Genomic DNA, 57,671 nt, shown 5'->3' on the forward strand with positions numbered 1-57,671 from the left:
ACCTCGCGTCCCGAGTCTGTGACAGCGCGACTAATTTTTTTCCGTAGGACTTCTGGCGGATCGAGCAAATAGAGCGTTGCATTGGGACTTTCATCACTCTTGCTCATTTTTTTCAAAGGATTTTCCAAACTCATAATTCTTCCACCCATTTTAGGGATCATTGCCTCAGGAACGATAAACGTTTCTCCATAACGACGGTTGAAACGAATGGCTACATCGCGAGTCAGTTCAAGATGTTGTTTTTGATCTTCGCCAACAGGGACAAGAGTGGTTTGATACAGCAAAATATCAGCAGCCATCAATGCCGGGTAAGTGAATAGACCTGCTGTAACTACATCTTTTTGTTCTGATTTATCTTTGAACTGTGTCATGCGTCCAAGTTCGCCATAATAAATCATGCACTGCAAAAGCCACCCCAGTTCAGCATGAGCAGGCACATGTGATTGAACAAACAAGATTGCCTTTTGTGGATCAATGCCACACGCCAAATACAAAGCGGCCAATTCGCGCGTTCTCTGATAGAGTTGCTGTGGATCTTGCGGCACAGTAATTGCATGCATATCTACAACACAGAAGAGACATTCAGCTGTATGTTGCAATTGGACAAAATTGCGTATAGCGCCTAGGTAATTTCCTATGGTAATGGTTCCTGACGGCTGAATGCCGGAAAACACTCTTTGCATGAATTCTTCCTCCTTGCCCTACAAACCTAAGTTGAAAGATGAATCCTTCGCGCCAGTATACCCTGATTGCCTTAAAAGTTCCATCATAACAGCTGCTAAATCGTCTTCCGCAAAACCATTGTGCATCGCTGACGTATAGCTCGCGAAAGCTGCTGACGTGGCCGGAAGTACTGCTTCTCTCTCAATCGCTGCCTGGAGAATCAAATTCAAGTCTTTACGCATGTACTTCAGTGCAAATGCTGGTGGAAAAGATTCATCAATCAACATCTGCTTTTTAATCCCAAGAAAAGGTGATGCAACAGACGACTGGGAAAGCATATCGAGAACATTGAAACGAGACAAGCCTAACGTTTCTGCAAGGACAAGCGCTTCAGAGATTCCTTGCATCGTCAAGGCAAGAAGTAGATTGACAACCAATTTTGCTTTGGCGCCGTTACCGCCAGGTCCGAAATAAAATTGCGCCTGACTCATAGCCGCCAGAATCGGACGCGTGATTTCATACGTTTCCAACGGACCGCCTGCCAAGACGAGTAACTTCGCTTCTTTGGCTGCACCTGCACTTCCTGAAACGGGGGCATCCAGCATCGCAATGCCTAATTGGTTCATATGTTTCTGCACTTCCAGAGCTGTTCCCGGCGAAACGGTACTCATATCAATAGCCACAAAAGAATGTTTCGCGTTCTCGGCCACACCACCATTTCCTAAATAGACTTCTCGTACGGCGCTGTCATCAGAAAGCATGCTGATAACTACATCTTGGTTACGTACGGCTTCAGCTATATTCTGAGCCTGTTTTCCGCCCATTTGCAGCAAGGGTTGAACTTTTTCAGGAGATCGATTATATGCTGTAACACTATATCCTGCACGTAGCAAGTTTTCCGCCATGGGCAAGCCCATAGTTCCTGTGCCGAGAAATCCAATTCTCATTATTTTCCACCCACCATAGAGATTGATGTTCACCACTCTCATCAGTATAGCTCTTTTCAGCTTCTTACCAAGCGCACAGTGAGCCAGTCGCATTACGAATCAAAATTTGTCACAATAGAATTCAGAGAACTTACGGAATCGATGATTTGATGACAAAATCCTTGAACTTTCTAGTCAGTGAGGTGAGCATGTGGGCAGAAAACGTCATGCAGAGGGGAGATGTCCTCGTTGCAACGGATTATTTACCATATCCAGTATGGAGAGTCATAACGGGGCCTGCCCTCATTGCGGACACCAACTGAACGAGGGTAGCGTGGTACGTGTATTAGATGGTTCGGGTGCCCTGCTCACTCCCTGTACCAAAGAGCGAGCACAGGAAGAAGTACGCTACGGAAATGCGTTTTGGGTCAATGAAAGAACAATTCGCCTGCGTTTTTCCGCTATGAGCAAAAAGAAATATCGAGAAACGGTTCTGCGCCGCGACAGTGGCCGTTGCGTATGGTGCGGAGCACCTGCCACAACAATGGATCACATCATTCCTGAGTCTAAAGGTGGGCGATTTCATCCCAAAAATTTGATGTGTGCCTGTTTAGCGTGCAACCAAGAGAGAAAAAATATGGACATTCCAGAATTTCTGGCTCATTGTGAGGCTACTGGGCAAACCGTTCGGCGCAAACATATTCTCGCACTTTATCGAGAGGCAGTTAGGTTTCAATATCATGGTGAAAATTCAAACGAACGTAACAGATAGAAGTTGACAAACAGTTGCACGAAAGTACTCCATCGCGTTAGACTTACACTGTTACAGTGAATGAAACAGGCTGCGCGCAGAACTGGCGGATAACGTGGAAAACCACGGGGGACTGCGCACGATTGCTGCCTTTTGCCGACCGCCTGGGCAACGTCTCGAAAAACAAAGACGGCGCCCAGACGGTTTTTTTTCGTCATTGGGACAGCCTATGCAAAGGAGGTTGATGATCTCATGGCCCACTTGCTCTATGGCAAACCAGTGGCAGATCAAATGAAGCAACAAATTAGAGAGCAGGTGAATTCCCTCTCTCATCGACATATACAGGTAAAAATGGTGGCTGCTTTAGTCGAAGGAGACGCCGCATCTCTCTGTTACGCTCGTTCTAAAGTCCGCATGGCAGAGAAGCTCGGCATTGAATGCATGTTGCATATCTTTCCCGCACGCGTTACGGAACAACGCGTCATAGAACAGATTCATGCATGGAATCAAGATCATACCATTCATGGCATTATTCTTGAGTTACCGCTCCCTCATCATTTAGAATCATGGAGAATTTTACAGGAGATCGATCCGTTTAAGGATATTGACGGTTTGACAGAAAAAAACGCACTAGCCAATATGCTCGGTACACCAGGGATTTACCCAGCTACTCCTCTCGCTTGTTTGAAAATGCTCGATCATTACGGGGTTCCATTGCGTAAACGAAACGTTACGTTAGTTGGATGTGGGAGAACGGTCGGTATGCCTCTTTTACATCAACTCATTCGCCGAGGAGCTACTGTAACCGCTTGTCATGCAGAAACACGAGATATTGGCGAGCACTTGCAACGCGCTGAAATTGCCTTTGTTGCAGTCGGGAAGGCAGGTCTAATTCAGCCCGAAATGTGTCATCCAGGACTTATTATCATTGATGCAGGTATCAATCAGGATAAAAACGGGCAAATCGCAGGCGATACCGCGCCGGAAGTGGCAGAAGTGGTTCATGCCCTCACTCCCACTCCCGGAGGAGTAGGCAGCGTAACTACAATGCAAATATTCGCGAATTTATTAGAAGCTGTTGAGTATCAATATTCGTTGATGGTACATCCTACTTCATGAGGATGGCCAAGCGCCATCCTCATGATTTTTATTTACCCATCCGCTGAACTATTTTACAGCACTTGCGCTCGACCACGATAAATCAAACCTCGAACCGGATCGACCGTAACCAATGCACCATCTTCCACACGCTCCGTGGCTTCCGAAGCTCCGACTACTACTGGCTTGCCGAGGGATATGGCCACAACTGCAGCGTGAGAAGTCAATCCACCTTCTTCAACAATCATTCCTCCAGCTCTCTCAATCGCAGGCATAATGTCAGCATCGGTGCAATTCGTGACAAGAATATCCCCTTCTTGAACACGTTCCAGAATATCTTGATTTTTCTTAGACACTACTGCACGTCCACTCACAGCATGTTGTCCAATTCCCTTACCACGAACTAAAATTTCTCCTATAGTGTGCACTTTTAGTAAATTGGTGGTTCCACGGATACCGACGGGAACACCTGCCAGAATAATCACCATATCTCCATGCTGCACATAACCTGCATCGAGAGCACCTTCTACTGCGGTTTCCAGTACATCGTCTGTCGTGGAAGCCATAGGTACCACAACTGGACAGACACCCCAGGAAAGCATTAAACGACGTGCCACCCTCGCATCCGGAGTTGCAGCTACAATGGTCTTAAGCGGACGATGTTTGGCAATATGTCGCGCTGTATGTCCGGAAGTCGTTGCGGTGACAATAGCAGCCACATCCAATTCGGAAGCCATTTCTTTAGCCGCATGAGAAATCGCATCCGGCACCTTCCGTTCAACTTCCGTATGATGATGATAGACCACTTCACGCTTTAAAATGGCCTCTTCAGCACGCTCAGCAATCTGCGCCATGGTTTGCACCGATTCCAGGGGATAGCGGCCTGCAGCCGTTTCGCCCGAGAGCATGATAGCATCTGTGCCATCCAAAATAGCGTTGGCCACATCGCTGGCTTCCGCACGAGTTGGACGAGGATTACGCTGCATCGAATCGAGCATTTGCGTTGCAGTGATAACAGGTTTTCCCCACTGGTTACAAAGCGAGATAATGCGTTTTTGAGCCAGCGGCACATCTTCTGTCGCAATTTCTACACCAAGATCGCCACGGGCCACCATGACACCATCTGTAACTTCGACAATTTCATCCAACCGTTCGAGACCTTCCACCGTTTCAATCTTAGCAATAATATCTGCTTCGTAATGGCGTTCTTCGAGAATTCTGCGCACTTCCAAAATATCTCCGGCTTTACGTACAAAGGAAGCAGCAAACATATCGATACCTTGGTCAATACCAAAGCGAATATCTGCCTTGTCCTTCTCAGTAACACCAGGAATACGCAGTGTCACACCAGGTACATTAATTCCTTTATTGTCTTTCAGTATACCGCCATTGGTTACTATGCAGACAATGTCCTGACCTTTGACTTCAACCACTTTCAACCCAATCAAGCCATCATCAATACGAATAGGAGCCCCTGGATAGACGTCTTCCACAAGTCCTTCATAGGAAATCCATACGCGTTCTGCCGTTCCCTCTGCAAGAGGCTGGATGGTCAAGGTGACCAACTTTCCGTCAAGCAGTTCAACTTGTCCACCCGCAATTTTCCCTGTCCGAATCTTCGGACCTTTGACATCCAACAAAATGGCTACATGCTTACCTACATCCGCAGCCGCTTCACGAATACGACGGATACGCTCAGCATGCTCCTCATAGGAACCATGGGAGAAATTGAGACGGGCAACGTCCATGCCTGCGCGCATCAATTGACGCAGGATTTCGGGTGATTCACTGGCAGGCCCAATGGTACAAACGATTTTGGTTTTTCGCATGATTCACCGTTCCTTCCGAGGATATCGTTCCTCATCTTTGGCGATTTCAATCAGTTTCCATACACAAAGCAAAAGAAATCAAGAGACACAAAAGCAATGCGCTGGACTTATTTTGTCATACATGGACATTTTTTGTCCCTAAATAGAGAAACAGTCTTATCCACTCAACGACGGCTGCTCTCTATGTACGCTCTTGGAGCACGCATTCTCCATGTAGTCTTTCTCATTTCCTATGACATTCACGCTGGGCAAACGGAATGCCCACCAGTCCGGTGGACATCGCCGCTTCCGTTCAATCCAGTTCTGTTATTCCGAGAAAGATCCCATATCCCTGTACTTATGGTACCTCTCATCCAACAGTTGTTCAATAGGAATTTGCAAAAGTTCTTTCAATCCTGCTACTATTTTTTCTCCTACTTTAGAGATCATCCAATTTGGATCTTTCTGGGCACCGCCTCGTGGTTCTGGTATTAATTCATCAGCAATTCGCAAATCGACTAAATCTTGCGCTGTAATGCGCATGACCTCAGCCGCTTTTTCAGCGTAAGTACTGTCGCGCCAGAGAATAGCAGCTGCTGATTCAGGAGCGATGACAGAGTACCAAGAATACTCTAAGGCATAAATTCGATCGGTCACGCCAATGCCGAGTGCTCCTCCGCTCGCACCTTCACCAGTGACCACACTGATGGTAGGTGTTTTGAGGCCGGCCATTGCCCGCAAATTGGTTGCAATAGCCTCACTTTGCCCCCGTTCTTCAGCAGAACTACCAGGATAAGCACCCATAGTATCGATAAAAAATACCACTGGCCGACCAAATTTTTCTGCCTGACGCATAAGTCGCAACGCCTTGCGGTATCCTTCAGGATGCGCCATACCAAAATTTCGATAGAGATTCTCCTTGGTATCTCGACCACGTTGATGACCAATCCATGTGATAGGTTGTCCTTGCAACATGCCAATACCGCCAACTACAGCCGGATCGTCCCGAAAGTTGCGGTCACCATGCAACTCTACAAACGTCTCACAGATCCCACGCACATATTCCAAAGTGGTTGGGCGCCCCGATTGGCGAGCAATCTGCACTCGTTGCCAAGGAGTAAGATTACTGTATAGCGAATCCTCCAGTGATTGCAGACGCTGTTCAAGCGTGCGAATTTCATCAGACAAATCCACTTGATGGCTCTCCGCAAAAGAACGAAGTTCTTTAATTTTGCTTTCCAAATCGCGAATGGGTTGCTCGAAATCAAGTCCCGTTGCCATGCTTCCACCCCTTCGCGCTATGGATTGTCAAAATATTGGCTAAAGTATGGACCAGTTCCTTACGATGTACAACTTCGTCAATCATGCCATGTTTGAGCATGAATTCCGCGGTTTGAAAATCGTCTGGCAACTTCTGTCGGATGGTCTGTTCAATCACGCGCCGCCCCGCAAAACCAAAGAGAGCTCGCGGCTCTGCCAGGATAATATCACCTAACGAGGCAAACGACGCACTTACGCCACCTGTAGTAGGATGCGTGATAACAGTGACAAAAAGAAGCTGTTCTTCATGCAAACGCTCCAACGCAACACTGGTTTTGGCCATTTGCATTAGCGACAAAATGCCCTCTTGCATGCGAGCACCGCCAGAAGCCGTAAAGAGTACCACTGGCAGGCGTTCCGCTAAAGCGCGTTCCATCATTCGTGTCAGCTTTTCTCCGACCGCGGAACCCATGCTACCCATAATAAAACGCGAGTCCATCACGCCCATAGCGAGTGGAATCCCAGCAATGGTCCCGCGTCCTGTGACCACGCCTTCGCGCATGCCGGTCATCTCTTGTGCTTTGGCTAATTTTTTGTCGTAATCGGGAAAATGTAGTGGGTTGACTGAAGTCAACGAAGCATCCCACTCTTCAAAGCTGCCCTCGTCCAGCGTCAAACGGATACGGCGGTCAGCCCCAAGCGTGAAATGATAGTCACAATGAGGGCAGGTGAAATCATGCTTCTGCAGCTCCTTACCAAGCAACAAGGCGCCACAGCCGTCGCATTTCTCCACCAATCCTTTAGGAATATCTTTTTCAGGAACAGACTGACTTTTCTGATCTCGTTCTGACGATTTAACAGCGCTAGGCAGCGTTGCATAATGCCGCTTCTTTACAAATAAATCTTTAAGCACTCCGTCACCTCTGCATCACAAAGAAGAGTGAAGGATATCATGAAGAACTTCCTTTACCTCTTCCAATTCCGTTTCAGGTATCAAAATTTCGTATTGTTGCTTGGCCATGTGGGCTGCACGAATTTTGGCGAGAAAACCTTCCTGAGTCAATTTTTCTTTCACCCATTCAGCCTGCTTGGCAGACTGGGCGATGTAAATTACAGTCCACATTCACAATCGCCCCATTTCTATCGCCCACGTTCCTCTTTTTGAAATTATGTTTAGTATACCATGCCTGTCTGCGGACGCCACACCTTGATTGTTATCAGTCATTTTATTCATCTTTATAAGAAGAAGCGTGATGCTGATGAGCAATTCGAGCTGCCGCAGCCGCTGCTACACTAGCCACGAGATCGTCCAAAAATACGTGAATTTCCGACGCGTGATTATTCAGGTACCCCAAAATCCCAATTTTTGTTTTATCGAGATATCCAAAATTGGTCAAACCTATACTCCCGTAAACATTGGTCACACTGAGCGCAAGAATTTCATCGACGCCGTAAAGAGGCTCATCTTTTTCCATGATGCTTTGCAGCGGCTCTGGCAGCAATTTCTGCTCCGCCAGTTCATCAAGTGCTATTCCTGTATAGAGAGCGTGCTGCACTTCCCGCTTATCCAAGACACGATGAACACTCTCCAAACAATAGTCAAGCGTCAGGTCAGAATAGTACGGACGCTGTAGCTCCAACACAATATGGGCAATATCGGTCAATTCCACATGGCGGCGCGACAGCCACTCCACGATTTGCTGTTTCATGTTACACGTCTCCTTTACTCATGCTTTCTCCTAAACCTACTCAATGACGAGCCGTTTCAGACCGCTGCTGCAATTTCACATTGCCAAGACCCACAATAGTCTCTAATTCAGCGATTAAATCGGGATCGACCTTTACTGTATAACGAGCTGGCAACAAGCGTGCTTTGCGGGTAGACGTTTCAACTAAAGCCACCGGGGTCGATCCCGGTTTCTCAAGCAGAGCTGAACGCACTGCAGCCAAAAGTGTGCGGGAATCGTCGCCAGCTCGATAACGAATGAAGAGAGTTGCTGGCCCCGAAGCTGTCGCGTGTGCAGAAAACGTGTGGTCGGAATTGAACAGCCGAGCCTGTTCACCTCCTGCTTCAGCTTCCAAATAGGCATGGTCGAGGATTTGGGAAAGTGCTTGCTCACTGAGTTTGGCTGAAGGCAGAAAAGCTTCCATAGCCCCGGCTGTAGCCAGGCTTTCAACGGCTTTGCGATTGCAGGCGCGAGAAGAAACACGACGCAAAAAATCAACCAGGGAAGTAAAAGGGGCTTCCTCGCGCGCACGCAATATCTCCATGACTGCCGCACGACCAACGCCACGTATGGAGAGAAGGCCAGTACGAATGCTCCTGTCCGACTCGGCTGAAAAAGCCGCTCCGCTTGCAGAGACGCTGGGCGGTAACAGTTGAATGCCTAATTTTTTGGCATCCCTCGTATACTCAGTGATTTTATCTGGAGTACCGGCAGCCAGCGTCATTAAAGCTGCAAAAAAATCAGCTGGATAATGAGCGCGCAAATAGGCTGTACGGTAGGCGAGCAATGCATAAGCCGCTGCATGCGAACGGTTAAAGCCGTAATCTGCAAAGCGAACAATCAAATCGTAGACGGTATTGGCTGTCTCCGCACTGTAACCACGACGTTGACATCCCGTGACAAATCGTTCACGCTCAGCGTCGAGCACTTCTCGTTTCTTTTTGGATACTGCGCGCCTCAGAATATCTGCCTGACCGAGCGTGAAGCCAGCCATCCGGGAAGCAATTTGCATAATTTGCTCCTGATAGACAATGACACCGTAAGTATCTTTAAGAATCGGTTCCAAGTCAGGATGCGGGTAGCGAATCGATTGACGGCCATGTTTGGCAGCAACAAATTCAGCAATATTCTCCATAGGACCAGGGCGATATAGAGAAATAACGGCAATTAAATCTTCCAAGCAGGTAGGCTTGACATCCCGCAACACTTTTCGGACACCATACGATTCAAGCTGAAAACAACCGCTCGTCTCGCCGCGCGTCAGCATACGATAAGTCGCTTCGTCTCCATCCGCGATTTGCTGCCATTCAGGCAACGGTTGTCCTATGCGCTGAGCCACACTTTGACGGGTCATATCCATCAGTGACAAAGTTTTGAGACCTAAAAAATCCATTTTCAAGAAACCAAGTGCCTCGACATCTTCCATAGGATACATGGTGACTGGCATTCCACTAGCGCCAGGCACAACAGGTATCCAGTCCTGCAGTGAAACAGGCGAAATGATAACCCCCGCTGCGTGTATGGAGACATGACGCGGCAACCCTTCCAGTCGACGGGCATAGGCGAGAATTTTTTTCGCCTCCAGATTTTCTTCCTCCATTTGCCGCAGTTGAGTTACATTTTCAAGAGCTTCATTCAACGTTACACCTGGATGAGAAGGAATCAGCCGCGCCAATGTATCCACCAATTTTTTATCCGATCCCAATACACGCCCCACATCGCGAATCGCTGCTCGCGCGGCAAATGTGCCGAAGGTTCCAATTTGGGCTACCCGCGTATCGCCATAACGCTCCAGTACGTACTGAATGACTTCTCCACGCCGCTCAAATTCAAAATCGATATCAATATCCGGCCAACTCACCCGTTCGGGATTGAGAAAACGTTCAAACAGCAAACCATATTGCAACGGATCGACATCTGTAATCGATAGTGCGTAAGCGACCAAACTACCTGCAGCAGAACCTCGGCCAGGACCTGTGGAGATGCCTTGCCGATGCGCATAGCGAATAAAATCGGCCACCACCAGAAAATAGTCGGCAAAGCCAAGTCGATCAATAACATCCAACTCGTAACGGAGACGTTCTTCCACTTCAGCTGTCCATAGGGGATAGCGTTTTTTTGCACCCACATACGCCACACGTCGTAGCGTTTCTTGCGCAGATTCACCTGGGGATAACGGATAGCGAGGCAAAAAAAGTTGCGGTTTAGGCCATTCGAAAGCGGCTGCATCCGCTATTACCCGTGTATTCGCAATTGCCTCGGGGAGATTCTGAAATTTCTCGGCCATTTCTTCCGATGATGCCAGATGAAAATGGTTTACGGGTAACAGTAATCCATCTGCATCCACTTGCGCCAAAACTTTCTGGACTGCAGCATCTTCTCGACGTGCGTAATATACTTCATTACTGGCCACAAGTGGTAACCCCAACTGGCGAGCGGCAGCAATTAACCCCGGCAAAGCCCGTCGCTCTTCAGGAAGACCGTGATCGTGCAACTGAACATACAATTCCCCAGGCGGAAACATCTCACTGGCGCGTTGCAGCAACTGCTCGCCTTTATGACGATCCGCTTCAGAAAACGCCCGCGCTATACTACTGCCGCGTCCACCCACCAGAGCAATCAGGGAGTGACTATGCTGAGCAATTTCTGACCACTGAACATACGGACGACGCGAACGGCTATGGGCCAGTGTAACCAGTTTTACGAGCGACGAATATCCTGCGAAACCTTTAGCTAACAATACCAGGCTATCCAGCGGTGAGTTGCCCTGACGTCCAGCAGATTCAGACGCCTCTTCCGGGAGAACGTCAAAATCCACGCCAATCAGTGGCGTAATTCCTGCCGACTTAGCCAAACGACAGAAAGATACTGCCCCATAGAGAGTGTTTTTATCTGTTAAAGCAAGGGCAGTCATATGTAGAGATTGGGCGGTCTCGATGGCGTCCTTTAGACTGAGACAACTTTGCTTCAACGAGTATGCAGAGTGAACATGTAAATGCACAAAATCCAACTGACCGTTCACCTCTCCATCATCTGCGTGGTTACCAGTGCCTTGGCATACTGCCCATCTTCTCCAGATACATCCACCTCCACTTTGGCAAACCGACGCCCAAAGTCGAGCACCTGCGCAGTGAGACTGATTTCAGCTTCAATCGATACAGGTTTGAGAAAATAAAACGATAGATTTTCAATTGCCATATCAACGTTGCGCTGCCGCCGCAAACATTCACGCACCGCATACTCAATCAAGGTGGTCAGCATTCCTGTGGAAAGCGTTCCGAGCGCACTGGTCAATTGAGCGGTAACTACACCCCGTACTCGGACACCTTGCTCACAAGTTTCTGAAGAAAATCCACGAACTGCTAGATCTTCTAGCGTTTCTCCAACTTGCGGCTGTCGATTCATAAACTGAAGTGATTTAATGACATCCTGACGACTTAAAACACCCATCAGTTTGCGATGAGAGACTACAGGCAGCATCTCAATGCCTTCCCAGACCATCCGATGCGCCGCTGAGGCAACCGTGGTTTGCGGTGAAACTGTGGTAGGTTTACTTGACATGAACAGTTCAACGGGATCTTCTGGACGAGCCTCCGCCACATCCCGTGCGGTGACCACGCCAACCAGACGTTGATTGCTATCGACAACTGGCAGGCGCGCATGACCCGTCTCTTCGACGACTCGAAAGTAATCTCGAACTGTCGCATCACGAGACAATACGGCCAATCCCTCTGTCTGTGCTACATCCCCTACAAAGAGAATGTCCTTTTTAATGAGTCGATCGTAAATCGCTCGATTAATCATGGCGGCTGTTGTAAACGTGTCATAAGAACAAGAAATAATAGGCAATTCTCGTTCATTAGCCAATTTACGCACTTCCGGTGAGGCATCGAAACCACCCGTTATAAGAACAGCTGCACCTGCTTCAAGAGACAGTTTTTGCACATTTTCACGGTTTCCCACAATCATCAGACTGCCTGGATCGAGATATCTTGTGATATTTTCTAAACGCATGGCGCCAATGACAAATTTATGCAGCGTCTTGTTCAGACCTTCTTGACCGCCGAGCACAGTTCCCTCAACAATACGCGCTACTTCCTCAAAAGTTAGGCGTTCAATTTCACGAACCTGTTTGCGTTCAATACGCACCGTACCTATTCGATCAATTGCACTGACCAATCCATGTGCTTCAGCTTCCTTGATGGCTCGATAGGCTGTACCTTCGCTTACCTGCATATCACGCGCCACACCACGCACTGAAATACGCGCGCCAATGGGGAGCTGTTCAATATATTCGAGAATTTGCTCGTGTTTGGTTGACAAAACGACTCCTCCCGAAATCTTGCCGCCCTATTTTGTCTGTAAAGTGGATTCCTTGCTATAGTACATCTAAAAGAAAAAAACGGAATCTTTCTTTAGCAAGGTTTTAACATTCTATATTTCACGAAAGGGTGGAACACGTTCATGTCCACATCATTTTCTCCTTCTCAACTATCTATTAAATCATGGCGATCCAAGCCAGTCATTGATTTTATGTGGCGAGTCTTTGTAGTGTTGCTCGGAGACTTGGCAGGTTCCATTTCCGTTAACAATTTTTTGGTGCCCGCACACATACTTTCCGGTGGTGTCACAGGTATTGCCCAGATCCTTCACCACTATTTTGTGATTCTCCCGATTGGCACGCTCTATTTCCTTTTTAATATACCTCTCTTTTTGCTCGGATACCGCTATCTTGGAAAACGTTTCATTTTACTGACAGCGATTGGTGTGGTGGGTTTCTCTGCGGCTACCGACTTGGTGCATCTGAACTTTCAAACGCCACATCACGATCCACTTCTGATGTCTCTCTATGGTGGTGTGCTTGGCGGAATCTCCTCAGGGTTAGCTATTCGCGTAGGCGGCTCGATGGGAGGAACAGACATTCTTTCTGTCGTGCTCTACCGATTAACGGGACGCAACGTCTCTTCAACGGGACTTATTATGAACGTCATTGTTCTTCTTTTATCTGCGATGGTTTTTGGTACAGAGGCCGGCATGTATACCCTGGTTTCCATGTTTGCCGCCTCTCGCGTCGTGGCCACTCTAATGCACTATCAACAAAGAAAAACGGCTCTCATCGTCACCTCTCAGGCAGAAAAAATGGCCAACGCCATCAGCGCTCGCCTAACACGGGGAAGCACGCTCATGAGTGCTTCCGGCACTTATAGTAAACAAAATCTTGGGGTGCTCATGTGTGTGCTTACTTGGCTGGAAGTAGCCGACCTTAAATTGCTAGCTCAGGATATCGATCCTCATGCGTTTGTTACCATTTTAGACACAACGGAAGTATTGGGACATTTTCGCCATCTCTTAGATTAATTGGTTAAGTAGCTCCAGTTGCATGCCGAGCCTTGATTTGAAATGTCAAAACTTTTGTCTTGCCCAGATATGGGAATAAACCTTGGAGAGAAGCGCTTTGACCTAAAACGTAAGTAACTCTTATTTGCCCGTCTAATTTATAAACAATGGGTGCGCTTGCTACAGGTATGTGGGCGTCATACTGCCAAAGCGTCTGGCCATTCTTCATATTGACGGCATAGAGCATTCCATTGGCTTCGCCAAAAAAAGCGACACCCCCCATAGTGGTGGTTACGCCACCAATTGCTGGAGTTGATAGTTTTCTCTGCCACTCTATACGCCCGTCGTTGACTCGAATGGAAGTCAATGTGCCAGTCCAATCTCCTGCTGGCGCAGGTGAAGCACTGGTACCATCATCCACACGATAGCTGGTATGATGGGTCGGCCCGGCTTTGACATACTCCGGTCCATTGATACCGCTGATCAGTACTGTTTGTTGTATAGGGTCATAGGCACTCGGACCGTAGTTAGCGCCGCCGTCTGATCCCGGCCACTCCATATTTGGCTGAGCGCCAGGCGGTCGGTGCTGTTCTTTCACAAACGCTACTGGCGAAAAAACAGGTTGACCATTCGCTGCATACCATTCATACCATTGCCCGTCTTTCCCTGCTTCACCTACAGCTAATTTTCCCTGAACCGGAAAAAGCATAGGCGGAGAAGCCACATCATAATCCCATAAATCATGCTTGACTTCTTGTCGATACCAGTTGACTTTTCCCGTAGTTGCATTCACCGAAACAACAGCGTCTGTCATAGGGTCAGGTCCTAGACGCGAAACACCGTAAAAATCTGGTGAAGGATTCCCGGTACCAAAAAAGAGTTGACCCCCTTGAGGATTATAAGCAGGGATATTCCATACAGCTCCACCGCCGTGCTGACCACTTGCAGGCAACCAGCCTTCACCACGCTTGGGAACGGTATAGCGCCGCCATAACAATTGCCCATTTGACGCTAGATAGCAGGCTTCAAACCCACGGACTCCCTCATCGCCGCCCGCACTGCCCACAAATACTTTGCCATCCACATAAAGAGGCGACATAGATTCAAAATATCCTTTTGACTCGTTAGCCACTGACACTTGATAGAGTAATTGTCCGGTCTGCTGAGAAAGAGCCACAAGTCGATCGTCCGCTGTCAGCAAAAAGACTTTTCCCTGCCCGACTGCAACACCTCGATTAATGGTGGGAATGCCTTGCAACAGATGCAATTGCGGCGAAAACTCCCACATGACATTTCCTGTGGAGGCATCTAAGGCTAAAACGCGATCGCGCATAGTGGTTACATAAAGAACGCCCCCACTTCTATGGGGAAGCTTTCATTTTCCCCACCGTTGCCAAGATTTTGACTGTAAAGAAGTTGCATGTTGAAGGATTGAGAAACACGCAAGGGAGAAAGATGATTTTGCCAGAGATTATTACCAAAATTAGGCCAATCTGTAGAAATCTGCAGAACATTCGCTTTGTGGGTTTGGGGAGTATTCTTAGATAGACCCTGATAAGAGTGTTGAGGATGCATGCCTGAAGAGGAAACAGCAGAACTGCACCCCACCATAGCTGTGATGGTGAGACTCAATCCTGCTGCCCATATAGAGTATCTGCTTTTTATATTCACGCTTCCGCCTCATTTCTCTCTTTATCGTCTTTGCTTGACAGGAGTCAGGATTCAACCTGTTCACTGTTGAAAGACGACACAGTGGCGAAAAATGTGACAAAAGCGTCTGGATATGTTCCATCCACGGCAAGAGTACACGCGCCGCTTAAGCCTGGAAGAGATCGGACGACAGATATCGCTCGCCAGTATCAGGAGCAATAAAGAGTACACGCGCATCTTTGGGCATCTCTTGGGCAATCTGGACAGCAAAAAAAGCTGAAGCAGCTCCAGAAGCCCCAAGCAAAATTCCTTCTTCAGCAGCTAAACGACGAGCCATCTGCTGTGCATCTGCATCCTCTATATGGAGTATTTCGTCATAAACGGAGCGGTTGAGCACGGAAGGTATGAAACCTGGTCCTGTGCCAGGAATTTTGTGTGGACCTGGTTGTCCTCCTGCGAGTACAGGACTTCCCGCTGGTTCAACTACGTAAATTTTCAGCCCTGGAATCTTCTTTTTGAGTTCTTCTCCGGTACCTGTAACTGTACCACCTGTACCTGCTGTCAATACCATGGCATCAAGACGTCCAGAAAAATCGTTGTATATCTCTACTGCCGTTGTATGTCGATGAGCATCAGGATTTGCTGGATTGTCAAACTGCATAGGGATAAATACGTGCGGTAAGGAAGCAGCAATCTTTTTTGCTTCATCAATAGCCCCTTGCATCCTCAAAGCTGCAGGAGTCAGATGCACCTCAGCACCGTACGCTTTTAGCAACTTGACCCGCTCGTCAGTAGCGTTATCTGGCATGGTGATGATACAACGATATCCTTTGGCTGCACAGACCATAGCAATGCCAATACCTGTGTTTCCGGAAGTAGGTTCAATAATGGTGGTTTTTCCGGGAATCAATTTTCCCTCTTGCTCTGCTTGTACAATCATGTTCAATGCCGGCCTATCCTTCACACTGCCCGCTGGATTATAACCTTCTAGTTTCACATACACAGCAGCGCCATCAGGATGAGGAATGCGATTTAATTTAACAACCGGAGTGTTTCCAATTAAATCTAACACCGAGTTATACAATGGCATCTCCATTCTCCTTTTTTGATTGGTCTTATAAAGTTCACAAACGGGTCATGATGTTAGGCGAGTATTTCTCCGACAATCCCAATCCATTATACCGGAATAACAGCCTTACTCAGCAATACCCGAGAAATTTGCCAAGAAAACAAATTTTGGCTTGATTTCACCCGTGAGTGAGCGTATCTTACAGCAAAGATAGTGTAAAGTATGCCCTTGCTGCAGATTCTACAGGAAAGGAGGGCGACGATATGGCGAAGACTGTTAATCTCACTGAACCTCGCCGTGTCATTTTAGAGGTTATCCGCAACGCAACAGATCACCCAACCGCTGCGGACATTATGGAGAAACTGGCCCAAGAGGGTAATCGCTTTGCTTACGCAACCGTCTACAACTCCTTAAAGTATTTGACCGATCACGGCCTTATACAGGAGTTGAATATTGGTAACGGCGTGACTCGGTATGACGGACGATTGGAGAACCATCATCACTTTATCTGTGAACAATGCGGATCTATCAGCGAGATCGCCACTCCATTACCTTCCGATTGGCTGTCTCAATTAGAATCACAGACGGGGTTTCAAATAGATAAAATGAACATCCATTTTACTGGCCTATGTAGCAGCTGTCGTCAGATGTATAAACGACCAAACTGACGGGTAGCTTAGACATTGAATATGTGTTATAATGTCCCAGTGCTTAGAATTAGTTTAATTCTATATCCTAGGAGTGATTACTCATGCCATTGGTCGGACAACCGGCTCCAGATTTTGAGATGCTCAGCACAAAAAATTTAAAAACCCTTGATGAGACTGTAAAATTATCCGACTATCGCGGCAAATGGCTGATTCTATTTTTCTACCCAGCAGACTTTACGTTTGTTTGCCCAACCGAAATTATAGCCATGAACGAGCGCCTACAGGAATTCAAAGATTTGGATGCTGAAGTTTTGGGTGTAAGTTGTGATAGCGTGCACAGCCACAAAGCTTGGATCAATACACCCAAAGATGAAAATGGTTTAGGTGGTTTGGACTATCCTCTGGCTGCCGACTTTACTAAAGAGGTTGCACGCAACTATGATGTCCTGGTAGAAGAGAGCGGTGAGGCTCTGCGCGGGTTGTTCATTATTGATCCTGAAGGAATCCTGCGTTATCAAGTCGTTCATGATATGAACATTGGTCGCAATGTGGACGAAACGTTGCGCGTTCTTGAAGCTTTGCAAGCTGGCGGACTCTGCCCAGCCAACTGGAAGCCTGGCGAAGCGCTGCTCACTGTATAAGCAAAGTTTGCAAGAAAGGGCTGACTTTTGTCAGCCTTTTCTGCTCTAAAAAAGTCACAAGCTTCACCACTCATGAGACTGTTCAAAATCATCAAGCGAGAAAGGCGGTGCAAACAATGCCGTTGCGTCTAGGTACAGAAATGCCGTCCATTGAAGGCGCCACCGAATGGCTCAACACTCAAAGCAGACCACAACTGGCCGACAACCAGGTGACGTTGATTCATTTTTGGGCTGTATCTTGTCATATTTGTCATGAAACTATGGATGATTTGATGCGAATGGTGGAAAAATACACACCGCAGGGGTTGCAAGTTATTGCATTTCACTTGCCAAGAATTGCAGAAGATGCTAACGTTCAAAAGGTGAAAGAAGATATTTCACAATTTCATTTAACCCAGCCAGTCGGTCTCGATCACGCTCGCGCTGTAGCCGACCGATTTGAAAATGAGTATGTTCCTGCCTTTTTCATTTTTGGAAAGGATGGCAAACTAAAATTTCGCGCTGCTGGGGACAAAGGGTTTCAAAAAGTAGAGTCGAAAATTCAAGAAGCACTCGCTCAAGAGTGAGTATGTACACAACCCTTTCGTAAAAAGCGCTCTCTCATTCAAGTGAAAATCTAGTAGGAAAGTTGGTGTGTCAATGGCAGGTACCGTGCAGGTAACAGATAGCACTTTTCAAGAAGTTATTTCTTCTGACAAACCTGTATTAGTAGACTTTTGGGCAACTTGGTGTGGTCCATGCCGAATGATGGCTCCTGTATTGGAAGAAGTAGCTAAAGAGCATGCGGACAAACTGGTTGTAGCAAAATTGGATGTGGATGAAAATCCACAAACCGCCTCACAATTCGGTATCATGAGTATTCCCACGTTGGTGCTTTTCCAAAATGGCAAAGCGACTAAGCAGATTGTTGGCTTTCGCCCCAAGGCTGACTTAGTCCATCAGCTCTCCGACGTTCTCTCATAATCCAAAACATGGATTAGCTTTATAATCGCTTCATCCATACGCAACTTACGAATAGAATAACAGCCATTACAGTATTAAATGATGTCTGTAATGGCTGTTATTCTATTTTTCATGCTCCCACCATCTCATTATTGAGTTGCTTTTGCCGCCTCAATAGCTGCTTCATAATTTGGATGCTGAGCAACTTCCGGAACATATTCTACATAAACAACGCGATCGCTCGAATCTATTACAAACACAGCTCGACACTCCAGCCGATGCTCTTTCATGTACGTTCCGTATGCTTTCCCAAACGACATTTCCATGTGATCTGACAAGGTATGTACCTGTTCAATACCTGCAGCAGCACACCAGCGTTTCTGAGTGAACGGTAAATCTGCACTAATGGTTAAAATGACTACATGGTTACCCAGACTGGCAGCAACTTCATTAAATTTACGAGTTTGAGCATCACAAATACCTGTTTCTAACGATGGAACCACACTGATGATGCGAATCTTGCCTGCAAACGAAGAGAGCGTCACTGGTTTTCGATCGTTATCCAGAACTTCGAATTCTGGAGCTTTTTGTCCAACTTGAATTTTAGGACCCACTAAAGTTACTGGATTCCCACCAAATGTAACCTCACCTTTGCGCTCTTCTGACACAGAAATCATCTCCCTTTCGACATTAGAAATCAAATGTCCATTGAAAATTTTAGCATATCTTTACTCAAAACAACTCTTAACTGCCAATGTTAACTGTCATTTCTTGCTGCGCATAATATTCAAGCGCTAAATAACCTGACTGTAAAAGAACACGACTAGTCATCAGCAGGCAATTCTCATCAACATCAAATTGTGGATGATGCCACCCTCGCGAGGAGCCATCGCCTTTGCCTGTCCCCACCCAAAAAAAACAAGCAGGCATAACTTGGCTGTATATCGAGAAATCTTCTCCACCTAATGTTTGTTCTGCCTCAACTACATTTTCCTCTCCAACAACTTGAATGGCAGCAAGGCGCACCCACTCAGCAACCTCCGAATGGTTGGTCGTTACAGGAAGTTGACGTTCAAATTCAATGTCTACACTGCCTCCAAACGCTTTACAAATCGTTTCGGATACTTGCCAAATGCGTTCTTCTAAAAAGCGGCGGACATTTTCATCCAAAGATCTTACGGTACCCTCTAATACAGCAATATCAGGAATGACATTGCGTGCTGTCCCCGCTTGAAATTTGCCAACTGTAACCACTCCAGAAGCAAGAGGAGAAACCCCGCGACTGACCAATGTTTGCAAAGCGGTGACCAAATGAGCACCAATAACTATGGGATCTACCGTTAAATTTGGAATAGCTGCGTGACCACCAACACCATGAATGGTTAATGTAAATTCATCCACGCTACCCATCAGTGGTCCCACACGTACGCCAATCTTTCCACTTTCCAAGAGCGGGTTATTATGTTCTCCAATCATGCACTTGACTTGATGCTCTTTGAGCACACCGCTATCCAAAACCAGCTTGGCCCCAAGTCCAAGTTCTTCAGCAGGTTGAAAGACAAAAAGCAAGCTGCCTGCAAACGATTCATCACTCTCAGCCCGCTCTTTAGCCAACAATGCTGATCCGATTACGGCAGCGGTATGAAAATCATGCCCACAAGCATGCATTTTCCCTTCTATTTCACTGGCATAGGGCAACCCTGTAGCTTCTAAAATAGGAAGCGCATCAATATCAGCGCGAATAGCCACACAAGGACCTGGCCGTTTTCCCTTGACATACGCAAATGTACCTGTTGACATACGACCTGAGATGATCTCAATACCATGTTCTTTCAAAAAATTTTCAATAGTTTGTGTCGTAGCATACTCTTCTAAACCAGTTTCTGGATGGCGATGCAACGCACGCCTTACAGCGACTAACTCTCTTTGCAAATCGACGTCTGATAGTTCAGTCAACTCAATCACCCCTTATCCTATTTTTCGGTCGATATCGCATAATTTCTATAGAGACCATCTCACTATGGCGAAAATCAACTTCATTTTCATCTTTACAAATGTTGCTGATTTTTCGCTATAGTGAGATTTTAACCCTATATAGACTAGAAGCGTAGAAGCGTAGAGATTTTCTTCTCATCAAACTATTCAACTGTTTTGTTTGACATCATTCAACAGCAGGGCCATGAGCTTAATGGCTGATTCATCATCTTGGCAAACCACAAGAATGGTGTCATCTCCGGCAATTGTACCCAGCAAACCATGTTGGGTCATCCCATCCATCATAGCACCAATCGCGTGAGCGTTGCCTGGCATCAGCTTGATAACCAAAAGATTATTCGCACGCGCGTGTGAAATGAGAACTTCCGCCAGTTTTCTACGCAACGTAGAAAGAGAAAATCCGGAAGCTGCCACAGGAATAGCATACTTATAACGCCCGTTGCTACCTACCACTTTAATGAGCTGCAATTCTTTAATATCTCGTGAAATGGTCGCTTGAGTGACCGGAAATCCAGACTCTTCCAGAGCCTTGACTAACTCTTCCTGCGTTTCAATTTCATATTGACTAACCAGTTCTCGAATCCGCATGTGACGCTTGTCCTTCACCCAAAAGAACCCCCTGCAGTCGAGTATACTCGACCCGCTTTCAACACAAATACCTGTGAACATCACAATGCAACTTACTTCGATTCATCTCAATGTCACATACCTATCAGGCGCGCCAAAGATTGACGGCCTAAGTTCATTATTGCGGAATTGGCTTCATCTTTGAAAGCGGCCAAATGACAGCATCCGCTTCACCAAGAATATAGCTTCGCGGAACATATTTATAAGGTGTCCAATATCGACTGTCATAAGAATTTTGACGATTATCTCCCATGACAAAGTAATGTCCCGCAGGAACATGGTAAGGGCCGAATGTACCCTCCGTCAACAGACCATGAAGATAGGGCTCGGCCAATTCATGGTTGTCAATGTATACATGCCCACCATGAATCGTCACCGTCTCACCAGGAAGACCAATAACACGTTTCACAAATATCTGGGACGGATCATCCGGATATTTGAAAACAATCACTTCTCCTTCATGTATAGGAGATGTTTCCGTGGCTAAATGGTTAACTAAAATGTAACACGGATTGGGGATGGTTGGATACATAGAACTTGTAGGCACAACTGCAAAGGAAACCACCCAATGCATAATCCCCCATGCCACCAAAACTCCTACAAGAATCGGCCATATCCAGTCCCAGACTTTTTTCATGCATTCACCTCATGAAGTTCTGTCGCTTTGTACATACTTCAGTATGCCGAAGTTAAGCGTGTTTTGCCACCCAATTTCACAATATCGTCTCAAACTCGTACATATTTTTATACAAATCTCCTCTTCCCTATCTTTCCCGAAAACTCTTTTGTGATAGAATAAAAGTTGCTGAAACTTGTTCAGCAACCCATGAGGAGGTTCTCAGATGGAGATTTTAGGCGGTGCGCTCGATCCGATTGTAACCATGCTGGTCTGCATTGGACTTGGCGGAGTCTTCGTATCTTACATGTTAAGAAACGAATCGCGAAATCCCAAAAAGTAGTTTTTCATCCCCTTGAACGCACCCGTTTAGGTAATTCCTGTATATCTTTTCGCTGTTTGATACGGGAAGGTAATATTTGTCTAACTTCCAGCATCATACTCCTTTCTTTGTCCGCACCTACCAAAAAATATATATTGGCCGCAAGAACCAGTGTAATGGTTGCGATCCACAAGAAAGAAAATGTTCCCGGTAAACCATGTTGCAGACGTGGGATTCTGGGCAATCCATAGGCTGCTAAAGCAATAGCGGCACAACCGTAATACAGGGCTTTACGGCGGCCGTTAACAACATTCGCTGTTTTTCTCCACATGAAAATTTTGCACCTCTTTTCTTGTCCTCTATTCCAACATATGTTGTCCCTTCCTTTCCCATGCATAGCCTGCCTGCAGTTGCGGAATGCTGAAAAAGTACAATAGTTCAATTTGAAAGGATGATTCCAGGCATGAACAATAGTGTGTTGGAAAGCTTCGGCCGTTGGAAGGAATTTCTTGGTGAACATGTAGACAAGGCTCAGTCGATGGGCTTTAATGATGACCAAATTGCTAATGTAGCTGCCAAGATGGGTGAATTTCTGGCTGATAAAGTCGATCCGAAAAATCCGGAAGAACGTTTGCTGAAGGAACTGTGGGACGTAGGAGACAATGAAGAGCGCAGAACAATTGCAAAATTAATGGTTAAATTGGCCGATCGCGCTCACTGACCTGCTAACCGCTATAATGAACATAAACGCAACCTGTTCTCCAGTTTGGGACAGGTTGCGTTGTTCATGAAATGGAAAGAAGGCTGCTTATCCAGAAACAAAATTCTTTACATAAGTTGTGGTTATACTTCCAGAGACTGACCGTATTCGAGTACTTGTCCCCGCAGCCCTTTGCGTTCAACTAACTGAACAAAAGCATGCGGATCTTGAGCAATCAAATCAAACGTATTGTAATGCATAGGAACGGTCACTTTGGCATGAATCCATTCTGCTGCGATAGCGGCATCCTCCGGACCCATGGTAAAGTTATCACCAATTGGAAGTAACGCTACATCCACAGAGTTCAATTCACCAATCAATTTCATATCGCCAAACAAAGCTGTATCTCCAGCGTGATAGACCGTTTTCCCGCCCATTGTCAAAAGGATTCCCGAAGGCATACCGCCATATATCGTCTGCCCGTTGCCGACATCTATGCTCGAACCGTGGAAAGCGAGCGTAAATTTAACACGGCCGAAAGCAAATTGATGTGCACCGCCAATATGCATAGGATGCACATTTAATCCACCTTTGCCAGCGAAATATACCGCCAGTTCATTCGGAGCAATAATGACTGCATTATTCTTGCGGGCAATCGGCTCTGCGTCCAAAATATGATCACCATGACCATGAGTGAGCAGAACTGCTTCTACTTTAACATCGTCAGGCTTGATAAGTGCTTTGGGGTTGCCACTGAGAAACGGATCGATAATTACACTGTGCCCATCCGCTTCAATAATAAATGTAGATTGACCATGATAGGTTATCTTCATCAAATTCCCTCCCTTAGAACTCATTCTTCTTCAGTATAGCAACAAAAAGGAAGCCCACCAAAAATAGATAGTTACTTCTCCAACTATAGGCATGTACACGAAATCATGAACACCCTAGTTGTAGCGTCTTCTTACAAACCCTATACTCTAGATTGGATAGATACGCCTTGCGAGGTGATCGTGTGAAAGCAACAAACCGTATTGCCCAACTACGTAAAGAACGCGGCATGACTCAGGCGCAACTTGCTAAACTAGCAGGTGTAAGTACAAGTGCCATTGCTATGTATGAAACCAACCGCAGACAGCCAGATGAGCAAATTTTACAGCAGCTTTCTTCAGCACTGCAAGTAAGTCCTGAAGAACTCAACAACAGCAAAACCAATAACCAAACGGAAACCCGCCTACCCCATCAGGAGAAAACGCAAACTGTAAAAGCAGCGCCCATAGCGGCAGCTCAGGCTGGAACCACTACACTGACACTTTCTCGAGAAGAAGCGCGAATGATTTTATTTACTCGCATGAACCCACAGGCTATGGAGTTTCTTCAAGCATATATCAATGCTGACGCACAAAAACGCGCTCAAGTGGAAAAGGCTTGGAAGCTCATTCACGAATTTCAACGCCAGTAATACCATCTTCCATTTGCATCAAGAGAATCGACTCCTTGATGTTGAGATTCAAAGACTGCGATATGGAATCGGATCGATCAAACCTGCTTCTTTGAAACCGCGCAGACGAAGCCGACAACTGTCACATTCTCCGCAAGCTTCCTCTGCGCCTTCGTAACAGGAGGTCGTCAATTGATAGGGCACGCCTAAGCGATGTCCCCAACGAATGATTTCTGCCTTGGTCAAATGTAACAAAGGTGTCTGAAGAGAGATGGGGGCACCTTCCACAGCAGTTTTTGTGCCAACATCAAGCACTTTTTGAACAGCTTGAATAAATTGCGGACGGCAATCAGGGTAACCACTATAATCCAGGGCATTGACACCTATATAGATAGCTTGCGCTTCAATCGCCTCCGCGAAAGAAGCCGCCAGAGAAAGAAAAAGCAAATTTCGGCCAGGCACATAAGTGATTGGAATGTCCTCTCCATCATGGACGTTCTTCGGAACAGACAAATGGAAATCGGTCAATGCACTCTTACCAATCTTTCGAAGAAAATCCAGTTTGACAATCCGCCGATCTGCAACCTGGTAATAGTCTGCTACTTGCTCGGCAGCTCTTAATTCCCGTGCGTGACGCTGTCCATAATCAAATGTCAACGTATACAAACTATACCCTTCGTCAGCAGCAATCCCAAGGCATGTGGTGCTGTCTAATCCTCCACTTAAAACAACAACCGCTTTTCTATTGAGCATTCTTCATCACCCCAAACCATGCGTATTCTCTTTATTGGACTGCCCATGCAGACTGGCTTCGGTTGCGTTCAAGCAACCAAGGCTGGAGAGTTTCCGTCAAAACATCAGCCAGCAACTGCGCCTCATATTGTCTGCTAAAAATCAGCAAATCCTGTTCATTCGGTCCTCCCGACCAATTCTGGATAAATTCGTTGCAATAAACACATAGCGCCTGAAAAACTTTTTCTTCATCCTCTACAGGAGCTACAACCCCCACTTGAAACTGTTCCAGAAGTTTGGCGGCCTCACCTGGTTGAAGCAAGGCAAAAACCGGCTTTCGAGCGTAAAGATATTCATAAACCTTTCCGGGAATATACATACCCGCGCGTTCGTCTGCATCTCCAATCAAAAGCAACCCGTCAACCTGCAGCATGCGTTTGGCTACTTCATCATGGCTCAGATAACCCAGAGGCTGGACTACATCTTCAAGATCTAGTTCTTTCAGCAGTTGACTATTGCTGACGGGCGCTGGATAGTCAAAAACGCCAGCAAATTCTATGCGAATTTGTTCTCTCTGAATTGCACCTGAAGCGATTGCTCTTTGCAAAGCGCGCAAGAAAATTTCCGGAGAACGCTTGGGATAAAGAATTCCTGCGTAAAGTAAAGTAAAGGGACGTTCTCCAGCAAGTGTTTGATGGGACGTATGGTGGTCTGGTGTAACAATGGGGAAATCTGCCGGATCGACCCCATTGCGAATCACATGAATTTTTCCTGGAACGGAAGGATGCTTGTGTTTAAAGAGCGATGCAAAAGAATCCGTCACAGTGATCAGCGCATCAGCAGTTTTGAGAACACACCTTTCCAGAGCCCTTTCCACAACAGCGCGAACTCCCTCATCTGGAAAGTGCATATTGTCCGTCCAGGGATCACGAAAATCAGCCACCCAGGGAATACCCAGCCACCGTTTGAGCAAATATCCTGCTATATGGGCGCTATTGGGTCCCGAAGTTGTGAAAACACAATCAATCTGTTCTTTACGAATCACATGGCGAGCCGCGAAAGCAGCCGATATAGCCCAAAGCAATTGTTCATCAGGAATAGCTAAAGTATTGCGCAAGGTCTTGAGCATGGGCAGAAGACGCTGTTTGAAACTCCGCTTTGTTGGCTTGGCCGAAAAATTCTCAGACGTTTTGGCAGCATGAGCTGAAACTGGCGAAATTCTAGCCATCCAGCGAGCCATTCGATCTGCTGTGCGATAGACCGGGACAGACGCAGGCACTTTTTCCAGTAAAGACGGATCCATGGTTGCAACATGAAAATCACTGGTCGTCAGTACCACGGGCGACCAGCCATATTCGGAAAGATATTGTGTGAATTTGAGCGCCCGCTGTACACCAATACCGCCAATCGGTGGAAATAGATGGGCAATCACAAGTACACGCGGCATGCAGTCAACCTCTTTCTCCATCACGTTTCCAAAAAGTTTCTAGCTCAGATACCCCTTGAGTCGATGTCGAGGATCGATGATATAGGGACGATTGGTTTTCTCAAGCAATTGCCGCCAGGGCAAGGCTTCAAACGGTGGTTGCCAGGCACCTACGACCAAGACCTGTGCTCCGTCCAGACAAACTTCTGGCGATTCGACCTGAAAAGGAAAAGAGTGTTTGGCTATAGTTGGATCGTAAGCTCGTACATGAGCTCCACTGCTTATGAACACTTTAGCCAAATCGACAGGTGGACTGAGTCGAGTATCATTGGAACCATCTTTCATACCCAGTCCGAGAATAGCTACAGGCGCCCCCTGCAATGAACGTCCAGAAGCTGCAAGAGCGGTAGCAGCATCTTTCACCAACTGATTGGGCACATCACTGTTCACGCGACGCGCAGTATCATAGAGAGGCATCATATGTGGGTTGTCCACAGATGCGCGCAAGTAATAGTAGGCATTGGGAATACAAAATCCCCCCACTCCCACACTTGGCATCAAAAGCTGTACTCGAGGATGCGTATTCGTCATGCGTATCAATTCGTAGATATCAACATGATGAGCCTCAGCAACTTGACGCAATTCATTAATGATGGCTAAATTCACATCTCTTTGCACATTCTCAACAACCTTTGCCAATTGAGCCGTACGCAAGTCGGTAACATGTACCGTTCCAGACGTTAGTTGTTGGAGCAATTGCACTGCACGTTCCGTACAAGCAGGTGTCAAACCGCCAGCAACAACATCCAGTGTACGAAACTCTTCCATAGCCCGACCTTCAGCTACTCGTTCTGCAGCGTAGGCAACATGAAAATCAGCACCTGCTTTTAATCCACTTACCCGCTCAAGCTGTGGTATGAGCCGTTCTTCAATCATTCCGGGAACGACAGTGGGCCGCAGGAGAATAAAGTCCCCTTTTTTAAGAACAGATCCAATATTTTGCATCGCACTGTCCAAATAGTCGTATACCATATCACCTGTACCAGAAACAGGAACACCGACTGTAACCACATAAGTGTCCACAGCTTTAGCCGCTTCTTCCATACGATCCGTAGGAATAAACGTCTCTTGCTGTAAATGTTTTTGCAGGTACTTATCAAGCGGAATGCCTTGATCATCTTCTTGAACATAGGAAACACCACGCTTCAACCAATCCAGCTTGGCAGTGTCTACCTCGATTCCATAGACACGAAATCCTTTCTCGCAAAAACTGATGGCCAAAGGCAGGCCAATAAAACCAAGTCCAACCACACTGATGCTTTGCAAATTGGAGCACCTCTCATTTTCTTAATCATCCGGTCTCTCATTTCATAAAAGAATAGTAAAGAAGACAAATGGCTACTTGAGACCGCAAATGGTTTATGCTAAAATCAGCCATCGACAAAAGGCGCAAACGCCATGAGTTTATAAGAAAATACCTCAACTCGTCCAATTTTCATATGAACATTCAATGCGAAGGACACGTTGCGCTTCCTCCAGTGTCGCAGAGAATGGGCGGTGGTGCAAGCCCATACACCGGTTGCGCGATATCCCCTTCAAGAAGTGTGTCGAAAAGGCAAAATCCGTATCATTTTGTCTGCTGTAGATCACACCGGTGTTCCACCGTTATCTGGATGCGCTGCGCAAGGTTTTTTCTCTTTCAGCCTTATTGCCAGCGGCCGATGGAGTCGTGCTCGCAGTCAGCGGATGTGCATGGCTAATCAGGGTGGTACAGCGGGTTCCTAGTAGCTCGTCCCTACGCGGGACGGGCTTTTTTGATTCAAAATTGTTTTTAGAAAAGGGTGATTAACCATCTATGGCTAAAAAAGTAAACGCTAAAGAGCAAGCTTCCGTTCGAGAGCAACGTGTACTGGAATTTTGGCACGAGCAAAGCGTTTTTCAGCGTACAGAGAAAGAACGCCGAGGAGGCCCAGAGTTCGTCTTTTACGAAGGTCCTCCCACTGCCAACGGAAAGCCACATCCGGGCCATGTCTTGACGCGCGTCATTAAAGACGTCTATCCCCGTTACCGTACCATGAAAGGTTATCACGTCATGCGCAAAGCAGGATGGGATACTCATGGACTACCTGTGGAAATCGAGATCGAAAAAAAATTCGGCATCAGCGGCAAAAAGCAGATTGAATCTTTTGGGGTCGAAAAGTTTATACAAGCTTGCCGGGAGAGTGTTTTTCAATATGAAGCTACCTGGCGGGAAATGACGGAGAGACTTGGATATTGGGTCGATCTCGATAATCCTTATATGACATTAAAAGACGAGTACATTGAATCGGTTTGGCATTTGTTGAAAACCATCTATGAACGTGGTTATCTCTATCAAGGGCATCGCGTCTCTCCTTACTGCCCACATTGTGAGACCACTCTATCCAGTCATGAAGTTGCTCAAGGCTACGAAAACGTGAAAGACCTGTCGGTTACGGTCAAATTCCGCTTACCCGATGACCACCCACTCAGCGAACCAGGGATAGTCACTTCTTTCTTAGCCTGGACTACCACACCATGGACGCTTCCTTCACACGTTGCACTGGCTGTGCATCCAGATATCGAGTATGTGCGTATTCTCTCACCTTCACAAAAAGAAGCGTATTGGGTGGCGAGCGCGTTACAGGAAAATTTTCTTGGCGATGACGGCCGCGTGACAGCACAAGCTCTTGGTCGTGAATTGGCAGGAACTCCTTACTCGCCTGTCTTCCCATATGTCAATCGCATTCCTGGAAAAAAATTCGAAGTCATTCAGGCTATGCATGTCACAGATGAATCCGGCACAGGTATTGTTCATCAAGCGCCCGCGTTTGGTGAAGATGACTACAAAGCTTGTCGCGAACACGGTATGGCCTTTTGCAACTTTGTAGATGAAACTGGTTGTTTTACAGATGACGTGACTGACTTTGCTGGCAGATTTGTCAAAGATGAAGAAGTCAACGTGGATATTGTCCGCAAGTTAAGCCAAGCAGGTTTACTATACAGCAAAGAGAAGTTTGAACACTCTTACCCACACTGCTGGCGTTGCGGCACACCGCTTCTTTACTACGCGATTGACAGCTGGTTTATTCGTATGACAGACGTCCGTGAAAAGCTGCTGGAGAATTCCAACCGTGTCAACTGGATACCCGAACATGTAAAAACAGGTCGCATGGGTAATTTTCTGCAGAACGTGGTGGACTGGAACCTTTCACGCAACCGTTACTGGGGAACACCGCTTCCCATTTGGCGATGCAACCATTGCCATCAGGAGATATGTATCGGATCGCGCAAAGAACTGCTGGAGAAAACAGGACAACTTCCTAAGGAACTACACAAACCTTATATTGACGAATTGACTTTCGCTTGCACCTGCGGCGGTACGTTTGAAAGGGTGCCTGAAGTAATTGATGTATGGTTTGACTCTGGAAGCATGCCGTTTGCCCAGCACCATTATCCATTTGAAAATGAAGAGCAGTTTGCCAGACAATATCCGGCCGATTTTATCTCCGAAGCCATCGATCAAACACGCGGCTGGTTCTATTCTTTACTTGCCATTTCCACCCTGATTACAGGTGAAGCTCCCTATAAGAATGTACTTGTGATGGGTCATGTTTTAGATGAGCAAGGGAAAAAAATGTCTAAATCGAAAGGTAACGTCATCGATCCGTTTGAAGCACTTGATCAGCATGGAGCAGATGCGTTGCGCTTTTACTTTCTCTCGAATACGCAACCTTGGAATTCACAGTTGTTCTATCATCGAGCTGTGGCTGAGAGCAAGGCAAAATTTCTTGACATTCTGCAGAACGTACACGCTTTTTACGCTCTGTATGCTGCAATTGATCAGTTCTCGCCGACAGATTACGACATTCCCGTAGTGGAACGCCCGCTCTTTGATCGTTGGCTCATGGCACGTCTGCACGAGACGATTCGGACGGTGGATGCTAGCTTGGATTCCTATGATGCTACTGCTGGAGCCAGAGCGCTGCAGAATTTTGTCGATGACGTGTCGACTTGGTATGTTCGCCGCAATCGTGAACGTTTTTGGGCATCTGGCATGGAATCAGATAAAATTGCTGCGTTTCTAACACTTGCCGAGACCCTTACAACACTTTCCAAACTGATTGCACCTTACACACCTTTTATCGCTGAAGAAATCTATCAAAACGTAACGCGAGATGGCGGAACAAGAGTTGATATACCTGTCAGTGTGCATCTTTGCGCTTTTCCTGCTGTGGACGAAGCGCTTATTGATGAACAATTGATTCAAGAGATGTCACTCGTTCTGCGAGTGGTTGAAGCAGGACGACTATTGCGCAATGAAAGTAAGTGCAAAACTCGTCAACCACTGGAAACGCTCTACGTCACTTTAGACTGGAAAGATACCCTGCAAGCATACGAAGAGATTTTGAAGGACGAACTGAATGTCAAGCAGCTTGTCTACACTACTCTTAACGAAGTTGCTGAAGCAGAGATCTACCTAGACTTAAAAGCTCTTGGAAAATCGTTTGGCAGCAAGGTTCCTTTGATTAACGCAGCTGCCAAAACCGCGAGTATCGACCAGATTCATGAATTTGTCCAACGTGGAGTTGTTGATTTAGCTGGTGAAACGATTACGCGTGAACATGGAGATATTCGTTACAAGCCCTGTTTTACAGGCGTTATGACCCATGTCGGACAGGGATTTGTAGGTTTGAATACAGAATTGACTCCTGCACTGATTGAGGAAGGTTATGTACGCGAGTTGATTTCCAAAATGCAAATGATGCGAAAAGAAGTAAATTACGAGGTAACGGAATGGGTTAAGTTTTTCGCAGAAGGAGATAGTGAGATTATGTCGATTCTGCGCAAACATCTTCCACACATTCAATCGACTGTTCTCATGAAGGAATTAGTGACAGAACCTATCGCTGGAGATCTTCAAAAAGAATGGGATATTAATGGCAAATCTTTAACCTTGACAGTGGCGCGTATATCGTAAAAAGATTGTCAAATAGAAATATCCATTTTGAGGCTCCCCGAAAAATAAAGAAAGCTAGATTCACGCTTTCTTTATTTCTTGTTACAGGGAGCCTCTACTTTGTCACTATACCTTGAAATAGTATGACAAGCTTTGTTGTTTATTGGCTAGGTGCAGATAGGAGTTGCGATAGATAGATAAAATTAGATTTCAAATCTCTCATCGGATGTCCTTGATAGGTTTCTTGTTCAACAATGTACCATTTCACACCAGCTGTCTGAGCGGCATGAAGTATAGCTGGAATATCTAGACGTCCACTGCCTACAACTTCGTTTTGCCGTTTATCCTCTTTGGACATATCCTTGACATGCAACAGATCTGCACGTCCAGTATAGTTATGCAGATAAGAAGCTATATTTTCGCCAGTATACGCAATCCAATAAATATCTAACTCTGCTTGAATTAGAGATGAATGGCCTTTCCCTAGCAGTACATGTATGGGCTGTTCATTTTCTATCTTTATAAATTCAAAGTCATGGTTGTGGTATGCAAAATGCAAACCTTCCTGAGACACTTTTTGAGCTATTTGTTCAAGTTTCTCAGCCAATCGCTGATAATCCTGCAAATTCCTACGCAGCTCCGGTGCTATAAATGGACAGACAATATATGAAAGTCCCAACTCAGTAGCATATTCCAGAACTTCTTCTATTTGATTTTCTAACTGATCGAACGGAACGTGGCTGGATACTGGTTGAAGTTGAAGCTCGAACAAAATTTCTCGAAGTTCTCTAGCACCTAGACCTCCGTACCCTGCAAATTCCACTCCATGATAGCCTATCTCAGATACTTTCTTTAACGTTCCGACAAAATCTTCCGCCGCCATCTCGCGCAAAGAATACATCTGCAAAGCAATATTCGCCAAGTTAAGCCACTCCTTTCCGTGTGTGGCAATCCTGGAAATCCTTACTCCATACTTACAAACTTTCCATTTACCATAATGGGCATCATTTGACCTGTCTTGGTTTTGACATCAATATTCATTTCTGGCGATCCAATCATAAAATCCACATGCATGAGACTATCATTTAATCCGTGCTCATTCCAATCGGCTCGACGCAATTGATAGCCCCCTTCAATTAATGGATAGGCTTTACCAATGGCCAAGTGGCAGGAGGCATTTTCATCAAACAACGTATTATAGAAAAGTCGCCCCATTTGATATATAGGCGAATCAACAGGAACAAGAGCTACTTCTCCCAGATAATGACTTCCCTCATCAGCCTCAATAATATGACGCAGTGCATCCTCGCCTTTCTCAGCTGAATATTCGACAATTCGACCAGCCTCAAAACGGATGCGTATGCCCTCAATTAATGAACCATTGTGAACAAGTGGCATGGTGCTTGTCACAGTGCCATTGACCCGATCGCGATGTGGTGCGCTAAACACTTCTTCCGTTGGAATATTGGCTACAAAGTGCACTCCGCCTTGACTTGGTTTCCCAGCCGCTGTCCAATAGTGACCATCTGGCATACCAATCGTCAAATCTGTTCCGGGAGCGCGATAATGTAGTTCCACAATGTTTAGTTGATTCAACCACTGGCTACGTTTCTGCAAATTGACAATATGTTGTTTCCATTCTTCAATTGGATTTTCACCATCTGCACGTGCCGCTTTGAGAATCGCTTTCCAAAGAGCCTCTGTTCGCTCCTCTGCAGGTAGATCGGCAAAAACTACATCAGCCCATGGTTGAATTGGAGCGGAGGCCAAACACCAAGTATATTCATCATTGGTACGTCGGTCATTGAAAGAACGGAAGGCATTCGCAATTGACTTACTGGCTGTATCAACCCGACTACGTTCAATTCCGTCAAAAAGATATGGATTGGACGCCGGTATGGCAATAAAAGCTGCGCCTTCGTCCGCTAATTTTTGCACCCATTGCGCTTGCCACTTTGCTCTTTCTGCTAAAGTTTCCAGTGAACCGCGCTTTACAGTCTCTCGCATCCACCATTCATCACCATAGTCCACATGAACAAACTTAGCACCTGCATCATATGCCGCTTCCGTCAAACAACGTGCAAACTCTACATGTTCTGGATAAACTTGGCGACTGGCAAAACCAATCACCAAATTCTCACCTGGTTGCAGATTGACACCAATTCGAATCACCAATTCCGCGTATTTCTTTAACTGTTGATTCAGACTGACCATCTCCTGTTCTTGTTGATACCTCTACGTGAATACTTCTCAATGCGAGGCAGTTAGTATGTATCCCAATATTTCTGGCGGGATGCGTGATCTTGCGATGAGGGTTACTGACAGTTTTGAATTATGGAAGCGTTAACACTTCCACAGTATAGCGCATCATTGGACTCACTCTCTACTTTTGGCTGACCATACGTTTTACAGGTCTCGCAGCAGCTAATGCCGCTGCAAAGGAACATACGAAACCTACACTAGCAACGCCAAGCCAATGAAAGTGAGCATACATATCAGCCCCAATGGCAGACCCAAGTGCACCTCCTATAAAATAACTCGTCATATAAACTGTATTCAAACGATTGCGAGCGTCTGGCCGCAAACTATAAATTCTTGCTTGATTTGAAATTTGCGCTGCCTGCACACCGAGATCGAGCAAAATGACTCCCAGGATTAAACCCCAAAGATGCGCTGACAATCCAGCAAACACCAGGAAGGAAAGAAGGGTGCAAAGCGCTCCAAGAAATGCCACTCTCCGAGCCGGCATAAGATCTGCCAGACGTCCAGCCACAGGCGCAATGGAAGCACCCGCTACTCCGAGCAACCCAAAAAAGCCGGCCACTTCCGCCCCATAATGATAGGGCGATGTGCTAAGTCGAAAGACGAGCGTCGTCCAAAAAGCACTGAAAGCGGCAAATAGCAACCCTCCCATCAAGGCAGCCTCACGAAGTGTGGGTAACGTGCGTATCAACTGCCAAAGCGATAAAAATATGTCTCTTGCTTGAAGTTTTGACTTTGGGGGTGAAACTGGAAGCATGAAGTAGAGCAACAACGCAAGAGCAATCATGAATATGGCCGCAATCCCAAACACTGAACGCCAGCCTAGTTCCGATCCAAGCAACCCTGCAAAAGCACGCGCCAACAGGACACCAATGAGTAGTCCACTCATTACCACCCCTACAACTTTGCCGCGATTCGTCTCATCCGCCATATTTGCGGCTAGCGGGATAATGATTTGTGGTACCACGGTTGTCAATCCGACTAGGAACGCAAAAATCCATAACCAGAGCATAGAAACTGACGTGGCCATTGCCGCCAGAAGTATACTGACGAGAATCAATAAAATGACAATCAATCGGCGTTGTTCAAAACGATCTCCGAGTGGAACAAAAAACAATAAACCACACGCATACCCCACCTGGGTTAGCATAGACAGAATACCTAACGCGTGCGTGCTGGCATGAAAGGTTTGAGCAATTTCCGCCAATAAAGGCTGTACATAGTAAAGATTAGCCACAGCAGCTCCACTGGCTATGGCCATGACAAGTAAAAGGCGCCGAGAGAGCGCTTGACCTCCCGACGCTGCAGAAGAAGTGTACGTATTCAACTTCAAATCCCCCCAACGTAAAAACACCCTTGATTAGCTGATGGTGGAAGGCGGTTTGAGTACAACGTTCACTTGCTCACCTGGATGTACAGGTTGTCCTGGAGCAATGGAAGTCTGCACAGCAAATCCCGTTCCCTGCACAACGGGATTCAAACCATAGGCTTGTAATAAACCAATGACTTGCTCTAATGTTAACCCTTTTATAGACGGCATCGTTTCCCCCTCTAGATTGCCGCGCGTCCAAACATATACGGGCATAGAGGTTGCTAATTCACTACCAGGAGCAGGCCACTGGCGCAATATGGTCGATCCGTTTCCATTGATAACCAAATTCCCTGATAGACGGGCAGCAAGATTTTGTGCTTGACTTACAGTATCCCCTACAAAGCTAGGTAAATTTTCAATATAGGACATTTTCTGTGCTGGTTTTAATTCCGATGTTTGGTTTTGTGTCTGTCCGAGAGGAGCAATATGATAGTAATTCATAATATCTTGCAAAACAGCACGAGCCACAGGTGTTGCTGTAGTATTTCCCCATGTGTCATTAACCGGTGTTTTCGGCCAGTCTACCGTACAATAAATTACAACTTGCGGATCCCAACCAGGAGCAAATCCAATAAAAGACGTGATGAATCGAGAATTATAAAACTTCCCTGTCTTTGGATTGACCACCTGAGCTGTACCCGTTTTACCTGCCACATCGTATCCTTTAATGTATGCCGCATTATCGATCCCCTGAGAGACATCAAGAACCATAGCATGGCGCACAGCAGCAAGTACCGAAGATGGAGCAATATCTCTCTGTACCGCGTCTGGTTGCGTCGTTTGAATCACCTGTCCCTCAGGCGAAATGATTTTTTCTACGACATATGGCCGATAAAGCGTTCCACCGTTGGCTATGGCCGCAACTCCATCAATCAATTGCAAGGGGGTTACAGCAATACCTTGACCGAATCCGGTAGTGGCCAATTGGATTTGACCCTCTTGTGAAGGTGGAAAAAGAATAGAACTTCCTTCATCCGGCAAGTCAACACCTGTAGGATGAGTCATGCCAAAAAGATTTAAGTAATGCATCAAATTGGACCAACCTAGTTTAAGAGCAATCTTGGCAAATCCAACATTACTGGAGTATTCAAGAGCCTTTAGAAACGAGATTTTACCCCATCCAACATAATTCCAATCATGAATGGTACGGCCATCAATTGTAATTTGTCCTGACATATAAGTCTGGTTGAGATTGATGGATTGAGTAGCTAAAGCAGCTGTCAGAACAAAAAGCTTGAATGTGGAACCTGGTTCGAAAGAAGCCGACACTGCCCAATTTTGATCGAGTGCTACAGGCGATGCCGTCCAATATTGGTTGGGATTAAAATCTGGACGGCTCGACATAGCGAGAATCTGTCCATTCCAGGGATCCATCACAATCATGGCTGCGTGTTCAGGATGTACCGTCTCATCCAAAATATCCATTTCGTGATCGACAAAACCCTGAATGACTGGATTGATGGTCAATTGCACAGAATCCCCCGGTTTAGGAGCCACTACTGTATGTACACTGCCCGGTAACGGAAATCCAAGTGCATCTTGCCGATAGTCCAACTTACCAGGGGTACCTTCGAGCAAATGGTTATCTTCAGCTTCTATCCCCATGACACCTTGACCATTGGGTCCAACATATCCAACTGTAGCTGCGGCAAAACGGCCAAAAGGATAAAAACGCTTCTCTGTAGAGGTAAACGTAAAATCTTCAGCATGTTTACCCTGTCCGTACAGTTTCTCAATAGCATCCTTCGTTGTCGCAAGAATCGGTTGATTCCACTGAATCCAATCATAACTTTGAGATACTAAGCTATAAATCTGGGTGTATGGCAATTGTAGAATATTGGATAAGTTTTGCGCCAAAGCCTGTCGGTTGGTGAAATCAGAAATTTTAATATCCATAATATAGGCTGGAACATCATACGCGATGGGCTGACCAGCAGCATCAAGAATTTCACCACGCGGTGCCAATTCGACTTTGGAAACATCCTGAACATTGGACGCGTCTTTCAACAATCCCGGCCCTAACACATGTTGTATATTCGTAATCCGCCAAGCTACCAGACAAAGTGCAGCTATACCGCCGACCTGCAAGGCAAGCATACGCCTTCTATGCCTTCTCGGGCGCTTTTCCGTCATCACTTTGCCAGGCTTGTACCGTTTTTTTTGGTCTTTCAAAGCTCCACCCCTCGCTTTTGCACCTCAAAGCGATTTATGAATAGCCAGGCTGCGAGTGTCAACTATCAAACCTTCCAGCCTATTCTTATTCGCCAAAAAGAGAAAGCACAGCCCACAATCTGTGCGAAATGTGCTCTTCATAAAATTCGCGACGACTTGAACAAACCCTGCTCCAGTCAGAAACCAAATTGTCATAATCATGAATCGAGCAAAGCTGTCGCCCAGAACCAAAACGAATGGCCATGGGCGACTTGGTATCAGGGTGCTCTCTGAGGCAACTCAAATACTTAACCTAAATTTTGCAGCGAGCGGTTTAAGTTAGCCATTTCTATAGCCGAAACTGCAGCTTCCCAACCTTTGTTGCCAGCCTTTGTACCTGCTCGTTCTATGGCTTGTTCTATAGTATCTGTGGTCAATACGCCAAAAATAACGGGAATCTCAGCCTGTAAGCTAAGGTTGGCCACTCCTTTCGCAACTTCTGACGAAACATACTCAAAGTGAGGCGTAGAGCCTCGAATAACTGCACCCAATGTAATTACAGCATCAAATCGACCACTTTGCATCAATCGCTTGGCCGCAAACGGAATTTCAAATGCTCCCGGTACATAAGCAACATGGACAGCACTCTCTTCAACTCCATGGCGTTGCAAAGCATCCAGAGCACCACCAAGCAAGCGATGCGTGATAAATTCGTTAAAACGTCCAACCACAATGCCAAAGCGCAATCCTTGACCTATCAAATGTCCTTCCCAAATTTGCGCGTTCAAACTTTGTTCAACTCCTTTTTCATTTCAATGTCCTTACACGCTTAAATGTTATCGATTTCGTAACAGCTCACTTCAACTCAGAGCTACAGATGAAGAAGATGCCCCAGCTTTTCGCGCTTGGTCTGCAAATAATGCTCATTAAATGGATTGCGATCCACTTCCAGAGGGACACGCTCGATCACGGTCAGACCGTGCCCTTCAATCCCCCGCACTTTGCGCGGATTATTGGTTAACAACCGCATTTGTCGCACACCGAGATCGTACAAAATTTGTGCACCAATTCCATAATCTCGCAAATCATCAGCAAATCCAAGTCGATGATTAGCTTCTACTGTATCTGCTCCCTCATCTTGCAAGGCATAGGCTCGTATCTTATTCAGCAAACCAATGCCACGCCCTTCCTGGCGAAGATAAAGCAAAACGCCTTTTCCTTCTTCAGCTATCTGACGCAGTGCCGCATGCAACTGTGGTCCACAGTCACAGCGCAGAGAAGCAAACGCATCTCCTGTGAGACATTCTGAATGCACACGAACCAATATGGGTGATTCATCTATCTCCCCCATGACCAGCGCCACATGTTCTTTTTCATCTAGCGAATTGGTATAAACCACCGCCTGAAAATGACCAAAAACGGTTGGCAACTGGGCCTGGGCCTGACGAATAACCAATTTTTCAGAGCGTTTTCGAAAAGCGATCAAATCGGCTATAGAAATCATTTTCAATCCGAGTTGACCCGCAATCTTCTCCAAATCAGGTAGTCGAGCCATGCTCCCATCGGGATTGAGAATTTCACAAATGACCCCCACAGGTTTCGCGCCTGCCAACCGAGCCAAGTCAACTGCCGCCTCTGTATGGCCAGCTCGCCTTAAGACTCCACCGTCTTTAGCGATGAGTGGAAAAATATGTCCAGGACGGCGAAAGTGCTCGGGACGAGCTTCTTCAGAGACTATGGCCGCAATGGTTTGCGCCCGTTCAAAAGCTGATATACCTGTGTGCGTATGTGCTTCATCGACAGAAATCGTAAAAGCTGTGCCATGCACATCCGTATTGTGCGCAACCATCGCATCAAAGTCTAATTGAGCAGCGCGATCTGCCGTAATCGGCACACAAACCAGACCCCTACCATGGGTAATCATGAGATTGATCAGTTCAGGCGTGACTTTTTCACCAAGCGCCACAAAATCTCCTTCATTTTCCCGATCTTCATCATCCACCACAATAACAGGACGGCCAGCTTGCAAATCGGCAATTGCAGCTTCAATTGTACTCAACATTGCCTATTCCCCTCTCTTCCACCATTGCCACCATCAAGCAAAACCGTGTTCCGCCAACCACTGCAATGACAACTGGCTACTACGATTGACAGACGATGAGTCAACAGTTTGGTATTGCAAAAGTTTCTCTAAATACTTGGCCAGCACGTCACATTCAATGTTTACAACTCGGCCAGGACGAGCGCTTGCCAATGTTGTCATTTGACCAGTATGAGGAATAATGGAGAGTGTAAATGCATCTCCTCGATCTTCCATAACGGTTAACGAAACCCCATCAATACAAACGGAACCTTTATGAACAATGTATTTCATCAAGTGAGCAGGAGCTGCAATCGTCAAGACGCGTGCCATCCCCTCGTGCATCACTTCGCGCACGGTTCCGGTACCATCAATGTGGCCAGAAACTAAATGTCCACCCAGACGACCACCAATAGGTAATGCCCGTTCTACATGAACTTCGTCACCCGTTTGCAAAAGCCCTAAATTCGTGCGGCGCATTGTCTCTGGCACTGCTTCTACAGCAAAAGTTCCGGGCATTCGCTCCACTACTGTTAAACAGACACCGTTGACTGCAATGGAATCACCCAATTGCATATCTCCAAGAATTTTGTTTGCAGCCAAAATGAAACGGGCGCCTTGTGGCGATTTATCTATCTTCTTAAGAATCGCCAATTCTTCTACCAGACCGGTGAACATTACGATTGTCCCCCTAGAACAGCGGTCAGCAAAATATCTTGTCCCACCATCCGGACTTTGACACTGTTCAGTTGTAGAGCGTCAGACATACGGGTAATTGGTTGCTGAGAAAGTAATGTCGATTTACCAGACAGCAACAATTTGGGAGCCATGAACCAGGCTATTTCTTGTACCAGGCCTTGTTCCAGGAAACTTGTTGACAAAGTTGGTCCTGACTCAAGCAAGACCGTTACCACCTGACGATTGGCCAAATCCGCAAGAATAGCTCGCAAGTCTAATCGGCCATTCACATCGGTTGCTACGCCTACTACTTCAACGTCTCCTTGTGAAATCAACTCCTCCTTCTGCTCAGATTGCAGAAATTGCTGTCCACAATAAATCAATGTGCGTCCAGGTTCACTGAGCAACCGAGCAGCAGGCGGAGTATGCAAGTGGGTGTCGATCACGATTCGTATCGGTTGACGGACATCTCGCATATGAGACAAGCGAACTGTCAACTGCGGATTGTCCGCAAGAACTGTGCCGATGCCCACCATCACTGCGTCTACTCGCGACCGCCAGTAATGAACCATTTGACGGGACTTTTCTCCGCTTACCCATCGACTGTCCCCAGTTGATGTCGCCATACGACCATCTAATGTACTGGCAGTTTTCCAGACAACATATGGCATATGAGTCGTTTGAACATGAAGATAAGGCTTATTTAATCTGCGCGCTTCTTCTTCCATAACCCCCATCTTCACGTCGATCCCAGCCGCTTGCAATTTCGCGGCACCTCGACCGGATACGCGTAAATCGGGATCGACCATGGCTAGAACTACACGCTTAATCCCTGCTTGAATCAGGGCATCAGCACAAGGAGGCGTCCGGCCATAATGACTGCATGGCTCCAGTGTGACATAAGCCGTAGCGCCTTTCGCTTCTGGACCAGCCTGGCGCAAAGCATGGATTTCAGCATGTGGAGTACCGGCGCGGAGATGCGCCCCTTGTCCAATCAATTGCCCCTCTTTGACCAACACGCAACCCACCCTAGGATTGGGATGGGTTTGACTACCAGCCGTAGCTGCCAAAGAAAGCGCCATGCGCATCCAACGTTCATCCTCTGATTCATCCAAAAACGAATGCAAATTTGCCAAAGCCCAATGTTTATCCTCTAAAAGTTCTTCTATAAAGTCTGCGAACATCTGCACCCCCATCTTCTCTTCGGGCCTTGATTAGCCATCGTTCATCCTAAACAAGAAACCCCTCCAACAGAACGTGGAGGGGCAATGAACGAACGACACATAGACACAAAACCTTTCGGTCTGCGCCAATTTCCTTCTTTCATCCGGACTATACCGTCGGTACTGGATTTTCACCAGTTCATGCTGTACCGCAGTGAAAACTGCATTTTTCAGCTCGTGGACTTAGCATCATACGGGATACGCTCACCACCGATCGGGAATTGATGGCGTATAGGGAAACCATCTCACCCTGCCCCGAAGGAACTATGAAATTGTAAGTCAATCTTAGTATATGCTGCTTACTCACAAATCACAAGTACAAACGGTTTTTCATACATAACGATGGGAACAGTCGTTAGCAACCTATAGGTCTGCCGTTCCCTATAAGATTTTTACACATATCCTAAAATGATTCACTTCGACTCAATCATCAGAACGTCTGTCATTTGAGTCAAGGCGGTGGAAAGCTTGAATGCAGAAGAAAAGATTGCAACACATTACCGTACCGCATTTGTATTCTTAGCCTGCTTCATCTTGATTCATGGACTCTTTGGTGAAGATATCCTGCAGCACAAAGGCATGACTTTTGCCAATGAAGCCACGCGGCTTCTAATTTTAAGTTTTATTTACAAAATGCCCATTCTTTATTCTCAAGTATCATAGCCGCAAAATCATCTATTCCAAACTCGCTTCACTGATTTCACGCTCTTCGTATTATGAGGTCAGCCAGTTGGTTCTGGTTGACCTCTTTCAATCGAGAGGTTCTATACTTTAGGTAGCCGGGGTGAACGTCCGCGCCCGTGGGTCCGAGAACCGGATCGTTAAACAGTTCACCCCCTACTTGTAGAAACATGTTTGAAGCTGGTTGGGACGCTGATCCCGCATAACAAGCGAAGCTATGTACTACAAGGTGATAGGGGCTACCGGCATAAGTCAATCACGAAGGAGAGGTTTTTTATGAATCCAGTCATCGGTCTCGATGTCGCGAAAGGAGAAAGTCAAGGACAAGCCTTCTTGGACAAGGGAAAACCACACGGCAAGAGCATTCGCATCCTACACACCCGCGACGGTCTGGATGCCTTCCACCTGTTTCTCCAAGAAATTGAGGCACTCGCAAAGCAACAGCCCACAGTCATTCTCGAGTCCACAGGGCACTACCACGCACCGATCGTTCAGTTTCTCGAGCAGCATCACTATGCGTACATTATGATCAATCCGCTCATTTCGCACCAAGCCAAGAAATCCAGCCTGCGGAAGGTCAAAACAGACGCCGTTGACGCGTACTGCCTTGCAGAGCTCTTCTACAAAGAAGAGTTTGACACCCACAAAAAGCGGGGATTACAGCTCCTCAATCTGCGTAATCTGACGCGACAGCATGCCGCGATATCGGGGCTATTTGTCCAGACCAAGCTCCAGTTCCTTGCCATTCTGGATCAAGTCTTCCCTGAGTATAGAGGCGTTTTCGGTGACTTGTACTCGCATGTTTCACTCGAGATTCTGCAGGCGTTTCCAACCTCTACGCAGGTGCTCGCACTCGATGAGGAGGTACTCGCCGACAAGATCTCATCCTTATGCAAAAGTCGTTCTCCTCGCTGGGCGCGCGAAAGAGCACAAAGGATCCGTGAAGCTGCTTTGCGTAATCCATTCACGCACACGCGTTTTGAGAGTCATCTGTTTAGCTTGGACATGTACATCCGTATGATTCTTGAGTACAAGGAGCATCTATCCGCCCTTGAGAAACAAATAGATGCCCTCGCTCAAGGCATAGAGGAATATCAGATGATCCAATCGATCCCTGGGATTGGAGGGAAGATCGCGGCAACGATTCTCTCCGAAATTGGGGAAATCAATCGGTTTCATCACCCAAAGAAACTGGTTGCCTTTGCGGGCGTGGATCCGAGCGTCCACTCGTCAGGCAAATTTACCGCTACGGTCAACCACATCACCAAGCGTGGATCCAGCCGACTGCGCCACACCTTGTACGTGGCGGTTTTATGCGGGATCCGAAGCTCAGGGAGCAAGAAGCTCCAAGCGTATTACAACCAGAAAAGAGACGAAGGCAAAGCATACAAAGTGGCGATCACCGCTTGCGTCAATAAGCTCGTGCACTGGATTTACGCCATCTTAAAGCGCAAGGAAGCGTTTGTCGATGTAGTATAACCTCCACCACAATCGCCATTCCAAATCCTTCCTGCCGCGAAATGGAGGGCTATTTGGCATGCCCACTGTTGACTATATCACAGGTTTGAATGGGTGTCACAAGATGAGTGTCTAGCGCTGACAAGCCAGGAGCCCACCTGTCAAGGCACGCTTTCCCGCCTTGACAGGTGGGTCAAGGCGCTGTAGACGCTGAACCAGGCGGCTTAGACCGCATTCGGCGGGCTAAGCCATAGTTACCCGTTGCAGAAAAAGTTACAGCTGAGGCTTGACAAACTATTAGCTGGTTTACCTGCAGAAGCTGATTCAATGGTAACGAAAATGCTTGTCAACTTTTAATCCCGAGGTACTCAAGAACGATGCTTACTCTTTCCTCAACCGAATGGTTTCCTTCTATTCGTAAGACTGGACAATTCAGATCCAAGATCCAATGCTCGTGCAAAGCCTTGCTCCTAACTTCCAAGCCAGCTTCATCATATAACGACGCCCACTCCAAGAATGCCTGTGATTCCTGATGTTTGCTTCCACCAGGTAGGATTTCACTGCCGTATCTCTGAAACTCCCTCTCCTTTAGTCTTTGCAGCCTTAACCCCTTTGGAGTATAGATGAAAACACACGAATCAAAGTACGGCTTTAATTCGTCTCCCCAACCGCAGACTTAACCAGATAGAATCCATTCAGTGTGCTGCGAAAGATCTTATTCCAATAACTTAAGTCTATCACATCGCTCTCTAGGTGCAGTGAATTTTTCAAGCCAAAAATAATCGTCGCCGTCTAAATTGATGTGCGGCAAGTTCAAAGATAACGCTCTTCCTAAGCTGGTTGCTCCTGAACCAGATGCGCCAAGAATATGTATTTTGTTCTTCATATGGTTTCTTGCCCCTCGCACATTGAGGATTGTATACATTCGTTCATTGCAGTGAGCTTAGACCGCATTCGGCGGGCTAACCCCTAGCTAAGCCGAGCGGAGACGAGCGACATTTTTTTCTGAAGTTGGACTCCTTTGAGCTTGACAAGATATTAGCTGGTATAACGATTGAAGAACAAATAAGGAAGGATTCTTCAATAAAAAAAGGCCGCCAATATGGCGGACCAAAAATAGAGGTAAAGGGTTATGATAAACGTACCACATGTTTGCGATGAAAGCAAAGCACCTTAGAGTATATTTAACGCGATTTTTGTCGTTTTGTGACAACAGACTGATGGTTGTGCACAACTCGCGAATAAGGTGGGATCGACTCAGTAACCCATGCGCTGCTGCCAATCACGCTGTGATGTCCAATGACCGTGTCTCCACCCAACACAGTCGCATTAGCGTATAGAACAACATAATCTTCAACGGTAGGATGACGCTTTGTCTGGCGATCTAAAATACCTTGCTCATCACGAGGAAAATACAAAGCTCCCAGGGTCACACCTTGATAAATTTTTACATGGTTGCCTACTTGCGCTGTCTCACCCACAACAATACCCGTACCGTGATCGATCATAATTCCGTGTCCAATGCTGGCACCTGGATGTAGATCAATCCCCGTTAAGCGATGACCATATTCAGTCATCATCCTTGGTAAAAGTGGGATATCATATTGTACGAGAACATGTGCCATACGATAGATAGACAGTGCCAGCAGGCCAGGATAGGTTAGGATAATCTCAATTTCTGATGAAGCTGCAGGGTCGCTGTTTTGTGTCTCCACAACATCTTCATAAAGCATGGTCTGCAATTCAGGAAGATGTTGTAGAACATCCGCCGCACGCTCATCTGCAATGTGTCTTGTTTCTTGAGAACTTTCTAAATCGTAACATTTCTCAAACAAAGCACGGTGAATTTGAGCTGCCAAGACCTGCTGCAACTCGCTGATGGTTGCTTCTACGCTTCTTTCCAGGCCAAGATTGTTGTATGGAAAATAGTTAGGCAGCAAAGCGCTGCGCAACAATTTAATCATTTTGGCAATTGCATCAGGCTGCGGATAGCAGACACAGCCCTGAAACGCTCGTTGGCTGTTCTCTGTCAAGCGACGGGCTATCTCTTTACTGTTAAACACCGCAGGAACCTCCTTTAGCCATAACACCACATTCATTCTCTTTAGTATATCCCTTCATCGTACTGCTGACAAAAATTTTCGGACTCTTGCATTTGACTTGGTGATGGTTTTTTGACGGCATACAAAAAACCTGCCAACAGTAACCCTGCTAAAATTGGATTCACCCAGGGAGAAATCGCGCGCCCGCTTAGAAACAGAAAGGCTACGAGCAAGATGAGCAAGTAAAAAGATGTGAACGAAGAAAACATCAGCATGATGCGATGCGAATGTTTTCTATCCCTTTTTTCATGCAGTTGATCGCGATGATGCATTCGCCATAGAAATACAGTCGCTGTGATGTTGTCCAGCATAAATTCGAAGATAAGGAAAAACCCGGCGGTTGACAAGACAATACTAAAAAAGACATTCAGCGAATGGACAAACAATTGTAAGGCCATTACCGCCCACGCCGCCATAAGTACCACTGCCGTAGCCAAAGATGGCGCCTGGCGAGAATTCAACTTGGCAAATCGTCGGGACAATAACCCATCACGCCCCATGGCATACACACCACGAATCAAAATATAAGCCGTCAACCAGAGCGAACCTGCCGTTGAGGCGAGAATAGGAACCAACATCCAAATGGTAGCGTGAGGTATTGTGGTGGGTAAATAATGAATCCAGGTAACCAACGGATCGGCAGAACCGGCAAGAGCATTGCCAGGTGTTTCCCATATCATCATGGGCACAAACAATAAATAGATAGCTAAGGCAAAAAGTGCACCAATCATTCCACCAACACCAGGATCGCGATTGGGCTGAGTGGATTCTTCGGAAGCATAGCTGTCAATTTCCCATCCGTCCATAATGGTGCTGGCCACAATCATGGTTAGAAAAATACCTCCGACAGGAGAATGCTCGACAGGCAAGGACGGATGCGCATGCGGCCAAGCCATGATACCCAATATGGCAAACAGGATAAGAAAGAAAATTTCAACAGCAAAAAACACTTGAGTAATCAGCGCAGTTGGACGCGCTCCAGAAAGCAACGGGAGCATGGCTACTCCTATCCAAAAAGAACCCACCAAAAATTCAAGCAACGGCTGGTTTACACCGTGAGGGTAGATAAGCGCCAAAGTATATTGGGCGGCAGGAACCAGGATGGGAGGAATCGAGCTGAAATAGGCGAGCAATAAAATCCAGCCTTGAAAACGTCCAATCCGTTTGCCAAGAACTCGAGTCGACCAATGATATGAAGCTCCTGCGCTAGGAAAATGACGATTGAGGGTACGAAATGTGAAAGAGGATACAATAAACGGAATGGCAATCAGCAAAATCGCCAGCAAACTATAGATGCCGCTATAGCCAATCATAATACCTGTTGTGGCAGAAATACTGAAAGCAGGAGCAACGCTGGAAATGGATAAACTGCTTAAATCCAAAAGGTTAAATGTTTGCCGCAGACGCTGACTGCGTTTTTCTGGCATAGACATATAGACACCTCTCCCTATCGACCGTAGGTACGGCAAATGTAACAGGCCAACAGGCAGGTCTCCTGGCTTTGGTTCTTCACGCGCATCCGCCTTCCCAGACAAATCCAGTGGCTTCATGGAAGACGCGCTCCCCATTCACAGTGGCGGGACCGCACCGGATTTTCACCGGTTTCCCTTTTCAACCCGTACAAAAACGGGTACCTGGGCCTTTTCTATTCATTTCAAATGTTTTTCCTTTCGCATACACGAGATAAGCGAAGGTATTGGGGACAAACCCTTCTCATCTTATCTGTTTTTTTCTTTTGCGTCCATGTTTTTTTTCGAATAGCTGTAAAAGCGCAAATGCTTTACACTATGGATGAGTCATCTATGCCCCTATTTACGGGGGATACGAAAGGAGTCTCTAGTCATGAATTTGGAAGCTTATTTAGAGGCAAACGAAAAAGAACATTTACAACAATTATTTGATCTTCTCCGCTTCCCTAGCATTTCAGCACTTTCTGCACACAAAAATGATGTGCTGGCTTGCGCGGAATTTATTAAAAATCATTTAGCCAATCTGGGTTTCGAAAATGCAGAGTTGTTACCGACAAAGGGAAATCCCGTCGTCTATGCCGACTGGTTGCATGCTCCTGGTCAACCCACTGTGCTTGTCTATGGTCACTACGACGTGCAACCTGTCGATCCACTGCCTCTATGGACAACTCCGCCATTCGAACCAGAAATTCGCGATGGACGAATTTTTGCGCGTGGTGCTACAGATGACAAAGGACAAACCTTCTTACATTTCAAAGCCTTGGAAGCACTCTTTCAAACAGAAGGCAAACTGCCAGTGAACATTAAATTTTGCATTGAAGGCGAAGAAGAAATCGGTAGTGCCCATCTTCCGGATTTCTTAGAAAAAAATGCAGAACGCTTTCAAGCTGATGTTCTGCTCATCTCTGATACAGGCATGATTGCTCCCGGCCGACCAACCATATGCTATGGGTTGCGCGGACTGGTTGCCTTTGAATTACATGTAGAAACGGCCAAGCGTGATTTGCACAGCGGCGAACACGGTGGCGGCGTACCCAATGCAATTCACGCTCTAGCTGAATTAATCGCTTCTTTCCATGACGCCGAAGGGCGAATTACAGTAGACGGATTTCACGACCAAGTAACCTCGGTAACCGCGGAAGAATTACAAGCTTTTCGCGATCTCGGTCACGATGATGAAGCTTACCGTACGTCACTCGGCCTGCCAGCCTTACATGGCGAACCGGGATTCAGTACATTGGAACGCCTCTGGGTGCGACCAACCTTAGAAGTGAACGGTATCTATGGTGGATTTCAGGGTGAAGGCACCAAGACCGTCATCCCCCGCGAAGCACATGCAAAACTCACTTGCCGAATTGTTCCGGATCAGACGCCAGAACATATCTACCAGACGATTGAAAGACATATTGAAAAGCACACCCCTAAAGGTGCGCGCGTCACATTGACCCGTCAAGATTCAGGCAGCCCCTACGTAACTCCATTCCATCACCCTGCGATTCAATGGGCTGCTAAGGCATATGAAAAAGCGTATGGAGTGGAAGCGACATTTACACGCGGCGGAGGATCCATCCCGATTGTTGAAACGTTTGATCGATTGCTTCATATACCAGTGGTTTTGATGGGATTTGGATTACCCGATGAAAATATGCACGCTCCTGATGAAAATTTCGCGTTGGAGAACTTTCGTTTAGGTACTCGGACATTGGCTTATTATTATCAGGGCCTCCCCGATGCCCTTAAATAAAGAATAAGGTCGGCTGTAGAGCCGACCCGTAGATTCAAGCTTGCTCCAACGCAAAGGCGTTCGTGGCAAGCTTTTTATTTGTTACTGCCACTTTTACGCAAAACCGATGTTGACGGCCATCATCAACAAGTGTCAAAAAACTACTTTTCTGACCACTATCAAGATCTTCCCAAATCGTCTCAGTTTGCTCTCGATCTAACATAACCTGAATGTTGTAGACACTATCCCCATAGGTGTATCGAAGCGAAAACTCCTGCCATTCTTCTGGTACAGCAGGTTGAATGATTAAACGTTCACCTTCTTTGCGAACTCCCAGAATCCACTCCAATCCTGCCTGATACATCCAACCAGCCGCTCCTGTATACCAGGACCACCCTGCTCGTCCTTCATGCGGCGGGGCTGTATAGACATCTGCAGACATCACATAAGGTTCATTTCCATATCTCCAAACTCCCTGAGAGGAACTGGTGTGTGAAATGGGAGATAACATTTGAAATAGATGAAAAGCTTGATCACCCTCACCTAACATCGCTAACGCTACGATTGACCATATCACGCCATGCGTATACTGCCCTCCATTTTCACGCAAACCCGGAGGATACCCTTGAATGTAGCCCGGACTGGGATGGGAATGATTGAAGGCTGGCGTCAACAGACGCGCCAACATCCATCTCTCATCTACCAACTCACGCAAGAAAGACCGCATGGCCTGTTCCTGTCGATCCGGTTCAGCCGCTCCAGAGATAACTGACCAGGACTGAGCTAGCGCGTCTATTCGGCATTCTGTGGCGGTTGACGTCCCAATCCAGAACCCCGCATCGTGAAACGCACGCCGATACCAGAATCCATCCCACGCTTCGCGCTCCATACTTGCACGTAATTTTTCAGCCTTGATCCGCCATTCTTCTCTTTCTTCTTCTGTAAAAGGATATGGCTGAATACGCTGGAATCGACTTAAAATGTCAAGAAAAAACCAGCCTAGCCAGACACTCTCGCCACGTCCCTCTGCCCCTATACGACTGAACCCATCATTCCAATCGCCAATCCCAATCAATGGCAAACCGTGCTCGCCCAGCCGCCAAGCTCGATGAAGCGCACGCCGACAATGTTCAGTTAGTGAAGCATTCTCATTAGAGATACAGGTATCCTCATAACGTTCCAATTCGCCATCGCGCAAAGGCGGACTGTACAAAAAAGCGACCGATTCTTGCCAAATGGACTGATCTCCGGTTGTTTCCACATAGCGCAACACTGCATACGGCAACCAGAGCAAATCATCAGAGAACCTGGTTCGTATACCCTTACCCGTCTCCTCATGCCACCAATGTTGAACGTCACCTTCTTGATATTGATGAGCCGCTGAACGCAAAATTTGTTCACGGCAGAGGCTAGGATCAATTTGTAAGAAGGCTAGTGAATCTTGTATTTGATCGCGAAATCCATAAGCTCCACCAGCTTGATAGAAAGCAGTTCTTGCCCATAGCCGACATACAAGCGCCTGATAAAGCAACCAACCATTCATCAGCGTGTTGAATGCCGCATTGGGCGTATTCACCCAAATTTTCTCGGTCCATGCTGCATACGCAAACAAAGAGGTTTCGGACAATTGTGCAGGCAAAACTTCATTGTGTATCATGGAGTCCGTCAATTCATCAAACACACGAAGCGCTGCCTGCTTAGATTCAGCCGCTCCTATCCATATAAGAAGCTCTTTTGTCGCTCCGGAAGCGATGGAAAAACATACCTGCAATGCGCCGCAGGGCTCTGGCCAAGACAGTAATCGATTCGGCAAAAACTCTCGGCTACAAATCATCAAAGGTTGTTCTGGACTTCCAGAAGGTCCATATATATCCATTAAACTAGCACTGTAATATATTTGGGGATTTTCTTCTATTCCGTTTTCACCCAGCTGACACGCATGTATAAAAGCGTGTGCATCTTTCAAGGTATCCGCATAACGATGATTCGCTAAAAGCAGCTTTCGTTTTTCATCCCATTCTATATGGTAGAAAGGATCAAACGGTTGACGTTGCACTCCCAACACCCAGGATACAACGGCAAACAGGCTCATTCGACGCACTTGTGGAGTGGTATTTTTGAGTCGGATCCGCATCATTTTTACAGGTAAACGCGCATGAACCGTGACCTCCAGTTCTTGCTCGATTCCACTCTGTTGAGAAGTATAGGTTACTCGACCTTTTTCATAAGACACCGTAAACCATTTCTGTCCTCCAAGCGGTTTGGGCATGGGAGACCATACCTCTCCTGCTTCATCATCACGCAAGTAAATAACTTCTCCAGGTGGATCAAGCAAGGGATCGTTGCTCCAAGGAGATATCTTCCATTCTCGTGAATTGCGCCACCAAGTATACCCTGTTCCTAACTCGGTCAATAAACAACCGAAGTGCGAGTTAGCAAGAATCATACTCCAGGGTCTCGGCAAAGGACGATTCAAATGAACAGCCATTTGATAAATTTGACCACCTTTTTGAAAACCGCCATAACCATTCCAAAACATGGAATGCAACGGTTCAGCCGGCCAATGCAATGGTTTTGCTGGCCATTCAGGGCGAACTGTATGAGCCATGATGTCTTTTATTTCCTGATCCTGTAACGCTATGGGCTGATATTCTGTTTGACGCAATTGATGTTCTAAACTTGGACCCTCTGCTCTTAAATGAACGCGCGCCACTGACTTGAGCAATCGCAATACTTCTTCGGTCTGTTGAGATTGACGCAATACGTGCACTCGCTCTTCGACAAAGTGTCCACTATGACCGAGCGAAGTTTTAAGTCGATTCATCAACTCATCACGATAACCGCCATCGGTTGCATCCATAATCAACAAATCACAGTCGCATCCCTGCTGTATAAGCCATTGCTGAATACGAGCCAGCGATATCACAAAAGGCATATCTGCCAAATGCGAAATTCTAAGGAATACAATGGGCAACTCTCCACTGATACCTTTTGACCACAAAGCTGATTGCCCCAGGGTATTTTGCATCGCCCATTTTTTCTGGTGACGCTGGAGAAGAGGAAAGTAAAGACGACTCGCCAATAGATTGGCTACTTTCACTTGATCTGCCGTCAGCCCAAATTGCCTCCGTCTAACTTCAGCAGCTAGCCAAGCTCGATGAAACATACCCTCAAGTGCGCCAGAACGTTTAGCGTATTCTATGTGAGACATCGCTTCTTCCTCTGTATCCGCACAAGCTGTTACCAAGTAAAACGTCGCGGATTGACCGGCAGACAAGTCAATAGTATGACGAAAAATAAACGCCGGATCAGCCACAGAACCTGTACTTCCTGATAGCGGTTGGTTGAGACCTTGCGGGGCAGACATCGTGTCACCACGTTTAAGCAATTCTGCCCTATCTGATGAAAATTCCAGCACTGATAAATAATCCGAAGGGTCTGCTAAAAGTGCTTGAATGGTATACAACTCGTTTTCTTCGGCTGATCTCGCTCTTTTCTTGGCAACTAAACAACCTTCTTCCGGGCAAAACCTAGTTTCCACAAACAATTTGACAAAAGCAGGATGAGCCAAGTCAGCAGACTGTTCTGCCATGGACAGCTCAGTAAATGTGGTTAAACAAAGTCGCAAATCTTTGTCGCCATGATTGAATACTCGCAACCGTCTCAATTCAATAGGCGCTTCTGGATGAATTGTTATGGACAATTCACTTTCCAAGTTCCCCATTTGTTTTCTAAAACGACTGCTATCTGGCTGAAAACAAACTTCACCAAATTCTCGGCTACAAGGATAGAAGCTTGGCGAATCGGGTAAAGACTCTTGACCATTCAACACTTGCAAATAGATGGATGACCCATAAATCTCTGAAACTGCAAATTCTCTCCAACGTGTGATCGATACACCTCGATAACGCAACCAGCTGCCCCCCGCTGTGGTCTGCATGCTGGACAAACCTGCTCCTTCTAAGAGATTGACTTCTGGCCATGCTGGCCGTTGCTGAAATTCTCGACGCGCCACGTCATTTGTCTGCTGAAAATCCGGAACTCCTTTGGGTAGGACTGGAGCCTGTTTCCAACGCGCCTTCGCTGCAGCTTTCTCTTGCAGCAATAATTCAGCAGCTCGCACAGCCAGGTGACGGTGGAATCGTTGAATCATTTTCTGGTTGGTCAATACGTTGGCTATGGCTAGCAAAGCCATGCCCTGATGATGCGCCATATAACTGATAATGCGCTCTTCTTTTGATCCGGGAGGCAAGCGACGACGTGTGCAATCGAGCGCTTCATAAAATCCAAAATCTCCTTCCATACCGCGTCTGCTAAATTCAGCGAGCGCTTGCATGGCAGAATGTCCAGCAAAAGGAAGTGTCAGCAAGGTAGCATAAGGAGCAAGCACCAACTCATTTTGCTGTCCCCGGTCAAAAGCCAACCCCGGCACGCCAAAGGCACGATATTGATAAGACAAATGCTCATCAAACGCGTAGTACCCACTTTCTGAAATACCATAAGGAACACCGAGTAAACGCGCATACGACTGTTGCTTTTCAATCACACCTTGATAGGTCTCGTCCCACAACCCCCCCGAAAAGTTCGCATGATTAAAGAAGGCATAAAATATTCAAACATCGTTCCTGACCACGAAAGGAGAGTATTGTGTTCACCTACGCGTACCATGGTCCGTCCTAACACAAACCAATGAGAAGCAGGAATTTGCCCCAGAGCAATGGCTATAAAGCTGGCTTGACGCGCTTCTGATGCGGCTAAGTCGTATAAAGTATCCTCCAATTTTTCGCTATCCAGATGATAGCCAATCGAAAACAACTGTTCTCGATAATGGAACAATGGACGAAAATCTGTTTCTGCTATTAACCGACGAACACGTTTCAGCAATTTTTCCCAATTATTCTTTATATTTGACTGACTGCGTTCAGCTATAGCTTCCTCCAAGACCATCAGATAACCTACAAAGTTGCCTGAATCTACGGTTGATACATAGCGAGGCAACAGCGGGCGCAAATCTTCAGTGCTATACCAGTTCAGTAAATGGCCATGCCACTTGGGAAGGCGTTCGACAGTTGCTAGCGTGGAAGAGAGTCGTTCATATAATTGTTCTTCCGTCAGATAACCGAGATCGGCTGCTGCAACGGTCGATAATAAATACAGACCTATATTGGTAGGAGATGTTCTATGAGCGATTTGCTCGCCTTGAAAATATTGAACATTATCAGGCGGCAACCAATTTTCTTCAGCCGTTACATAACAATTGTAAAAAGACCAAATTTTTTCAGACCAATGTCTCAAAGTTTGCAAGTCTTCCTGGGTCCAAAGTGGATTTTTAGCACGAGGTGGTTGTCTCAGCCAACGTTCAAACGGCCAACTGGCGAAGAAAAAGAATAGCAACAAACCAGCTGTTAGAAAATGTCCGTTCCAAGAAGTAAAGGTAACCGACAAAATCAAAAGGACATACAAGGAAATCCCTGTTTTTGTAAAAAGAAACGCAGGTTGCTTATGCTCTCTCGCTACTTGTGCTGATGGTGTCCATTCCAATAAGCGTCGATGGCTTATGATTAGCCGATAAAGAGTGCGCACAATAGCATCCACGGCCAACGCAACAGTAAACGGCAAAAAAATCACATCCATACAGCATCGCAAAGTAACCATTTGCCATTCTTTACGACGTGATCGGCCCATTGTCAAACGGGATAGAGTCCTCAACCAAGGCAGAGCTAAGGTAACCACAATCAACACCCACAACCGCCAACTCCAAGTTGTTTGGGCAAACGTGGCCAACCATGCCAGCAAAAGATAAGCAGGTGCCAGCATACTACGGCGCAAATTATCTATCATTTGCCAACGAGTTAATGAACAGAGATCTACTTTCTCTGATTGGCCTTCGGCATTGCGTACATACTTGCCAAACCAAGGAAGTAATTGCCAATCGCCACGAATCCAGCGATGTAGACGTCGTTCGTGTTCATAGATGGTCTTAGGTTGAGATTCAAGCACTTCAACATCTGAAGCTAGACAGGTGCGCAAAAATCCTCCTTCCAACAAATCGTGACTCAAAATACTGTTTTCTGGCAGACGTTTGGAGAGTACTTGCGCAAACATCTCCACATCAAACAATCCTTTACCGACAAACGAAGCTTGACCAAACCAGTCCTGATACGGATGAGATACTGCAAATGCATACGGGTCGAGTCCTGGTTCAGCTGCTGTGCACTCTGCGTACCTTGAAGCAAAAACGGAATCGTAACTAGCCGCTACACGCGGCTGTAGTACCCCCATACCAGAAACTACGCGGGTTTTTGTCTCATTCAAACGCGGTCTATGCAAAGGATGGTGCATGGTAGCGACCAAGCGCCAAACAGCACCTATTGGCAAACGCGTATCGTGATCAACCGTAAAAATATAGCGTATCTTTGACAATACTGAACGTTCGCCTTGTATGTGAAAAAAACTTGTATCTTCATATCCCTGCAGCAGACGGACAAACTCTACTAATTTCCCCCGTTTCCGCTCCCATCCTAGATATAACTTGTCAGACGCATGCCATTGCCGATCTCGATGAAACAGAAAAAACCGATCACTGCCATATTCTTCTTGAATTTTTGCCATTCGTTCACTCGCATAAGCAAGTAATTCTGCATCTGCTTCTGAGCAAGCTGACTGACTATCCGGAAAATCAGCCAATACGGCAAAGTGAATATGCTCTTGGCGATTTGCCAATGCATGCGTGAGAAGTCGTTCATATACGTCATCCACATCTTCTTTATGACTCCAAAGAATTGGCATAACCACCATCGTACGAGCATCCTCAGGAAGACTTTCACTAAAATCGTATCGCAACAACGGCCATGGCTGGCACGTTTTTACAATGGTCGTATGTACCCATTCTAAAGCCCATTCACTTGCAGGGAATATGATCAGTAGAGCAGCCACAACAGCTATCCACAGAGAACTTCGCCAAGCTATGGAGGGTAATGTCAAATCCACCATAATCCAAAATATCAAAGCTATCGCTAGACCTAAGGCTGTAAAATAAGCTAGATATGGTCTGCGACGAAGCGGCAGCGAGGGTAAGAAACGCGGTTTGGCTAATTGTGATAGATATTGATGAAGCAGATGTTGTCCCATGGGCTCAAGTAGATAGTAAGCAGGTGAAGCTTCTTTCACTTCAGAGCCATGTGCTTCAAACGCATTTTCAGCAAGTTTTAAACATCCTTCAGTGACCATCATTTCCGGCAAAGCAAGTTTTCGCGCCAGTTTGCGGATACTGTGCAAAAGTTGATGCTGACTTTTCTTGTCTAAACGCGGATAATCAGCAAAAGCATGTTCTTGCAAAAGAATTTCTACACGACAGATTTTCGCAACAATATCCTGCCAACATTCACGTTCTAATCGATGTAATGTTTGAACAAGATATCCAGAATTTAATTGCAAATCCACTTGAAATTGATGCTCTATGGAAATCATTTGTTGCAGATCTTGACTAGACTGTTGAACATAACTCAACAACCAATGATGAACCGTGTCTTCATTCGAGGATAACTCATTCAAATGCTGGGTCAAATGAACAATTTCAACTGGAGTGAAGGAGGATGAGTGGGCATATTCTGCAACCTTTTGAGCAATATCCTCATGGGTCCGTTCGGATTGGCGAACCTTTTGCATCCAATCTGAAATCTTTCGACAGACTTGGCTTCTATGCTCAACCTCGCGCATAGCAGCAGACAATTGAGAAATGGCTGCCATCCGCAAAGCATCCAAGAGCATGAAACACTCCTGTATTTGCAAAATGGCAACCTCTTGATAGGCTGAAATGTATTGTAGAAATGTATGGATTTGATATTGACCTTGAACAGCCTGCAGATAGTCACTTGCAATGGCTTCAATACGCGTTTTCCCTGTCTGTTGCAAATACGGTAAATGTCGAACGGCCTGGCGAGACCAATGGTTAATCACCAAGTCTGACTGTATTTCCAAAAACGCAAAGTGATCTAACAGCCAGTCCTCTGCAGGCTGACTGCACTCAGATCTTTGCTGCTGCAACTGCTGGACAAAGGCGCGCATACTATCCATTGCACGCTTAAATTCACGCAATCCGCGCTGTGCCAGAAGCACCGGAGTCCGTCCAATTTCATGTGTGAGGGCAATAGTTTGCGCTCGTTCCTGCAAAGAATGGTTTTCGAACATAGGGCCTCCCGGAAAAAACTTGTCTCCGGTTAAATTCCCCTATTTCTCCATCTTTATAAGTGCGCATTCCGATTTTGGAACAAGTTTTTCTTGCTCACCAGGAATAAAATTTGCCACCTCACGAGGCGCATAACCACCTAGCAGCTGCCATTTTAGCGGTCGAATTGGCGGTTAATTTCATCCTCTACAAAAGCGTTCAATACACGCAAATGTGTACCTTTCATACCAAGCGAACGACTTTCAATGGTTCCCGCACTTTCCAACTTACGAATACTATTCACAATAACAGAACGGGTAACACCATGTTCATCGGCTATTTGACTACTGACGACAATGCCATCTGGAGAATTTTTTACCGCATCGACCAAATATTTGGCTGCTTGTAATTCGGAGAAAGACAGTGACTCTACAGCCAAATGTGCAAGCGCACGCTGGCGGCTTTCCTCTTCTTTTCGCTGTTGGCGCGAATGTACAACTTCAAGCGCCACAATCGAAGCAGCATATTCAATCAATACCATATCTTCTTCACTGAATTGTTGATTAGTGCGAGCAAAAACAAGCGTTCCCTGTCGTTCACGTGCACCAATCACGGGTGCAATGGCGATATGCTTACTGCGAAAACTTTCATTTTCTTCAGGAGAAAAAACGTAGAAAGGTTCCTTATCCTCCAAATTGGCCACGGTTTGTTCAATTGTAAGCAAATGCTTGTTAAAATCCCCGGGGAAGCGTTGATCGCGGGTCATGATATCCAGCCACTCTTCCGTTAACGCATGTTCTGCTACGCCATAACCAAGAATTTTTCCCTTTCTACCAACAATATAAGTATTTGCAGTCAAAACACGGCTCAGAAACTCCGCCACCTCATGAAAATTCACCTGTTCGTTTGCGCTGCGCAACAACTTACCCATTTCTTGAACCTTGTC

47 protein-coding genes, 1 pseudogene and 3 riboswitches (2 of these 51 cut by a window edge) are annotated in these 57,671 nt (G+C 46.4%); of the genes and pseudogenes, 13 read left to right on the forward strand and 35 right to left on the reverse strand.

The genetic code is table 11. The features are described 5' to 3' along the window. Both trpS and FY534_RS11950 read right to left on the reverse strand, forming a co-directional pair. Positions 1 to 683, reverse strand: partial view of a tryptophan--tRNA ligase gene (trpS, locus tag FY534_RS11945; protein WP_072874584.1) — the 5' portion only. It extends 307 nt beyond the left edge of the window; 683 of the gene's 990 nt are visible here — the first part of the coding sequence; its start codon is at positions 681 to 683; its stop codon lies beyond the left edge, outside the window. A gap of 18 nt (positions 684 to 701) precedes the next feature. Then, positions 702 to 1,610 (reverse strand): NAD(P)-dependent oxidoreductase, encoded by a 909-nt coding sequence (locus FY534_RS11950; RefSeq protein ID WP_203114673.1) that lies wholly within the window; start codon positions 1,608 to 1,610, stop codon positions 702 to 704. Positions 1,611 to 1,800: 190 nt separating this feature from the next. Here FY534_RS11950 and FY534_RS11955 point away from each other — a divergent pair, with 190 nt between their 5' ends. After that, on the forward strand, positions 1,801 to 2,361 hold the full coding sequence (locus tag FY534_RS11955) for an HNH endonuclease (protein WP_083574285.1): 561 nt from the start codon (positions 1,801 to 1,803) through the stop codon (positions 2,359 to 2,361). A 68-nt stretch (positions 2,362 to 2,429) separates the two neighbouring features. Further along, positions 2,430 to 2,517, forward strand: a riboswitch (ZMP/ZTP riboswitch). A 75-nt stretch (positions 2,518 to 2,592) separates the two neighbouring features. Next, on the forward strand, positions 2,593 to 3,459 hold the full coding sequence (locus tag FY534_RS11960) for a bifunctional 5,10-methylenetetrahydrofolate dehydrogenase/5,10-methenyltetrahydrofolate cyclohydrolase (protein WP_072874587.1): 867 nt from the start codon (positions 2,593 to 2,595) through the stop codon (positions 3,457 to 3,459). 53 nt (positions 3,460 to 3,512) lie between these two features. On the opposite strand, the gene pyk is transcribed toward FY534_RS11960, so the two are convergent. The 7 genes from pyk to FY534_RS11995 all read right to left on the reverse strand — a co-directional run bounded on the left by pyk (position 3,513) and on the right by FY534_RS11995 (position 12,556). Next, on the reverse strand, positions 3,513 to 5,267 hold the full coding sequence (pyk, locus tag FY534_RS11965; protein ID WP_203114674.1) for a pyruvate kinase: 1,755 nt from the start codon (positions 5,265 to 5,267) through the stop codon (positions 3,513 to 3,515). A 306-nt stretch (positions 5,268 to 5,573) separates the two neighbouring features. Beyond that, entirely contained in the window at positions 5,574 to 6,527 is a 954-nt protein-coding gene (locus FY534_RS11970; RefSeq protein WP_203114675.1) for an acetyl-CoA carboxylase carboxyltransferase subunit alpha, read from the reverse strand. Beyond that, entirely contained in the window at positions 6,511 to 7,419 is a 909-nt protein-coding gene (accD, locus tag FY534_RS11975; RefSeq protein WP_072874590.1) for an acetyl-CoA carboxylase, carboxyltransferase subunit beta, read from the reverse strand. The genes FY534_RS11970 and accD overlap by 17 nt, the downstream gene beginning before the upstream one ends. Positions 7,420 to 7,434: 15 nt before the next feature. Next, positions 7,435 to 7,629 carry a glutamate decarboxylase gene (locus tag FY534_RS11980; protein ID WP_072874591.1) on the reverse strand — a complete coding sequence of 65 codons (195 nt, stop codon included), beginning with the start codon at positions 7,627 to 7,629 and terminating at the stop codon, positions 7,435 to 7,437. A 103-nt stretch (positions 7,630 to 7,732) separates the two neighbouring features. Next, positions 7,733 to 8,215 (reverse strand): phosphatidylglycerophosphatase A family protein, encoded by a 483-nt coding sequence (locus tag FY534_RS11985; protein WP_072874592.1) that lies wholly within the window; start codon positions 8,213 to 8,215, stop codon positions 7,733 to 7,735. A 40-nt stretch (positions 8,216 to 8,255) separates the two neighbouring features. Next, the gene (dnaE, locus tag FY534_RS11990) at positions 8,256 to 11,255 is read right to left on the reverse strand and encodes a DNA polymerase III subunit alpha (RefSeq protein WP_238413545.1); all 3,000 of its coding nucleotides are present in this window, start codon (positions 11,253 to 11,255) and stop codon (positions 8,256 to 8,258) included. Further along, positions 11,252 to 12,556 (reverse strand): DRTGG domain-containing protein, encoded by a 1,305-nt coding sequence (locus FY534_RS11995; RefSeq protein WP_072874594.1) that lies wholly within the window; start codon positions 12,554 to 12,556, stop codon positions 11,252 to 11,254. The genes dnaE and FY534_RS11995 overlap by 4 nt, the downstream gene beginning before the upstream one ends. 141 nt (positions 12,557 to 12,697) lie before the next feature. On the opposite strand from FY534_RS11995, the gene FY534_RS12000 reads away from it, so the two are divergent. Beyond that, positions 12,698 to 13,591: a YitT family protein gene (locus FY534_RS12000; RefSeq protein WP_203114676.1), complete on the forward strand. Its 894-nt coding sequence runs from the start codon at positions 12,698 to 12,700 to the stop codon at positions 13,589 to 13,591. A gap of 4 nt (positions 13,592 to 13,595) precedes the next feature. Here the strand turns inward: FY534_RS12000 and FY534_RS12005 are convergent, their stop codons facing one another. From FY534_RS12005 to cysK, 3 genes are all read right to left on the reverse strand, one after another. Then, positions 13,596 to 14,903, reverse strand: a complete 1,308-nt coding sequence (locus FY534_RS12005; protein WP_203114677.1) for an outer membrane protein assembly factor BamB family protein — start codon at positions 14,901 to 14,903, stop codon at positions 13,596 to 13,598. Between the two features lie 5 nt (positions 14,904 to 14,908). Continuing rightward, entirely contained in the window at positions 14,909 to 15,241 is a 333-nt protein-coding gene (locus FY534_RS12010; protein WP_203114678.1) for a hypothetical protein, read from the reverse strand. A gap of 145 nt (positions 15,242 to 15,386) precedes the next feature. Beyond that, the gene (gene cysK, locus FY534_RS12015; protein WP_203114679.1) at positions 15,387 to 16,310 is read right to left on the reverse strand and encodes a cysteine synthase A; all 924 of its coding nucleotides are present in this window, start codon (positions 16,308 to 16,310) and stop codon (positions 15,387 to 15,389) included. A 242-nt stretch (positions 16,311 to 16,552) separates the two neighbouring features. On the opposite strand from cysK, the gene FY534_RS12020 reads away from it, so the two are divergent. The 4 genes from FY534_RS12020 (at position 16,553) to trxA (ending at position 18,543) form a co-directional block, all read left to right on the forward strand. Next, complete coding sequence (locus tag FY534_RS12020; RefSeq protein WP_072874598.1) at positions 16,553 to 16,957, forward strand: Fur family transcriptional regulator; 405 nt, start codon at positions 16,553 to 16,555, stop codon at positions 16,955 to 16,957. Positions 16,958 to 17,040: 83 nt separating this feature from the next. Then, a complete protein-coding gene (locus FY534_RS12025) occupies positions 17,041 to 17,580 on the forward strand; it encodes a peroxiredoxin (RefSeq protein ID WP_203114680.1) in 540 nt (179 codons plus the stop codon). A gap of 116 nt (positions 17,581 to 17,696) precedes the next feature. Beyond that, positions 17,697 to 18,146 (forward strand): TlpA disulfide reductase family protein, encoded by a 450-nt coding sequence (locus FY534_RS12030; RefSeq protein WP_083574286.1) that lies wholly within the window; start codon positions 17,697 to 17,699, stop codon positions 18,144 to 18,146. Positions 18,147 to 18,219: 73 nt separating this feature from the next. Next, the gene (gene trxA, locus FY534_RS12035) at positions 18,220 to 18,543 is read left to right on the forward strand and encodes a thioredoxin (protein WP_072874600.1); all 324 of its coding nucleotides are present in this window, start codon (positions 18,220 to 18,222) and stop codon (positions 18,541 to 18,543) included. A gap of 128 nt (positions 18,544 to 18,671) precedes the next feature. Here the strand turns inward: trxA and tpx are convergent, their stop codons facing one another. The 5 genes from tpx to FY534_RS12060 all read right to left on the reverse strand — a co-directional run bounded on the left by tpx (position 18,672) and on the right by FY534_RS12060 (position 22,413). Then, a complete protein-coding gene (gene tpx / locus FY534_RS12040; RefSeq protein WP_238413546.1) occupies positions 18,672 to 19,190 on the reverse strand; it encodes a thiol peroxidase in 519 nt (172 codons plus the stop codon). A 76-nt stretch (positions 19,191 to 19,266) separates the two neighbouring features. Beyond that, positions 19,267 to 20,478 carry a M20 metallopeptidase family protein gene (locus tag FY534_RS12045; RefSeq protein WP_165611998.1) on the reverse strand — a complete coding sequence of 404 codons (1,212 nt, stop codon included), beginning with the start codon at positions 20,476 to 20,478 and terminating at the stop codon, positions 19,267 to 19,269. Between the two features lie 186 nt (positions 20,479 to 20,664). Beyond that, positions 20,665 to 21,123 carry an arginine repressor gene (gene argR / locus FY534_RS12050; RefSeq protein WP_255567371.1) on the reverse strand — a complete coding sequence of 153 codons (459 nt, stop codon included), beginning with the start codon at positions 21,121 to 21,123 and terminating at the stop codon, positions 20,665 to 20,667. A gap of 139 nt (positions 21,124 to 21,262) precedes the next feature. Next, the gene (gene lepB, locus FY534_RS12055) at positions 21,263 to 21,781 is read right to left on the reverse strand and encodes a signal peptidase I (RefSeq protein ID WP_072874603.1); all 519 of its coding nucleotides are present in this window, start codon (positions 21,779 to 21,781) and stop codon (positions 21,263 to 21,265) included. A gap of 326 nt (positions 21,782 to 22,107) precedes the next feature. Beyond that, positions 22,108 to 22,413 (reverse strand): hypothetical protein, encoded by a 306-nt coding sequence (locus FY534_RS12060; RefSeq protein ID WP_203114683.1) that lies wholly within the window; start codon positions 22,411 to 22,413, stop codon positions 22,108 to 22,110. A 132-nt stretch (positions 22,414 to 22,545) separates the two neighbouring features. Here FY534_RS12060 and FY534_RS12065 point away from each other — a divergent pair, with 132 nt between their 5' ends. Beyond that, positions 22,546 to 22,803 carry a DUF3243 domain-containing protein gene (locus FY534_RS12065; protein ID WP_072874605.1) on the forward strand — a complete coding sequence of 86 codons (258 nt, stop codon included), beginning with the start codon at positions 22,546 to 22,548 and terminating at the stop codon, positions 22,801 to 22,803. Positions 22,804 to 22,925: 122 nt separating this feature from the next. Here FY534_RS12065 and FY534_RS12070 read toward each other — a convergent pair whose 3' ends face one another. Beyond that, positions 22,926 to 23,615 carry a metal-dependent hydrolase gene (locus FY534_RS12070; protein ID WP_072874606.1) on the reverse strand — a complete coding sequence of 230 codons (690 nt, stop codon included), beginning with the start codon at positions 23,613 to 23,615 and terminating at the stop codon, positions 22,926 to 22,928. A gap of 182 nt (positions 23,616 to 23,797) precedes the next feature. On the opposite strand from FY534_RS12070, the gene FY534_RS12075 reads away from it, so the two are divergent. Further along, entirely contained in the window at positions 23,798 to 24,244 is a 447-nt protein-coding gene (locus tag FY534_RS12075) for a helix-turn-helix domain-containing protein (protein ID WP_238413547.1), read from the forward strand. A gap of 48 nt (positions 24,245 to 24,292) precedes the next feature. Here the strand turns inward: FY534_RS12075 and queC are convergent, their stop codons facing one another. The 3 genes from queC to FY534_RS12090 are packed head-to-tail and all read right to left on the reverse strand — an operon-like array spanning position 24,293 to position 27,707. Continuing rightward, entirely contained in the window at positions 24,293 to 24,976 is a 684-nt protein-coding gene (queC, locus tag FY534_RS12080) for a 7-cyano-7-deazaguanine synthase QueC (protein WP_203114684.1), read from the reverse strand. 31 nt (positions 24,977 to 25,007) lie between these two features. Continuing rightward, positions 25,008 to 26,402 (reverse strand): glycosyltransferase family 4 protein, encoded by a 1,395-nt coding sequence (locus FY534_RS12085; RefSeq protein ID WP_203114685.1) that lies wholly within the window; start codon positions 26,400 to 26,402, stop codon positions 25,008 to 25,010. Positions 26,403 to 26,441: 39 nt separating this feature from the next. Further along, complete coding sequence (locus tag FY534_RS12090; protein WP_203114686.1) at positions 26,442 to 27,707, reverse strand: nucleotide sugar dehydrogenase; 1,266 nt, start codon at positions 27,705 to 27,707, stop codon at positions 26,442 to 26,444. 529 nt (positions 27,708 to 28,236) lie between these two features. Here FY534_RS12090 and ileS point away from each other — a divergent pair. Further along, the gene (gene ileS / locus FY534_RS12095) at positions 28,237 to 31,380 is read left to right on the forward strand and encodes an isoleucine--tRNA ligase (RefSeq protein WP_203114687.1); all 3,144 of its coding nucleotides are present in this window, start codon (positions 28,237 to 28,239) and stop codon (positions 31,378 to 31,380) included. Positions 31,381 to 31,519: 139 nt separating this feature from the next. On the opposite strand, the gene FY534_RS12100 is transcribed toward ileS, so the two are convergent. From FY534_RS12100 to ribD, 8 genes are all read right to left on the reverse strand, one after another. Further along, positions 31,520 to 32,281 (reverse strand): sugar phosphate isomerase/epimerase family protein, encoded by a 762-nt coding sequence (locus tag FY534_RS12100; protein ID WP_203114688.1) that lies wholly within the window; start codon positions 32,279 to 32,281, stop codon positions 31,520 to 31,522. Positions 32,282 to 32,322: 41 nt separating this feature from the next. Next, positions 32,323 to 33,573: an aminopeptidase gene (locus FY534_RS12105; protein ID WP_072874613.1), complete on the reverse strand. Its 1,251-nt coding sequence runs from the start codon at positions 33,571 to 33,573 to the stop codon at positions 32,323 to 32,325. A 169-nt stretch (positions 33,574 to 33,742) separates the two neighbouring features. Beyond that, positions 33,743 to 34,948 carry an MFS transporter gene (locus tag FY534_RS12110; protein WP_203114689.1) on the reverse strand — a complete coding sequence of 402 codons (1,206 nt, stop codon included), beginning with the start codon at positions 34,946 to 34,948 and terminating at the stop codon, positions 33,743 to 33,745. Between the two features lie 33 nt (positions 34,949 to 34,981). Then, a complete protein-coding gene (locus FY534_RS12115; RefSeq protein WP_238413548.1) occupies positions 34,982 to 37,165 on the reverse strand; it encodes a PASTA domain-containing penicillin-binding protein in 2,184 nt (727 codons plus the stop codon). Between the two features lie 287 nt (positions 37,166 to 37,452). Continuing rightward, positions 37,453 to 37,932 carry a 6,7-dimethyl-8-ribityllumazine synthase gene (gene ribE / locus FY534_RS12120; RefSeq protein WP_072875373.1) on the reverse strand — a complete coding sequence of 160 codons (480 nt, stop codon included), beginning with the start codon at positions 37,930 to 37,932 and terminating at the stop codon, positions 37,453 to 37,455. 83 nt (positions 37,933 to 38,015) lie between these two features. Beyond that, positions 38,016 to 39,206, reverse strand: a complete 1,191-nt coding sequence (locus FY534_RS12125; protein ID WP_203114690.1) for a bifunctional 3,4-dihydroxy-2-butanone-4-phosphate synthase/GTP cyclohydrolase II — start codon at positions 39,204 to 39,206, stop codon at positions 38,016 to 38,018. 33 nt (positions 39,207 to 39,239) lie between these two features. Further along, positions 39,240 to 39,902, reverse strand: coding sequence for a riboflavin synthase (locus FY534_RS12130; protein ID WP_203114691.1), 663 nt, complete (start codon positions 39,900 to 39,902; stop codon positions 39,240 to 39,242). Then, positions 39,902 to 41,086, reverse strand: a complete 1,185-nt coding sequence (gene ribD / locus FY534_RS12135) for a bifunctional diaminohydroxyphosphoribosylaminopyrimidine deaminase/5-amino-6-(5-phosphoribosylamino)uracil reductase RibD (protein ID WP_238413763.1) — start codon at positions 41,084 to 41,086, stop codon at positions 39,902 to 39,904. Before ribD ends, FY534_RS12130 begins: the two co-directional genes overlap by 1 nt. A gap of 127 nt (positions 41,087 to 41,213) precedes the next feature. Continuing rightward, positions 41,214 to 41,392: riboswitch (FMN riboswitch) on the reverse strand. A gap of 201 nt (positions 41,393 to 41,593) precedes the next feature. On the opposite strand from ribD, the gene FY534_RS12140 reads away from it, so the two are divergent. Both FY534_RS12140 and FY534_RS12145 read left to right on the forward strand, forming a co-directional pair. Next, positions 41,594 to 41,788, forward strand: coding sequence for a hypothetical protein (locus tag FY534_RS12140; protein WP_072875376.1), 195 nt, complete (start codon positions 41,594 to 41,596; stop codon positions 41,786 to 41,788). A gap of 294 nt (positions 41,789 to 42,082) precedes the next feature. Next, positions 42,083 to 43,285 carry an IS110 family RNA-guided transposase gene (locus tag FY534_RS12145; protein WP_203114693.1) on the forward strand — a complete coding sequence of 401 codons (1,203 nt, stop codon included), beginning with the start codon at positions 42,083 to 42,085 and terminating at the stop codon, positions 43,283 to 43,285. A gap of 325 nt (positions 43,286 to 43,610) precedes the next feature. Here FY534_RS12145 and FY534_RS12150 read toward each other — a convergent pair. From FY534_RS12150 to FY534_RS12160, 3 genes and pseudogenes are all read right to left on the reverse strand, one after another. Beyond that, positions 43,611 to 44,150: pseudogene (locus FY534_RS12150) on the reverse strand (hypothetical protein). Between the two features lie 298 nt (positions 44,151 to 44,448). Then, positions 44,449 to 45,327: a serine O-acetyltransferase EpsC gene (gene epsC, locus FY534_RS12155; RefSeq protein ID WP_238413549.1), complete on the reverse strand. Its 879-nt coding sequence runs from the start codon at positions 45,325 to 45,327 to the stop codon at positions 44,449 to 44,451. A 41-nt stretch (positions 45,328 to 45,368) separates the two neighbouring features. Then, positions 45,369 to 46,799 carry an APC family permease gene (locus tag FY534_RS12160; RefSeq protein ID WP_203114694.1) on the reverse strand — a complete coding sequence of 477 codons (1,431 nt, stop codon included), beginning with the start codon at positions 46,797 to 46,799 and terminating at the stop codon, positions 45,369 to 45,371. A gap of 34 nt (positions 46,800 to 46,833) precedes the next feature. Next, positions 46,834 to 47,019: riboswitch (cobalamin riboswitch) on the reverse strand. 189 nt (positions 47,020 to 47,208) lie between these two features. On the opposite strand from FY534_RS12160, the gene FY534_RS12165 reads away from it, so the two are divergent. Beyond that, positions 47,209 to 48,579 (forward strand): dipeptidase, encoded by a 1,371-nt coding sequence (locus FY534_RS12165; RefSeq protein ID WP_203114695.1) that lies wholly within the window; start codon positions 47,209 to 47,211, stop codon positions 48,577 to 48,579. Positions 48,580 to 48,613: 34 nt separating this feature from the next. Here the strand turns inward: FY534_RS12165 and FY534_RS12170 are convergent, their stop codons facing one another. The 3 genes from FY534_RS12170 to codY all read right to left on the reverse strand — a co-directional run. Then, positions 48,614 to 53,128 carry a GH36-type glycosyl hydrolase domain-containing protein gene (locus tag FY534_RS12170; RefSeq protein WP_203114696.1) on the reverse strand — a complete coding sequence of 1,505 codons (4,515 nt, stop codon included), beginning with the start codon at positions 53,126 to 53,128 and terminating at the stop codon, positions 48,614 to 48,616. Next, positions 53,101 to 56,748, reverse strand: a complete 3,648-nt coding sequence (locus FY534_RS12175; protein ID WP_203114697.1) for a hypothetical protein — start codon at positions 56,746 to 56,748, stop codon at positions 53,101 to 53,103. Before FY534_RS12175 ends, FY534_RS12170 begins: the two co-directional genes overlap by 28 nt. Before the next feature lie 152 nt (positions 56,749 to 56,900). Continuing rightward, a protein-coding gene (codY, locus tag FY534_RS12180; protein ID WP_203114698.1) for a GTP-sensing pleiotropic transcriptional regulator CodY crosses the window boundary here: on the reverse strand, positions 56,901 to 57,671 show its 3' portion. It continues 12 nt past the right edge of the window; only the last 771 of its 783 coding nucleotides appear in the window; its start codon lies off the right edge, out of view; its stop codon occupies positions 56,901 to 56,903.

Origin of the sequence: Alicyclobacillus sp. TC, assembly GCF_016804365.1 — a bacterium.
GTDB lineage: Bacteria > Bacillota > Bacilli > Alicyclobacillales > Alicyclobacillaceae > Alicyclobacillus_I > Alicyclobacillus_I tolerans.

What these genes read in the sequence shown, in the direction of transcription:
- FY534_RS11950 (WP_203114673.1), bottom strand. Translation starts at nt 1,610, where the DNA reads ATGAGAATTGGATTTCTCGGCACAGGAACTATGGGCTTGCCCATGGCG.
- FY534_RS11960 (WP_072874587.1), top strand. Translation starts at nt 2,593, where the DNA reads ATGGCCCACTTGCTCTATGGCAAACCAGTGGCAGATCAAATGAAGCAA.
- pyk (WP_203114674.1), bottom strand. Translation starts at nt 5,267, where the DNA reads ATGCGAAAAACCAAAATCGTTTGTACCATTGGGCCTGCCAGTGAATCA.
- FY534_RS11970 (WP_203114675.1), bottom strand. Translation starts at nt 6,527, where the DNA reads ATGGCAACGGGACTTGATTTCGAGCAACCCATTCGCGATTTGGAAAGC.
- FY534_RS11980 (WP_072874591.1), bottom strand. Translation starts at nt 7,629, where the DNA reads ATGTGGACTGTAATTTACATCGCCCAGTCTGCCAAGCAGGCTGAATGG.
- FY534_RS11985 (WP_072874592.1), bottom strand. Translation starts at nt 8,215, where the DNA reads ATGAAACAGCAAATCGTGGAGTGGCTGTCGCGCCGCCATGTGGAATTG.
- FY534_RS12000 (WP_203114676.1), top strand. Translation starts at nt 12,698, where the DNA reads ATGTCCACATCATTTTCTCCTTCTCAACTATCTATTAAATCATGGCGA.
- FY534_RS12005 (WP_203114677.1), bottom strand. Translation starts at nt 14,903, where the DNA reads ATGCGCGATCGCGTTTTAGCCTTAGATGCCTCCACAGGAAATGTCATG.
- cysK (WP_203114679.1), bottom strand. Translation starts at nt 16,310, where the DNA reads ATGCCATTGTATAACTCGGTGTTAGATTTAATTGGAAACACTCCGGTT.
- FY534_RS12020 (WP_072874598.1), top strand. Translation starts at nt 16,553, where the DNA reads ATGGCGAAGACTGTTAATCTCACTGAACCTCGCCGTGTCATTTTAGAG.
- FY534_RS12025 (WP_203114680.1), top strand. Translation starts at nt 17,041, where the DNA reads ATGCCATTGGTCGGACAACCGGCTCCAGATTTTGAGATGCTCAGCACA.
- FY534_RS12030 (WP_083574286.1), top strand. Translation starts at nt 17,697, where the DNA reads ATGCCGTTGCGTCTAGGTACAGAAATGCCGTCCATTGAAGGCGCCACC.
- trxA (WP_072874600.1), top strand. Translation starts at nt 18,220, where the DNA reads ATGGCAGGTACCGTGCAGGTAACAGATAGCACTTTTCAAGAAGTTATT.
- lepB (WP_072874603.1), bottom strand. Translation starts at nt 21,781, where the DNA reads ATGAAAAAAGTCTGGGACTGGATATGGCCGATTCTTGTAGGAGTTTTG.
- FY534_RS12060 (WP_203114683.1), bottom strand. Translation starts at nt 22,413, where the DNA reads ATGTGGAGAAAAACAGCGAATGTTGTTAACGGCCGCCGTAAAGCCCTG.
- FY534_RS12065 (WP_072874605.1), top strand. Translation starts at nt 22,546, where the DNA reads ATGAACAATAGTGTGTTGGAAAGCTTCGGCCGTTGGAAGGAATTTCTT.
- FY534_RS12070 (WP_072874606.1), bottom strand. Translation starts at nt 23,615, where the DNA reads ATGAAGATAACCTATCATGGTCAATCTACATTTATTATTGAAGCGGAT.
- queC (WP_203114684.1), bottom strand. Translation starts at nt 24,976, where the DNA reads ATGCTCAATAGAAAAGCGGTTGTTGTTTTAAGTGGAGGATTAGACAGC.
- FY534_RS12085 (WP_203114685.1), bottom strand. Translation starts at nt 26,402, where the DNA reads ATGCCGCGTGTACTTGTGATTGCCCATCTATTTCCACCGATTGGCGGT.
- ileS (WP_203114687.1), top strand. Translation starts at nt 28,237, where the DNA reads ATGGCTAAAAAAGTAAACGCTAAAGAGCAAGCTTCCGTTCGAGAGCAA.
- FY534_RS12105 (WP_072874613.1), bottom strand. Translation starts at nt 33,573, where the DNA reads ATGGTCAGTCTGAATCAACAGTTAAAGAAATACGCGGAATTGGTGATT.
- FY534_RS12125 (WP_203114690.1), bottom strand. Translation starts at nt 39,206, where the DNA reads ATGTTGAGTACAATTGAAGCTGCAATTGCCGATTTGCAAGCTGGCCGT.
- FY534_RS12130 (WP_203114691.1), bottom strand. Translation starts at nt 39,902, where the DNA reads ATGTTCACCGGTCTGGTAGAAGAATTGGCGATTCTTAAGAAGATAGAT.
- ribD (WP_238413763.1), bottom strand. Translation starts at nt 41,086, where the DNA reads ATGTTCGCAGACTTTATAGAAGAACTTTTAGAGGATAAACATTGGGCT.
- FY534_RS12145 (WP_203114693.1), top strand. Translation starts at nt 42,083, where the DNA reads ATGAATCCAGTCATCGGTCTCGATGTCGCGAAAGGAGAAAGTCAAGGA.
- FY534_RS12160 (WP_203114694.1), bottom strand. Translation starts at nt 46,799, where the DNA reads ATGTCTATGCCAGAAAAACGCAGTCAGCGTCTGCGGCAAACATTTAAC.
- FY534_RS12165 (WP_203114695.1), top strand. Translation starts at nt 47,209, where the DNA reads ATGAATTTGGAAGCTTATTTAGAGGCAAACGAAAAAGAACATTTACAA.
- FY534_RS12175 (WP_203114697.1), bottom strand. Translation starts at nt 56,748, where the DNA reads ATGTTCGAAAACCATTCTTTGCAGGAACGAGCGCAAACTATTGCCCTC.